At 70.9% G+C, this 55,861-nt stretch carries 53 protein-coding genes and 1 riboswitch (1 of these 54 only partly in view); of the genes, 16 read left to right on the top strand and 37 right to left on the bottom strand.

Going from position 1 to position 55,861, the window contains the following annotated elements; all coding sequences use genetic code 11:
* Positions 1-424: the 3' end of a deoxyribonuclease IV gene (locus ACFY2Z_RS01245; RefSeq protein ID WP_390742099.1), read on the top strand. 467 nt of this gene lie to the left of the window's left edge; the window shows 424 of its 891 coding nt (coding positions 468-891); the start codon falls outside the window, past its left edge; its stop codon occupies positions 422-424.
* A 39-nt stretch (positions 425-463) separates the two neighbouring features.
* Here ACFY2Z_RS01245 and ACFY2Z_RS01240 read toward each other — a convergent pair whose 3' ends face one another.
* Positions 464-1,096: a sulfite oxidase-like oxidoreductase gene (locus tag ACFY2Z_RS01240; protein WP_311690812.1), complete on the bottom strand. Its 633-nt coding sequence runs from the start codon at positions 1,094-1,096 to the stop codon at positions 464-466.
* 164 nt (positions 1,097-1,260) lie between these two features.
* Here ACFY2Z_RS01240 and bfr point away from each other — a divergent pair, with 164 nt between their 5' ends.
* A complete protein-coding gene (gene bfr, locus ACFY2Z_RS01235) occupies positions 1,261-1,740 on the top strand; it encodes a bacterioferritin (RefSeq protein WP_311690810.1) in 480 nt (159 codons plus the stop codon).
* A gap of 13 nt (positions 1,741-1,753) precedes the next feature.
* Here bfr and ACFY2Z_RS01230 read toward each other — a convergent pair whose 3' ends face one another.
* Complete coding sequence (locus ACFY2Z_RS01230) at positions 1,754-2,005, bottom strand: bacterioferritin-associated ferredoxin (RefSeq protein WP_390742098.1); 252 nt, start codon at positions 2,003-2,005, stop codon at positions 1,754-1,756.
* A 149-nt stretch (positions 2,006-2,154) separates the two neighbouring features.
* Complete coding sequence (locus ACFY2Z_RS01225; protein WP_390742097.1) at positions 2,155-3,507, bottom strand: class II 3-deoxy-7-phosphoheptulonate synthase; 1,353 nt, start codon at positions 3,505-3,507, stop codon at positions 2,155-2,157.
* A 96-nt stretch (positions 3,508-3,603) separates the two neighbouring features.
* Between ACFY2Z_RS01225 and ACFY2Z_RS01220 the strand changes: the two genes are divergently transcribed.
* Positions 3,604-3,660, top strand: a complete 57-nt coding sequence (locus ACFY2Z_RS01220; protein ID WP_071659820.1) for a trp operon leader peptide — start codon at positions 3,604-3,606, stop codon at positions 3,658-3,660.
* 113 nt (positions 3,661-3,773) lie between these two features.
* Entirely contained in the window at positions 3,774-5,726 is a 1,953-nt protein-coding gene (locus tag ACFY2Z_RS01215) for an anthranilate synthase family protein (protein ID WP_390742096.1), read from the top strand.
* Positions 5,727-5,813: 87 nt separating this feature from the next.
* Here the strand turns inward: ACFY2Z_RS01215 and ACFY2Z_RS01210 are convergent, their stop codons facing one another.
* The 4 genes from ACFY2Z_RS01210 to ACFY2Z_RS01195 form a co-directional block, all read right to left on the bottom strand.
* Positions 5,814-6,842 carry a 6-phosphofructokinase gene (locus tag ACFY2Z_RS01210; protein ID WP_390742095.1) on the bottom strand — a complete coding sequence of 343 codons (1,029 nt, stop codon included), beginning with the start codon at positions 6,840-6,842 and terminating at the stop codon, positions 5,814-5,816.
* 229 nt (positions 6,843-7,071) lie between these two features.
* Positions 7,072-7,764 carry a response regulator gene (locus ACFY2Z_RS01205; RefSeq protein WP_390742094.1) on the bottom strand — a complete coding sequence of 231 codons (693 nt, stop codon included), beginning with the start codon at positions 7,762-7,764 and terminating at the stop codon, positions 7,072-7,074.
* Positions 7,761-8,996 (bottom strand): MacS family sensor histidine kinase, encoded by a 1,236-nt coding sequence (macS, locus tag ACFY2Z_RS01200; RefSeq protein WP_390742093.1) that lies wholly within the window; start codon positions 8,994-8,996, stop codon positions 7,761-7,763. The genes ACFY2Z_RS01205 and macS overlap by 4 nt, the downstream gene beginning before the upstream one ends.
* 77 nt (positions 8,997-9,073) lie before the next feature.
* Complete coding sequence (locus ACFY2Z_RS01195) at positions 9,074-9,853, bottom strand: lysophospholipid acyltransferase family protein (protein WP_390742092.1); 780 nt, start codon at positions 9,851-9,853, stop codon at positions 9,074-9,076.
* A gap of 162 nt (positions 9,854-10,015) precedes the next feature.
* On the opposite strand from ACFY2Z_RS01195, the gene ACFY2Z_RS01190 reads away from it, so the two are divergent.
* The gene (locus ACFY2Z_RS01190) at positions 10,016-10,795 is read left to right on the top strand and encodes an alpha/beta hydrolase (protein ID WP_390742091.1); all 780 of its coding nucleotides are present in this window, start codon (positions 10,016-10,018) and stop codon (positions 10,793-10,795) included.
* Complete coding sequence (locus ACFY2Z_RS01185) at positions 10,788-11,348, top strand: hypothetical protein (RefSeq protein WP_390742090.1); 561 nt, start codon at positions 10,788-10,790, stop codon at positions 11,346-11,348. Before ACFY2Z_RS01190 ends, ACFY2Z_RS01185 begins: the two co-directional genes overlap by 8 nt.
* Before the next feature lie 39 nt (positions 11,349-11,387).
* Here ACFY2Z_RS01185 and ACFY2Z_RS01180 read toward each other — a convergent pair whose 3' ends face one another.
* From ACFY2Z_RS01180 to ACFY2Z_RS01155, 6 genes are all read right to left on the bottom strand, one after another.
* Positions 11,388-12,146 (bottom strand): endonuclease/exonuclease/phosphatase family protein, encoded by a 759-nt coding sequence (locus tag ACFY2Z_RS01180; RefSeq protein WP_390742089.1) that lies wholly within the window; start codon positions 12,144-12,146, stop codon positions 11,388-11,390.
* 288 nt (positions 12,147-12,434) lie between these two features.
* On the bottom strand, positions 12,435-13,388 hold the full coding sequence (locus ACFY2Z_RS01175; RefSeq protein WP_311690788.1) for an ROK family glucokinase: 954 nt from the start codon (positions 13,386-13,388) through the stop codon (positions 12,435-12,437).
* 84 nt (positions 13,389-13,472) lie between these two features.
* Positions 13,473-13,973: a DUF5304 family protein gene (locus ACFY2Z_RS01170; RefSeq protein ID WP_390742088.1), complete on the bottom strand. Its 501-nt coding sequence runs from the start codon at positions 13,971-13,973 to the stop codon at positions 13,473-13,475.
* Between the two features lie 114 nt (positions 13,974-14,087).
* On the bottom strand, positions 14,088-15,257 hold the full coding sequence (locus ACFY2Z_RS01165) for an ArsA family ATPase (protein WP_390742087.1): 1,170 nt from the start codon (positions 15,255-15,257) through the stop codon (positions 14,088-14,090).
* Positions 15,258-15,413: 156 nt separating this feature from the next.
* Positions 15,414-15,863, bottom strand: coding sequence for an SRPBCC family protein (locus tag ACFY2Z_RS01160; protein ID WP_390742086.1), 450 nt, complete (start codon positions 15,861-15,863; stop codon positions 15,414-15,416).
* Positions 15,864-16,024: 161 nt separating this feature from the next.
* Positions 16,025-16,822: a metallophosphoesterase gene (locus ACFY2Z_RS01155; protein WP_311690780.1), complete on the bottom strand. Its 798-nt coding sequence runs from the start codon at positions 16,820-16,822 to the stop codon at positions 16,025-16,027.
* Between the two features lie 306 nt (positions 16,823-17,128).
* On the opposite strand from ACFY2Z_RS01155, the gene ACFY2Z_RS01150 reads away from it, so the two are divergent.
* The gene (locus ACFY2Z_RS01150) at positions 17,129-18,925 is read left to right on the top strand and encodes an AMP-dependent synthetase/ligase (RefSeq protein WP_390742085.1); all 1,797 of its coding nucleotides are present in this window, start codon (positions 17,129-17,131) and stop codon (positions 18,923-18,925) included.
* Positions 18,926-18,943: 18 nt separating this feature from the next.
* On the opposite strand, the gene ACFY2Z_RS01145 is transcribed toward ACFY2Z_RS01150, so the two are convergent.
* Both ACFY2Z_RS01145 and ACFY2Z_RS01140 read right to left on the bottom strand, forming a co-directional pair.
* Positions 18,944-20,530 (bottom strand): GMC oxidoreductase, encoded by a 1,587-nt coding sequence (locus ACFY2Z_RS01145; protein WP_390742084.1) that lies wholly within the window; start codon positions 20,528-20,530, stop codon positions 18,944-18,946.
* A 101-nt stretch (positions 20,531-20,631) separates the two neighbouring features.
* Positions 20,632-21,774: a glycosyltransferase family 4 protein gene (locus ACFY2Z_RS01140; protein WP_390742083.1), complete on the bottom strand. Its 1,143-nt coding sequence runs from the start codon at positions 21,772-21,774 to the stop codon at positions 20,632-20,634.
* 139 nt (positions 21,775-21,913) lie between these two features.
* Between ACFY2Z_RS01140 and ACFY2Z_RS01135 the strand changes: the two genes are divergently transcribed.
* Positions 21,914-23,146 carry a glycosyltransferase 87 family protein gene (locus ACFY2Z_RS01135; RefSeq protein WP_390742416.1) on the top strand — a complete coding sequence of 411 codons (1,233 nt, stop codon included), beginning with the start codon at positions 21,914-21,916 and terminating at the stop codon, positions 23,144-23,146.
* On the opposite strand, the gene ACFY2Z_RS01130 is transcribed toward ACFY2Z_RS01135, so the two are convergent.
* Together ACFY2Z_RS01130 and ACFY2Z_RS01125 are read right to left on the bottom strand one after the other, a co-directional pair.
* Positions 23,107-23,283 (bottom strand): hypothetical protein, encoded by a 177-nt coding sequence (locus tag ACFY2Z_RS01130; RefSeq protein ID WP_390742082.1) that lies wholly within the window; start codon positions 23,281-23,283, stop codon positions 23,107-23,109. The genes ACFY2Z_RS01135 and ACFY2Z_RS01130 overlap by 40 nt on opposite strands.
* Positions 23,280-23,495 carry a hypothetical protein gene (locus tag ACFY2Z_RS01125; protein WP_390742081.1) on the bottom strand — a complete coding sequence of 72 codons (216 nt, stop codon included), beginning with the start codon at positions 23,493-23,495 and terminating at the stop codon, positions 23,280-23,282. Before ACFY2Z_RS01125 ends, ACFY2Z_RS01130 begins: the two co-directional genes overlap by 4 nt.
* Before the next feature lie 113 nt (positions 23,496-23,608).
* Between ACFY2Z_RS01125 and ACFY2Z_RS01120 the strand changes: the two genes are divergently transcribed.
* Positions 23,609-24,136, top strand: coding sequence for a PadR family transcriptional regulator (locus ACFY2Z_RS01120; RefSeq protein WP_390742080.1), 528 nt, complete (start codon positions 23,609-23,611; stop codon positions 24,134-24,136).
* A 4-nt stretch (positions 24,137-24,140) separates the two neighbouring features.
* Here the strand turns inward: ACFY2Z_RS01120 and ACFY2Z_RS01115 are convergent, their stop codons facing one another.
* From ACFY2Z_RS01115 to ACFY2Z_RS01095, 5 genes are all read right to left on the bottom strand, one after another.
* Complete coding sequence (locus tag ACFY2Z_RS01115; protein ID WP_390742079.1) at positions 24,141-25,337, bottom strand: hypothetical protein; 1,197 nt, start codon at positions 25,335-25,337, stop codon at positions 24,141-24,143.
* 44 nt (positions 25,338-25,381) lie between these two features.
* Positions 25,382-26,476 (bottom strand): NlpC/P60 family protein, encoded by a 1,095-nt coding sequence (locus tag ACFY2Z_RS01110; protein ID WP_390742078.1) that lies wholly within the window; start codon positions 26,474-26,476, stop codon positions 25,382-25,384.
* A 221-nt stretch (positions 26,477-26,697) separates the two neighbouring features.
* A complete protein-coding gene (locus ACFY2Z_RS01105; RefSeq protein WP_390742077.1) occupies positions 26,698-27,738 on the bottom strand; it encodes an NlpC/P60 family protein in 1,041 nt (346 codons plus the stop codon).
* Positions 27,739-28,067: 329 nt separating this feature from the next.
* On the bottom strand, positions 28,068-29,417 hold the full coding sequence (locus ACFY2Z_RS01100; RefSeq protein WP_390742076.1) for an NYN domain-containing protein: 1,350 nt from the start codon (positions 29,415-29,417) through the stop codon (positions 28,068-28,070).
* 34 nt (positions 29,418-29,451) lie between these two features.
* Positions 29,452-29,691 carry a hypothetical protein gene (locus ACFY2Z_RS01095; RefSeq protein ID WP_390742075.1) on the bottom strand — a complete coding sequence of 80 codons (240 nt, stop codon included), beginning with the start codon at positions 29,689-29,691 and terminating at the stop codon, positions 29,452-29,454.
* Between the two features lie 156 nt (positions 29,692-29,847).
* Here ACFY2Z_RS01095 and ACFY2Z_RS01090 point away from each other — a divergent pair, with 156 nt between their 5' ends.
* Both ACFY2Z_RS01090 and ACFY2Z_RS01085 read left to right on the top strand, forming a co-directional pair.
* Positions 29,848-30,543 carry a rhomboid family intramembrane serine protease gene (locus ACFY2Z_RS01090; protein ID WP_390742074.1) on the top strand — a complete coding sequence of 232 codons (696 nt, stop codon included), beginning with the start codon at positions 29,848-29,850 and terminating at the stop codon, positions 30,541-30,543.
* 134 nt (positions 30,544-30,677) lie between these two features.
* The gene (locus tag ACFY2Z_RS01085; RefSeq protein WP_390742073.1) at positions 30,678-30,959 is read left to right on the top strand and encodes an Lrp/AsnC family transcriptional regulator; all 282 of its coding nucleotides are present in this window, start codon (positions 30,678-30,680) and stop codon (positions 30,957-30,959) included.
* 191 nt (positions 30,960-31,150) lie between these two features.
* Here the strand turns inward: ACFY2Z_RS01085 and ACFY2Z_RS01080 are convergent, their stop codons facing one another.
* The 6 genes from ACFY2Z_RS01080 to ACFY2Z_RS01055 all read right to left on the bottom strand — a co-directional run bounded on the left by ACFY2Z_RS01080 (position 31,151) and on the right by ACFY2Z_RS01055 (position 38,403).
* Entirely contained in the window at positions 31,151-32,512 is a 1,362-nt protein-coding gene (locus ACFY2Z_RS01080) for an aminotransferase class V-fold PLP-dependent enzyme (protein WP_390742072.1), read from the bottom strand.
* Between the two features lie 201 nt (positions 32,513-32,713).
* A riboswitch (SAM riboswitch) is annotated at positions 32,714-32,830 on the bottom strand.
* A gap of 137 nt (positions 32,831-32,967) precedes the next feature.
* A complete protein-coding gene (gene trpD / locus ACFY2Z_RS01075) occupies positions 32,968-34,032 on the bottom strand; it encodes an anthranilate phosphoribosyltransferase (RefSeq protein ID WP_390742071.1) in 1,065 nt (354 codons plus the stop codon).
* A 135-nt stretch (positions 34,033-34,167) separates the two neighbouring features.
* Entirely contained in the window at positions 34,168-35,805 is a 1,638-nt protein-coding gene (locus tag ACFY2Z_RS01070) for a cytochrome bc complex cytochrome b subunit (protein WP_390742070.1), read from the bottom strand.
* Positions 35,802-36,860, bottom strand: a complete 1,059-nt coding sequence (locus ACFY2Z_RS01065) for a Rieske 2Fe-2S domain-containing protein (RefSeq protein ID WP_390742069.1) — start codon at positions 36,858-36,860, stop codon at positions 35,802-35,804. Before ACFY2Z_RS01065 ends, ACFY2Z_RS01070 begins: the two co-directional genes overlap by 4 nt.
* Complete coding sequence (locus ACFY2Z_RS01060; RefSeq protein ID WP_390742068.1) at positions 36,857-37,669, bottom strand: c-type cytochrome; 813 nt, start codon at positions 37,667-37,669, stop codon at positions 36,857-36,859. Before ACFY2Z_RS01060 ends, ACFY2Z_RS01065 begins: the two co-directional genes overlap by 4 nt.
* A 113-nt stretch (positions 37,670-37,782) precedes the next feature.
* Complete coding sequence (locus ACFY2Z_RS01055) at positions 37,783-38,403, bottom strand: heme-copper oxidase subunit III (protein WP_390742067.1); 621 nt, start codon at positions 38,401-38,403, stop codon at positions 37,783-37,785.
* A gap of 178 nt (positions 38,404-38,581) precedes the next feature.
* Between ACFY2Z_RS01055 and ACFY2Z_RS01050 the strand changes: the two genes are divergently transcribed.
* Entirely contained in the window at positions 38,582-38,983 is a 402-nt protein-coding gene (locus ACFY2Z_RS01050) for a hypothetical protein (protein ID WP_311690734.1), read from the top strand.
* 146 nt (positions 38,984-39,129) lie between these two features.
* Here the strand turns inward: ACFY2Z_RS01050 and ACFY2Z_RS01045 are convergent, their stop codons facing one another.
* The 4 genes from ACFY2Z_RS01045 to coxB form a co-directional block, all read right to left on the bottom strand.
* Positions 39,130-40,401 (bottom strand): Ig-like domain-containing protein, encoded by a 1,272-nt coding sequence (locus ACFY2Z_RS01045; RefSeq protein WP_390742066.1) that lies wholly within the window; start codon positions 40,399-40,401, stop codon positions 39,130-39,132.
* Positions 40,402-40,529: 128 nt separating this feature from the next.
* The gene (locus tag ACFY2Z_RS01040; RefSeq protein ID WP_390742065.1) at positions 40,530-40,928 is read right to left on the bottom strand and encodes a cytochrome c oxidase subunit 4; all 399 of its coding nucleotides are present in this window, start codon (positions 40,926-40,928) and stop codon (positions 40,530-40,532) included.
* On the bottom strand, positions 40,925-42,661 hold the full coding sequence (gene ctaD / locus ACFY2Z_RS01035; protein ID WP_390742064.1) for a cytochrome c oxidase subunit I: 1,737 nt from the start codon (positions 42,659-42,661) through the stop codon (positions 40,925-40,927). The genes ACFY2Z_RS01040 and ctaD overlap by 4 nt, the downstream gene beginning before the upstream one ends.
* Positions 42,658-43,617, bottom strand: coding sequence for a cytochrome c oxidase subunit II (gene coxB, locus ACFY2Z_RS01030; protein WP_390742063.1), 960 nt, complete (start codon positions 43,615-43,617; stop codon positions 42,658-42,660). Before coxB ends, ctaD begins: the two co-directional genes overlap by 4 nt.
* 258 nt (positions 43,618-43,875) lie before the next feature.
* On the opposite strand from coxB, the gene ACFY2Z_RS01025 reads away from it, so the two are divergent.
* The gene (locus ACFY2Z_RS01025) at positions 43,876-45,252 is read left to right on the top strand and encodes a cysteine desulfurase/sulfurtransferase TusA family protein (protein ID WP_390742062.1); all 1,377 of its coding nucleotides are present in this window, start codon (positions 43,876-43,878) and stop codon (positions 45,250-45,252) included.
* Positions 45,253-45,273: 21 nt separating this feature from the next.
* Here the strand turns inward: ACFY2Z_RS01025 and ACFY2Z_RS01020 are convergent, their stop codons facing one another.
* Positions 45,274-46,248, bottom strand: a complete 975-nt coding sequence (locus ACFY2Z_RS01020) for a carbohydrate kinase family protein (RefSeq protein ID WP_390742061.1) — start codon at positions 46,246-46,248, stop codon at positions 45,274-45,276.
* Between the two features lie 133 nt (positions 46,249-46,381).
* Between ACFY2Z_RS01020 and ACFY2Z_RS01015 the strand changes: the two genes are divergently transcribed.
* Together ACFY2Z_RS01015 and ACFY2Z_RS01010 are read left to right on the top strand one after the other, a co-directional pair.
* Positions 46,382-46,630, top strand: coding sequence for a hypothetical protein (locus ACFY2Z_RS01015; RefSeq protein ID WP_390742060.1), 249 nt, complete (start codon positions 46,382-46,384; stop codon positions 46,628-46,630).
* A gap of 178 nt (positions 46,631-46,808) precedes the next feature.
* Positions 46,809-48,359, top strand: coding sequence for a hypothetical protein (locus tag ACFY2Z_RS01010; protein WP_390742059.1), 1,551 nt, complete (start codon positions 46,809-46,811; stop codon positions 48,357-48,359).
* 77 nt (positions 48,360-48,436) lie between these two features.
* Here the strand turns inward: ACFY2Z_RS01010 and ACFY2Z_RS01005 are convergent, their stop codons facing one another.
* Positions 48,437-48,793 carry a HesB/IscA family protein gene (locus tag ACFY2Z_RS01005; RefSeq protein ID WP_390742058.1) on the bottom strand — a complete coding sequence of 119 codons (357 nt, stop codon included), beginning with the start codon at positions 48,791-48,793 and terminating at the stop codon, positions 48,437-48,439.
* 391 nt (positions 48,794-49,184) lie between these two features.
* On the opposite strand from ACFY2Z_RS01005, the gene nadA reads away from it, so the two are divergent.
* Complete coding sequence (nadA, locus tag ACFY2Z_RS01000; RefSeq protein WP_390742057.1) at positions 49,185-50,369, top strand: quinolinate synthase NadA; 1,185 nt, start codon at positions 49,185-49,187, stop codon at positions 50,367-50,369.
* Positions 50,370-50,461: 92 nt separating this feature from the next.
* Here nadA and ACFY2Z_RS00995 read toward each other — a convergent pair whose 3' ends face one another.
* From ACFY2Z_RS00995 to ACFY2Z_RS00985, 3 genes are all read right to left on the bottom strand, one after another.
* The gene (locus ACFY2Z_RS00995; protein ID WP_390742056.1) at positions 50,462-53,587 is read right to left on the bottom strand and encodes an efflux RND transporter permease subunit; all 3,126 of its coding nucleotides are present in this window, start codon (positions 53,585-53,587) and stop codon (positions 50,462-50,464) included.
* A gap of 190 nt (positions 53,588-53,777) precedes the next feature.
* Complete coding sequence (locus tag ACFY2Z_RS00990) at positions 53,778-54,452, bottom strand: response regulator (protein WP_390742055.1); 675 nt, start codon at positions 54,450-54,452, stop codon at positions 53,778-53,780.
* Between the two features lie 22 nt (positions 54,453-54,474).
* On the bottom strand, positions 54,475-55,743 hold the full coding sequence (locus ACFY2Z_RS00985) for a sensor histidine kinase (RefSeq protein WP_390742054.1): 1,269 nt from the start codon (positions 55,741-55,743) through the stop codon (positions 54,475-54,477).
* Between the last annotated feature and the right edge of the window lie 118 nt (positions 55,744-55,861).

Genomic DNA, 55,861 nt, shown 5'->3' with positions numbered 1-55,861 from the left:
CCTGCTGGAGTCGACCGCGGGCCAGGGCGCCTCGTTGTGCTCGCGCACCTGGGACTTCGGGCCGTACTTCGAGGCGCTGGACGCGCATCCCCGGCTGGGCGTGTGCCTGGACACCTGCCATGTCTTCGCGGCCGGGCACGATCTGACGGGGCCGAGCGGTATGCATCAGACGCTGGATCTGCTGGTGGACACCGTCGGCGAGGGGCGGCTGAAGCTGATCCACGCGAACGACTCCATGGAGGGGGCCGGCGCCCACCGGGACCGGCACGCCAACATCGGCTCCGGCCATATCGGCGAGGACCCGTTCCGTGCCCTGATGACCCACCCGGCCACCGCGGGCGTTCCCCTGGTCATCGAGACACCGGGCGGCAAGGAAGGTCATGCGGCGGACGTGGAGCGCCTGAAGAAGCTGCGGGAGGGCTGACCTGCCCGGGCCTGGTCCCGCGCGGTCGCCGCGGCGGGCTCAGAGCTCGGGGCCGTCGCCGGGTTCCTCCTGGTAGGAGTAGCGCTGTTCCCGCCAGGGGTCGCCGAGGTTGTGGTAGCCGCGCTCCTCCCAGAAGCCGCGCCGGTCGGCGGTCATGTACTCGATGCCACGGACCCACTTGGGGCCCTTCCAGGCGTACAGGTGGGGCACGATCAGCCGCAGCGGAAAGCCGTGCTCGGCGGTGAGCAGTTCACCGTCCTTGTGGGTGGCGAAGATCGTGCGGTCCGAGGCGAAGTCGGCGAGGCGGAGGTTCGCGCTGTACCCGTACTCCGCCCAGACCATCACATGGGTGACGGCGGGAGCGGGCGGGGCGATCTCCAGGACCGTGAGGGCCGGGATGCCGCCCCATTCGGCCCCGAGCATGCTGAACTTGGTGACGCAGTGCAGATCGGCCACCACGGTCGCGTACGGCAGGGCCGTGAACTCCTCGTGGTTCCAGGAGTGCTTCTCGCCGTCCGCGGTGGCGCCGAAGACCCGGAAGTCCCAGCGCTCGGGGCGGAACTTGGGTACCGGTCCGTAATGGGTCACCGGCCAGCCCCGCTGGAGTCGCTGTCCCGGCGGAAGCTCGGACCGTACCGCTTCTCCTGACACGCGTTCCACCGGATGACCCATGACTCCATCCTGACAGACCGCAGAGGGTGCATCCGACCAGCCGGACATCAATCCCGACAACTCGGACAACTCGTACTAAGTGTGCACTTACTGGACGCCCTCGTGCGCCGATGCAATCATGCGGCGCAACCCGCCAGTCCCCTCGCTTGGAAGGAGCCCGGGCGATGCAGGGCGACCCTGAGGTCATCGAGTTCCTCAACGAACAGCTCACCGCCGAGCTGACCGCGATCAACCAGTACTTCCTGCACGCGAAGATGCAGGAGAACTTCGGCTGGTACAAGCTCGCCAAGTACACGCGGCACGAGTCGTTCGACGAGATGAAGCACGCGGAGGTGCTCACCGACCGCATCCTCTTCCTGGAGGGGCTGCCGAACTACCAGCGGCTGTTCCATGTGCGGGTCGGGCAGACCGTACGGGAGATGTTCGAGGCGGACCGGCAGATCGAGGTGGAGGCGATCGACCGGCTCAGGCGCGGGATCAAGATCATGCGGGAGAAGGGCGACATCACGTCCGCGAACATCTTCGAGTCGATCCTGGCGGACGAGGAGCACCACATCGACTACCTGGACACCCAGCTGGAGCTGGTGGAGAAGCTCGGGGAGGCGCTGTACATCGCGCAGCTCATCGAGCAGCCGGACAGCTAGTGCCGCCACAGCACTAGGCGGCGTCCCGCAGACGTCCCGCACCGTCCAGCGCGGTGAGGACCGGCCGGCCCTGGTCGGCGAGTTCACGGCGGGGGCACGCGCCCCGGCCCAGCAGCGCCTGGATCCGTCGTACGCACGATCCGCAGTCCGTGCCCGCCTTGCAGGCCGACGCGATCTGCCGGGGAGTGCAGGCACCGTTCGCCGCGTGGTCCTTGACCTGCTGCTCGGTGACGCCGAAGCAACTGCAGACGTACACGCGGTTCACCTCCCGACGGGGTCGCTGGGCCGTGCCACCCCGATCGCTCGGTGAGGCAAACCTAACCTTACCTGTCGCCCCGGGCCCGTAAAAGCGGGTCGGGGCGCGGATCGCATGTGATCCGCGCCCCACTCACCACGCCGGCAGCAGTCCGCGGACTACTGGTCCCGGTACATCTCGGCGACGAGGAACGCCAGGTCCAGGGACTGGCTGCGGTTCAGCCGCGGGTCGCACGCCGTCTCGTAGCGCTGGTGCAGATCGTCGACGAAGATCTCGTCGCCGCCGCCCACGCACTCGGTGACGTCGTCACCGGTCAGCTCGACATGGATGCCGCCCGGGTGCGTGCCCAGCTCCTTGTGGACCTCGAAGAAGCCCTTGACCTCGTCGAGCACGTCGTCGAAGCGGCGGGTCTTGTGACCGGAGGCCGCCTCGAAGGTGTTGCCGTGCATCGGGTCGGTCACCCAGGCCACCACCGCGCCGGACGCCGTGACCTTCTCCACCAGCTCGGGCAGCCGGTCGCGGACCTTGTCCGCGCCCATGCGCACGACGAAGGTCAGCCTGCCCGGCTCACGGTCGGGGTCGAGGCGGTCGATGTACTGCAGCGCCTCCTCGGCCGTGGTCGTCGGACCCAGCTTGACGCCGATCGGGTTGCGGATCCGGGAGGCGAACTCGATGTGCGCGCCGTCCAGCTGACGGGTGCGCTCACCGATCCACACCATGTGCCCGGAGACGTCGTACAGGTGCCCGGTGCGCGAGTCGGTCCGGGTCAGCGCCGACTCGTAGTCGAGCAGCAGCGCCTCGTGCGAGGAGTAGAACTCGACGGTCTTGAACTCCTCCGGGTCGGTCCCGCAGGCGCGCATGAAGTTCAGCGCGTTGTCGATCTCGCGCGCGAGCTGCTCGTAGCGCTGCCCGGACGGCGACGACCGCACGAAGTCCTGGTTCCAGGCGTGCACCTGGCGCAGGTCGGCGTAGCCGCCCGTGGTGAAGGCGCGCACGAGGTTCAGCGTCGAGGCGGACGTGTGGTACATCCGCTTCAGGCGCTCCGGGTCGGGGATCCGGGACTCCTCGGTGAACTCGAAGCCGTTGACGGAGTCGCCGCGGTAGACCGGGAGGGTCACCCCGTCGCGGGTCTCGGTCGGCTTGGAGCGCGGCTTGGAGTACTGGCCGGCGATCCGGCCGACCTTCACGACCGGGACCGAGGCGGCGTACGTGAGTACGGCGCCCATCTGGAGCAGCGTCTTGAGCTTGTTGCGGATGTGATCGGCGGACACCGCGTCGAAGGCCTCCGCGCAGTCGCCGCCCTGCAAGAGGAACGCCTCGCCCCTGGCGACGGCTCCCATCCGGGCGCGCAGCTGGTCGCACTCGCCCGCGAAGACGAGTGGCGGATACGACTCGAGGTCCGCGATCACCTTGCGCAGAGCCTCGGGGTCGGGGTACTCGGGCTGCTGCGCCGCGGGCAGGTCTCGCCAGGTGTTGCCAGCACTGGTGCTGGTCTTAGCGTTCACGGTCACGCCCTCAACATTACGGGGTCCCATGGGGCCTCCCGCCGCACGCCCAGAAAGTGAGACACCCGCTACACCCTGTGGACATGGGATAGAGTGCGTCGCATGTTCGCGCACTCGACCCAGAACTGGTGGTGGACCGCTTCTCCGGCGGCCCACTGACGCGCGTACCCACGACTTCGCGAAGGCCGCCCGAGGGGCGGCCTTCCGTGTTTCCGGCACCGGGCCGTTCCTCTCACCGCACCGATCACCGATCACCGAGAAGGAACCGGACCATGAAGCTGACCGATCTGCTGACCGATCCCCGCCCGTTCGCCCTGCTCCGCCGCCGCACTCCCGGGCACGATCACGACACCGTGGAGGTGCTGATCGGCCCGGTCCAGGAGTACGCGCGCCTCGCCGACCTCCCCGGCGAGGCACTGGCCCTGATCCCGTACCGGCAGATCCGCGAGCGCGGCTTCGACGTCCGCGACGACGGCACCCCGCTGCTGGCCCTGACGCCCGAGGAGTCCCGCACCCTCCCGCTGGAGCGGGCCCTGGCACAACTGCCGCGGCACGAGGTCCGGGTCGAGGACGGCGGCTTCGACGTTCCCGACGAGGAGTACGCCGCGATCGTCGGGCGGGTGCTGCATGAGGAGATCGGACGGGGCGAGGGCGCGAACTTCGTGATCCGCCGGACGTACGAGGGCCGCGTCCCGGGGTTCGGCCGGGCCGACGCGCTCGCGTTGTTCCGGCGGCTGCTGGTCGGCGAGCGCGGCGCGTACTGGACCTTCGTGGTGCACACCGGCGACCGCACCCTGGTCGGGGCCAGCCCCGAGGTGCATGTGCGGATGTCGGGCGGGAGGGCCGAGGGCGACCCACTCCCCGGCGACGGCGACACGCTCCCGAGCGACGGCGCGGCACGGACGGGAGGGACCGTCGTGATGAACCCCATCAGCGGCACCTACCGCTACCCGGCCGGCGGACCGACCCCCGAGGACCTGCTCGGCTTCCTCGCCGACGGCAAGGAGATCGAGGAGCTGTCGATGGTGGTCGACGAGGAACTGAAGATGATGTGCACGGTCGGCGACCGGGGCGGAATGGTCGTCGGGCCGCGGCTGAAGGAGATGGCGCACCTCGCGCACACCGAGTACGAGCTGCGCGGGCGGACGTCCCTGGACGTGCGGGAGGTGCTGAGAGAGACCATGTTCGCGGCCACCGTCACCGGCTCCCCCGTGCAGAACGCCTGCCGGGTCATCGAGCGGCACGAGGCCGGCGGACGCGGCTACTACGCGGGGGCGCTGGCGCTCATCGGCCGGGACGCGGGCGGCGCGCAGACCCTGGACTCCCCCATCCTCATCCGCACCGCCGACATCGACGCGGACGGACGGCTGCGGGTGCCGGTCGGCGCCACCCTGGTGCGCGGCTCGGCCCCCGCGAGCGAGGTCGCGGAGACGCACGCCAAGGCGGCCGGGGTGCTGGCCGCGCTGGGGGTGGGACCGTCCCGGCCGGCCGAGGAGCGGGCGCGGCCCCGGCTGGCCGAGGATCCCCGGGTGCGGGCGGCGCTGGACGGGCGGCGAGCCCTGCTCTCGCCGTTCTGGCTGCGGATGCAGACGCCGTCCGCCGAACTGACCGGGCACGCCCTGGTCGTCGACGGTGAGGACACCTTCACGGCGATGCTCACGCATCTTCTGCGGTCGTCGGGCCTGGAGGTGACGGTACGGCGCTACGACGAGCCGGGGCTGCGCGAGGCGGTGCTCGCGCACGAGGGCCCGGTGGTGCTCGGGCCGGGCCCGGGCGACCCGTCGGACCTGACCGACCCCAAGATGCGGTTCCTGCGGCACCTCACGGCGGAGGTCGTCCGCACGCACGGGCACGGGGTGCTGGGTGTCTGCCTGGGCCATGAGCTGCTCGCGGCCGAACTGGGGCTGGAGATCGTCCGCAAGGAGGTGCCGTACCAGGGCGCGCAGACGGAGATCGACCTGTTCGGGCGGCGGGAGACCGTCGGCTTCTACAACAGCTTCGTGGCGCGCTGCGACGACGAGGCGGCCACGGAACTGGCGGCGCACGGGATCGAGGTCAGCCGCGGGAAGAACGGGGAGGTGCACGCGCTGCGCGGGCCCGGTTTCGCCGGGGTGCAGTTCCATCCGGAGTCGGTGCTGACGCTGAACGGCATCGGCATCGTCCGGGAGCTCGCCGGCCGGCTGTGCGGCGCGGGCACGCTGTCCGAGCGGCGACCGGTCCGGTAGGACCTGGCGAAGGAGGAAGTGGGGGCAGGGGGTGCCTGTGCGGACGGCACCCCCCATGAGGTGAAGGTCGGGGCCGGTACGGGCCCGTCAGCCGAAGAACACGCCGACCTCCTCGTACAGCTTCGGGTCGACCGTCTTCAGCTTGGCCGTGGCCTCGGAGAGCGGGACACGCACGATCTCGGTGGAGCGCAGGGCGACCATCTTGCCGAAGTCGCCGTCGCGGACGGCCTCGATGGCGTGCAGGCCGAAGCGGGTGGCGAGCCAGCGGTCGAAGGCGCTGGGCGTGCCGCCGCGCTGGACATGGCCGAGCACGGTCGTACGGGCCTCCTTGCCCGTGCGCTTCTCGATCTCCTTCGCGAGCCACTCGCCCACGCCCGACAGCCGCACATGCCCGAACGAGTCCAGCGACTGGTCCTTCAGCACCATGTCGCCGTCCTTGGGCATCGCGCCCTCGGCCACCACCACGATCGGGGCGTACGAGGCCTTGAACCGCGACGTCACCCAGGCGCACACCTGGTCGACGTCGAAGCGCTGCTCGGGGATGAGGATCGCGTTCGCGCCGCCCGCCAGCCCCGAGTGGATCGCGATCCACCCGGCGTGGCGGCCCATCACCTCCACCACCAGGACCCGCATGTGCGACTCCGCCGTCGTGTGCAGGCGGTCGATCGCCTCGGTCGCGATGTTGACGGCGGTGTCGAAGCCGAAGGTGTAGTCCGTGGCGGACAGGTCGTTGTCGATGGTCTTGGGGACGCCGACGACCTGGACGCCGAACTCGTCGGACAGGCGTGCCGCGACGCCGAGGGTGTCCTCGCCGCCGATCGCGATGAGCGCGTCGACCTCGTCCTTGGCGAGGTTGTCCTTGATACGGCGGATGCCGTTCTCCTGCTTGAGCGGATTGGTGCGCGAGGAGCCGAGGATCGTGCCGCCGCGGGGCAGGATGCCGCGCACGGCGGGGATGTCGAGCCGCACTGTGTCGCCTTCGAGGGGACCGCGCCAGCCGTCCCGGTAGCCGACGAAGTCGTAGCCGTACTCCTGGACGCCCTTGCGCACGATGCCCCGGATGACGGCGTTGAGCCCGGGGCAGTCGCCGCCTCCGGTCAGTACTCCGACCCGCATGGAAATGTCCCTTCGCCCGCGGTTGCCTGATGCGGGTCACGCTAATGGTGACCCACGTCACTCCGGCATGCCTCGAAAGGTCAATTCCGGTGAACGGACGGGAAGTTGATCACTCTGGATCAATCGGACTTCACTCGAAGGTGGGTAGCGGAGGCACGTGTGAGCGATTCACTCCCCCTCGCGCGCCCGACCGCTCCGGTCAGTCCCCGTCAGCCCCGGTCGGCCCTCGTCAGTCCTCGTCGAGTCCTCGCTCGATCGCGTACCGCACCAGCTCCACCCTGTTGTGCAGCTGGAGCTTGCCCAGGGTGTTCTGCACATGGTTCTGCACGGTGCGGTGCGAGATGACCAGCCGTTCGGCGATCTGCTTGTAGCTCAGGCCCTTGGCCACCAGCCGCAACACCTCGGTCTCACGGTCCGTCAGCCGCGGCGCCTCGGGCTCGCCGGCACCCGCGGCGAGGGCCGGTTCGGCGGCCAGACGGCGGTACTCGCCGAGGACCAGGCCCGCGAGGCCCGGGGTGAACACCGGGTCCCCGGCCGCCGTACGGCGCACCGCGTCGAGCAGTTCCTGAGTGGACGCGGACTTCAGCAGATAGCCCGTGGCACCCGACTTCACCGCCTCCAGCACATCCGCGTGCTCCCCGCTCGCCGACAGCACCAGGACCCGCAACGCCGGGTCGGCGCCCACGAGTTCCTTGCACACCTGGACGCCCGGCTTCGCCGGCAGGTTGAGGTCCAGGACGAGGACGTCGGGCGTGGCGGCCAGGGCACGGCGCACCGCCTGCTCGCCGTCGCCCGCGGTGGCGACCACGTCGAAGCCCGACTCGGTCAGGTCCCGGGCGACGGCGTCCCGCCACATGGGGTGGTCGTCCACCACCATCACCCTGATCGGTTCCTGCCGCGTCTGCCCTGTGTCGGCGGTCATCGCGTCCCAGCCCTCCCCCGTGAGGCCCCCCGGGCCCCCGCGTCCTTCGGTATCTTCAGTTCCACTTCCGTGCCCTGGCCCGGGACCGAGATCAGTTCGGCCGTGCCGCCGAGGTCGCGCAGCCGGCCGCGGATCGACTGGGCCACCCCGAGCCGCCCCTCCCCCTCGGCCTGGACGAGCCGTCCCTCCGGGATGCCGGGCCCGTCGTCGCGCACGGTCACCACGATGCCGTCCGGCTCGTCCTCGACCAGGATCCAGGCGCACGCCTCCTGCCCCGCGTGCCGACGGACATTGTCCAGGGCGGCACCGACGGCGGCGGCGAGCTCGCGCGCGGCGGCCGGGGCGAGCGGCACCGGGGCGCCCGGCTCGGAGAGCGTCACCCGGGCGCAGGCGTACGGGGCGAGCAGCAGGCGCAGGTCCACCGGGCCGTCCTCGGCGTCCGGCTCGTCGACCACGCGGACGACCGCGCCGAGCGCCGCGTCCTCCGACACCCGCGAGAGGGGCACGAGGCCGCCGGTGACCAGGGTGCGCAGCGCGACCTCCTGCTCACCGGCGAGCCGGCCCAGCTCCGCGGCCTCGCCGCCGAGGGCGGTGCCGCGCCGCTGCACCATGGCGAGCACCTGGAGCACGCCGTCGTGGATGTCCCGGGCCAGCCGCTCCCGCTCACGGGTCGCCGCCTCGATCTCCAGGGCACGGGCGAGGGTGCGCTCGGAGGCACGGGCGACCTCGACGACGTAGCCGATCGCGATGGAGGCGATGCACACGAGCACCACGTTGTGGACGGTGTCGCGGGCGGGGGCGCCGCGTTCGACCAGATTGGCCGCGGCGACCAGGGAGGAGGCGAGGGCCGCCCAGCGCCAGCCGCCCTTGACGGCGTACGCGAGCACGGAGCCGGCGGTCCATATCGACGGCAGGGTCGGGCCGCCCGCGACGACCCGCGCATGCGTGTCGGCCAGGGGCGTGAGGAGGATGCCGGTGAGCGCGATGGCGAGGTCGACGGCGAGGAACCGCTTGGTGCAGCTCGCCGCGTTCGCCACCCGGGGCAGGGTGGCCAGCGTCCAGACGCTGAGGACGACGTAGTACGCGATCGCCGGCCAGGGCCGCGCGAACCTGCCGTAGGCCGTGGCGAACAGTCCGATCGCGTACAGCATCGTGAGCACCCGGTACGCCGTGAGCGCACGCCACAGCGGTTGCTCGACCGACATCCTGACGACCCGCTCGCGCTTGGCCATGCCCCTCCCCCTTGTGGGCCGTTCGCCCTGCGGGAGACGTCGTGCTCCCGCCCCCTCCGAGCCGGGCGGACCGGCTCCTACGCGCCCGCCTGTTCCCTCCCGGGCGCCTTCTCCGTGCCCTTGGCCGCCTGCGCGGCGTCCTTCTGGGCCTGGAGGGCGTCCTTCTGGGCCTGCTTCTCCGCCTTCGCCGCCTCCGCGATCTGCCGCTTGGCGGCGGTCGCGTACATGTCGACGTACTCCTGGCCGGAGAGCTTCATGATCTCGTACATGACCTCGTCGGTCACCGCGCGCAGCACGAAACGGTCGTGTTCCATGCCCTGGTAGCGGCTGAAGTCGAGCGGCTTGCCGATGCGGATGCCCGGGCGCATCAGCTTGGGCATGATCTTCCCCGGAGGCTGGATCTTCTCGGTGTCGATCATGGCGACGGGGATGACGGGCGCCCCGGTGGCGAGCGCCACCCGGGCCAGGCCGCCGGGCTTGCCCCGGTAGAGCCGGCCGTCGGGCGAACGGGTGCCCTCCGGGTAGATGCCGAACAACTCGCCGCGCTCCAGCACCTCGATGCCGCTCTTGATGGCCGCCTCGCCCGCCCCGCGGGCTCCGGAGCGGTCGACGGGGAGCTGGCCCACGCCCTTGAAGAAGGCGGCGGTCAGCCGTCCTTTCACGCCGGGCGTGGTGAAGTACTCGGCCTTCGCGATGAACGTGACCTTGCGGTCCAGGACCGCGGGCAGGAAGAACGAGTCCGAGAAGGACAGATGGTTGCTCGCCAGTATGGCGGGGCCCTCGGCGGGGACATTCTCGAGGCCTTCCACCCAGGGCCTGAAGGCAAGCTTCAGCGGCCCTCCGATGGATACCTTCATAGCGCCGTACAACAACCGAGTGCCTCCTGTGTCTGTCGAACAGACCTTAACCCGGTCCGCCGTCAATGAGCCCGACGACCCTGGTCGGTGTCAGTGCGGTCGCGTACGGTGAAGTACCTGCAATCGACGTGCCCCGCCCCTTTTCATGAACAGGAGACCGACGTGCCGGTCCTCCCCGGAGCCGAGCCGTACCGCCACGAGGGCGGGGAGATCGGCGTCCTTCTCTGCCACGGCTTCACCGGTTCCCCGCAGTCGCTGCGCCCCTGGGCGGAGTATCTCGCCGAGCGCGGCCTCACCGTGTCGCTGCCGCTGCTGCCCGGGCACGGCACGCGCTGGGAGGACATGCAGCTCACCGGCTGGCACGACTGGTACGCGGAGGTGGACCGCGCCCTGCGCGCCCTGAGCGGCCGCTGTACCCGGGTGTTCGTGGCCGGACTCTCCATGGGCGGTGCCCTGGCCCTGCGGCTCGCCGCCCGGCACGGGGAGACGGTCAGCGGCATCGTGGTCGTCAACCCGGCGAACAAGGTGCACGGCCTGTCCGGGTACGCCCTGCCGGTGGCCCGCCACCTCGTCCGGTCGACGAAGGGCATCGCCAGCGACATCGCCAAGGAGGGCAGCACCGAGCTGGGGTACGACCGGGTGCCGCTGCACGCCGCGCACTCCGTGCGGAACTTCTTCCGGGTGGTCGACGGCGAGCTGCCGCAGGTCACCCAGCCGCTGCTGCTTCTGCACAGCCCTCAGGACCATGTGGTTCCGCCCGCCGACTCGGCGCGGATCCTCAGCCGGGTCTCCTCCACGGACGTACGGGAGATCTTGCTGGAACAGAGCTACCACGTGGCGACGTTGGACCACGATGCGGACCGGATCTTCGAGGAGAGCCTCGCGTTCATCGGCCGGCTCGCGCCCAGTCTCGGCAAGGAAGGGACGGCCGCAGGTGGCTGAGCACGACTCCGACCGCGAGGACCGCGAGCCGGAAGAGAAGGGTGTGCCCATCGACGAGGAGGCCGCCTGGGCGGCGATCGTCGCGGGGTACGGCGAGGAGCCGGCGGACCCGCCGGGCGCGAGACCGTTCCGGTCGATCGAGGACCTGGCGCTGCCCGATCCGGAGCCGGCCGGCGGCAAGGGCGACGAGACGAAGATCGAGCCGCCGAAGCCGCTGGGCAGCTCGATCTCCTTCGCGCCCGGTGTCGGCCCGCGCGACTACACGGCGCCGGAGCCCTCGGAGGACGACTTCGACGAGGGCGACGAGGGGCATTTCGTGCCTCCGGAGCCTCCGCCGCTGCCGACGGCCGACACCACGGCGAAGTTCGCGTGGCTCGGGATGATCGGTGGCCCGCTCCTGCTGTTGCTGGCGGTGGTGTTCGGCTGGGACATGACGTGGTGGCTCACCACGCTCGGCGTCGGCGGCTTCCTGGGCGGCTGCGCGACGCTCGTGGTGCGGATGAAGACGGACGACGACGACGGCGACGACCCGGGCCGCGGCGCGGTGGTCTGACCGGCCCCGGCGAGGCGCCCCGCCCAGGCGGTGATGTGTCTACGACGACGCGGGCACTCTGAGGGCGGCCAGGACCGGAAGGTGGTCCGTGGCCGCCCTCAGGTCGTTCTCCGTCACTCCCGGATGGCCGAGCGGGACACCGCAGCCGAGGATCTCGACGCCGCCCGTGGCGAAGATCGCGTCGATGCGCTGATACGGATCGGACGGCGTCCAGGTGTGCTCGGCACCCCAGGGGACGGTGGCCCAGCCGTCCTGGAGTTCGCCCGCCAGGCGCGCGAAGGTGGGACCGCCCGGCCGTTCGTTCAGATCACCGCCGGCGATCGCATGCGTGGTGCCGAGGCGGGCGAGCCGGTCGAGCAGCATGCCGCCCTGCGCGTACCGCTCGTCCTTCTGCAGGCTCAGATGGCAGCTGATGACGCCGAGCCGGGCGCCGCCGAACCGTACGACCGCCGTCGCGAGGCCCCGCCGGTGCAGTCCGGGGGTGAGCGGCAGCAGCACGTCCTCGGTGCGCTCGACCGTGGCGCGCAGCGAGCACAGCAGGGCCGGTCCGGCGGCGGTCGCGCCGCCGGAGAGGATCACGAGGTTCGAGGCCAACGCCAGCCGGGCGAGCTTCTTGCGCCAGCGGAAGAAACGCGGCGCCTCCTGGACGAGCACCAGATCGGGCGCGCAGGCGCTGATCACCCGGGCGAGCGCGTCGGTGTCGTCGCGCATCGAGCGGATGTTGTAGCTGAGGACGCGGATGACGGCCGAACCGTCGGGCTCGATGCGGGAGTTGGGCAGCGTGAGGGTCGTCGCCATGCCGATCAAGATACGCCGGGGCGGGGATCGGCGGTGGGTGGCGTCGCGCGCGGGACGGCGGCGGGTGCGGTCAAGCGGGGGAGAGGGGCGTCGCACGGGGGCGGCACATGCGGGACGGCGGCGGGTGCGGTCAGGCGAGGGAGGGGCGTCGCACGGGGGCGGCACATGCGGGACGGCGGCGGGTGCGGTCAGGCGCGAGGGGCGTCGCAGGGGGGCGGCACATGCGGGGCGGAGGTGGGCCGCCGCGGGGAAGCCCCCGCGTGCGGTCCGCTTCCGCCCCTGCCCGTCTCACATGATCGGGTCGGGCTCCCGGGCCAGGTCCGCGGCGCCGACCAGGCCCGCCTTGTTGCCGAGCTGCGCGGCGATCACATCAGCGACCGGGCGCCAGTTGCCGCCGACCAGCCAGCGCTTGTACGACTTGCGGATCGGATCGAGGACCAGCTCGCCCTCGTCCGAGAGGCCGCCGCCGACGATGAACGCGGAGGGGTCGAACAGCGAGGCCAGGTCGGCGAGACCGGCACCGGCCCAGCGGGCCAGCTCGCGGTAGGAGTCGACGGCCACCGGGTCGCCCTGACGGGCGGCCATGGAGATGTGCTTGCCCTCGATGCCCTCGGGGGTGCCGTCACCGAGCGAGAGCAGCACCTCGGCGTGCTCGGGGGTGGCGTTGGCGCGCTGCTTGGCGTAGCGCACCAGGGCGCGGCCGGAGGCGTACTGCTCCCAGCAGCCCTGCGAGCCGCAGCCGCACAGCAGGCCGTCCGGGACCATCCGGATGTGGCCGAACTCGGCGGCCACGCCGAAGTGGCCGCGACGGAGCTTGTTGCCGATGATGATGCCGCCACCGAGGCCGGTGCCGAGCGTGATGCAGATGACGTTGCGGTGGCCCTTGCCCGCGCCGAACTTGTACTCGCCCCACGCGGCCGCGTTCGCGTCGTTCTCGACGACCACGGGGAGGCCCACGCGGGCCTCGACCTTCTCCTTCAGCGGCTCCTGGCGCCAGTCGATGTTCGGCGCGAAGTAGACCGTGGACCGCTGACGGTTGACGTAGCCTGCGGCTCCGATCCCCACGCCGACGATCTCGTGCCCGGCACGGGCGCCCTCGACGGCAGCGGCAATGGCGTCCACGATCGCTTCGGGCGTGCCCGGAGTCGGCACCTTGTGGGTCGAGAGGATGTTGCCTTCCTCGTCGACCACACCGGCCGCGATCTTCGTGCCGCCGATGTCGACGCCGATGGTGAGTCCCATGAATCCCTCAGTTTCGGTCGAGCCCCGCTACGGCCAACCGTACCCGAGGGGGCTGAGGGCCGTCGGACGGCGGCCCTCGCCGCCCTAGTCGAGGTCGATGCGCTCTCCGGGCCCCTGCTCCCCGCCCCTTCGGCGGGCGTCTTCGTCGTCGGAGGGGCGGGTCGTCCAGCGCCGCTCCTGGGCCTCGACGGCCGAGCGGTAGGCCGCGAGCAGCTCCGAACCGGCCGCGGCGAGATGGTCGAAGACGTCCGGGTTGCGCTCTATCACCGGTTCCACGGCGGCCTTGGCCTGTTGCACCACCTGCTGGACCATCTGCTGGGCCGCGCCCGAGGCCGCGGCGCCGAACAGGGGCGTCGGCAGCTCGGACAGCTTGTCCGTGACGGCGTCGACGAGACGGCGCAGTTCCTCGGCGGCCGAGCCGGGCGGCGGTCCGTACCGGGCGCGGCGGCGGGACCTCTCCGCGGCGAGGTCCTCGGCGCACGCCTTGGCCCAGGCGTCGGCGTCGGCTGCGCCCGAAGAGGAGGTGCCCCAGCCGTCGGCTGCCTTCTCCTGAGCGGCGTCGGACGGGGGGCGCTCTTCGCTCATGGCGGACTCCTGACTGGCGGTTCGTACCTCCGACGGTACCCGAACGGGGGTACGCGGTTCACCGTGCGCGGGGGCCGATTCCGGGCGCCGATCCCGGGCGCCGCACGGTCCCGGTCAGACCCGTCGTGGCCACAGCTCCGGGTCGGGTGCGAAACGGATGCGCAGCTCGCCCTCCCGCAGCGCGGCCCCGGCGACGGTGCAGCGGCGCAGAGCCGACGGCAGCGGGACGATCCGGCGGAACGATCCCGCGGTCACGACCAGTTCGTCCCCGCGCCGGACGAGGTCCAGTTCGTCGCGTATGGCGCCGGGCAGCGGGATGTGCCACACCAGTACGCCGTCCTCGGCGCGCCGGTCCGTCACGGGCCACTCGACGGGGGCGGGCAGCGGATTGACGGCGGGGACGTCGAGCGCGACGAGATCGTCGGCGCCGCGCGGGTCCCGGCCGAGGTGCGGGACGACGTGGACGTCGTAGGCGCCCCGCCACTCCTCCACGGCCTTGCTCTGCTGGGCCACGAGCCCGGCCTGCCACGCGTCGGGCGCGTCGTCGGGCAGGAGCCGGTTCGCGACCAGGACCTCGGGGCGCAGGGTGTGCAGGGCGAGGCCGGTGGCGGCGGTCCGGACGGCGTCGGCGCCGGCCGGGCCCGGCTCGGCGACCAGCCAGGCGCTCGTGGCCCGGTCGGCGACGACGGCCTCGACGGCGGCCAGTTCGACGTCCCAGCGGGCGGCGGTCTCGTACAGCCACTCGGCGGGCATCGGCACGCCCGCGAGGCGGCCGAGGACGGGACGCAGGGCGCGGGCGGCCTGCCGCTCGGGCGGCAGCAGCCGGCGCAGATAGCGGCGGAGCTCCCCGGGCAGGGCGAGCAGGGCGAGCGCCTGCGGGGCGGGGGGCAGATCGACGACGAGAAGGTCGTAGGTGTCGGAGAGGGCGGCGTCGCGCAGGGCGCGCAGGAGGGCGAGTTCCCCGGCACCGGGGAGGGGGGTGACCTCCTCGGGGTCCAGCCGGGCGGCGCCCAGCAGATCGAGGGCGCCGGCCGCGCGGTCCTGGAAGGCGACGAGGTCCTCCCGGAAGCGGGCGTCGGCGTCCGGGCGCCAGGTCATGAGCCCGGGCGCGGCCTCGGCGGGGGTACTGCCGGTGGGGACCCCGAGGACGGCACCGAGGGTGTCGGTGCGGTCGGCGCTGAGGACGAGGGTGCGGGTGCCCCGGCGGGCTGCTTCCAGCGCGGTGGCCGCGGCGACGGTGGTGCGGCCGGAGCCGCCGGGGCCGGTGATCAGGATGGTGCGCATGGGGGTGAACGCTACCGGTGCCCGGCCTCCGCGCTGAGCAGGTCCTCGGCGAGCCCGGACGGCGGGCACCGTCAGGCGGCCACCGCCCCGGACCTGCGGGCCGGCCTGTTCCGCGCGTCCGGACCGGGCCGTTCCGCTCCCGCTCGACGGGCTCCGCTACTGCTCGCTCTCGCCCGACTCCACCCGCTTCTTCAGCCCCGCCAGGGCGCGGTCGATGATGACCTTCTCCGCCTTGCGCTTGATCATGCCGAGCATCGGGATCTTGACGTCGACCGTCAGCTGGTACGTGACCTCCGTGCCGCCCGAGGCCGCCGGCTTGAGCAGGTACGAGCCGTCCAGGGAGCGCAGCATCTGGGACTTGACCAGGGTCCAGGAGACCTCGTAGCCGCCCGTCCAGGTGTACGCCAGCGTCTGGTCGTCCTTGATCGCGCCCGCGTCCATGACCAGGTGCACCTGTTCGGCGCGGCCCTGCGCGTCCGTCGCGAGCACCTCCGCCTCCTTCACCTCGCCCGTCCAGTCCGGATAGCGCGCGAAGTCGGCGATCACCCGCATGACGTCGGCCGGAGCCGCCTCGATCGTGATGCTCGAGCTGGTGTGTTCCGCCATCGCCGTGGCTCCTCCAGATGCGGTCCGGTGAGGGAGGGTGGTGCGCCCGTGCGCACGTGTGTGCAGCGTGAAGGCTACCGCGCACACGCCGTGCCGCTACCACCCCACCTGTGGTTCGGCCATCGTCCGCGCGCACCGGACGGCGCATGGGGTCCCGCGGGTCACCACTCCAGCACCCAGGGCCTCCCGCGCCCCGCGAAATGCCCCACGTTCACGCACTCGGTCGCGCCGATCCGCATCCGGCTCACCAGCGGCTGATGGACATGGCCGAAGAGGGAGTACCGCGGGCGTGTGCGGCGGATCGCCTCCAGCAGGGCCCGGCTGCCGCGCTCGAAGCGGCGCGCCACCGTGTCGTAGACCAGCTCGGGCACCTCCGGCGGGATGTGGGTGCACAGCACGTCCACCTCCCCCACCGCCTCGATCTTCGCGGCGTACTCCTCGTCGCTGAGCTCGTACGGCGTCCGCATGGGGGTGCGCAGGCCCCCGCCGACGAAGCCGAAGGTCCAGCCGCCGATCTCCACCCGCTGGCCGTCGAGCACGGTGGTGCCCGGGCCGGCGTACTCGGACCACAGAGTCGGTATATCGACATTGCCGTAGGTGGCGTAGGTCGGGGACGGGAACGCGGCGAACAGCTCGGCGTACTGTCTGCGCACCGCCTTCTCGATCAGCGCGGCGCGGTCCTGGCCCACGCCGGCCCACAGCCGGGCGCCGAAGGCGCGCGCCTCCTCGAACCGGCGGGCGGTGCGCAGCTCGACGATCCGGTCGGCGTTCTCCTTGCCGAAGAGGTCCGGGAAGATGCCGCGTGAGTGGTCGGCGTAGTCCAGGAAGAGGACCAGATCCCCCAGGCAGACGAGGGCGTCGGCCCCGTCGCCCGCCCTGGCCAGGTCACGCGCGTTGCCGTGCACGTCGCTGACCACGTGGACGCGCGTCCTCGGCTTGCCCGTCGGTGTGGGTGTCATGGCGATCAAGCGTAGGGCTGTGGGACATACGTGAACAGTGGCGGCCGGACCGGCGATTACTGGCCAGTCAGGAAAGCCGTGGACTACTGTGCGTCAAGGAACGCCAAGACGTGTGACGCACGGAACATCTCGCCGGGACCCCCTGTCCCGGAGGCCATACCGGCGGGTAACGTCCGGGCAGTCCAGTCGTGCTCAGGGTTTCAACCAATGACGGTCCCAGAGACCCTGCGCACCTGACCGAGCCTTGGACCGCACCGTCGCAGCACACAGAGTCGTGGCGTCGGCGCCCTATGAGGAGCAGCAGTCTTGCGCGAGTTCAGCCTTCCGGCTTTGTACGAGGTCCCTGCGGACGGCAATCTGACCGACATCGTCCGCAGAAACGCCGCGCAGCATCCGGACGTCGCCGTCATGGGCCGCAAGGTGGCCGGTGTCTGGCAGGACGTCACCGCCGCCGCCTTCCTCACCGAGGTGCGCAGCGCGGCGAAGGGACTCATCGCCTCCGGTGTGCAGCCGGGCGACCGGGTGGGTCTCATGTCCCGCACCCGCTACGAGTGGACTCTGCTGGACTTCGCGATCTGGAGCGCCGGGGCGGTCACCGTCCCGGTGTACGAGACCAGCTCGCCGGAGCAGGTGGAGTGGATCCTCGGCGACTCGGGCGCGACCGCCTGTCTCGTGGAGCTGGACGCGCACGCCGCGGCCGTCGAGTCGGTCCGCGACCGGCTGCCCGCGCTCAAGCACGTCTGGCAGATCGAGGCCGGGGGCGTCGAGGAACTGGGCCGGGCCGGCCAGGACGTCAGCGACGCGACCGTCGAGGAGCGCAGCTCGCTCGCCAAGGCCGACGACACGGCGACCATCGTCTACACCAGCGGGACCACCGGGCGCCCCAAGGGCTGCGTGCTCACGCACCGCAACTTCTTCGCGGAGTGCGGCAACATCGTCGAGCGGCTGCGCCCGCTCTTCCGCACGGGCGAGTGCTCCGTCCTCCTCTTCCTGCCGCTCGCGCACGTCTTCGGTCGTCTGGTGCAGATCGCGCCCATGATGGCGCCCATCAAGCTCGGCTGCGTCCCGGACATCAAGAACCTCACCGACGAACTCGCGGCGTTCCGGCCGACGTTGATCCTCGGTGTGCCGCGCGTCTTCGAGAAGGTCTACAACTCGGCGCGGGCCAAGGCGCGGGCCGAGGGCAAGGGCAAGATCTTCGACAAGGCGGTGGACGAGGCGATCGCGTACAGCCGCGCACTGGACACCCCCTCCGGCCCGTCGCTCGGCCCGAAGATCAAGCACAAGGCGTTCGACAAGCTCGTCTACAGCAAGCTGCGCGCGGTGCTGGGCGGTCGTGGCGAGTACGCCATCTCCGGCGGCGCCCCGCTCGGCGAGCGCCTCGGCCACTTCTTCCGCGGCATCGGCTTCACGGTCCTGGAGGGCTACGGCCTGACGGAGACCACCGCGGCCACCGCCTTCAACCCCTGGGACCGGCAGAAGATCGGCACGGTCGGCCAGCCGCTGCCGGGTTCCGTGATCCGTATCGCGGACGACGGCGAGGTGCTGCTGCACGGCGAGCACGTGTTCCACGAGTACTGGAACAACGAGGCCGCGACCGCGGAGGCGCTCGCCGACGGCTGGTTCCACACCGGTGACATCGGCACCCTCGACGAGGACGGCTATCTGATGATCACCGGCCGCAAGAAGGAGATCATCGTCACCGCGGGCGGCAAGAACGTCGCCCCGGCCGTGATCGAGGACCGCATCCGGGCGCACGCGCTGGTCGCGGAGTGCATGGTGGTGGGTGACGGGCGGCCGTTCGTGGGCGCGCTGGTCACGCTCGACGAGGAGTTCCTGGCGCGCTGGGCCTCCGAGCACGGCAAGCCGGCGGGTTCCACCGCGGCGTCGCTGCGCGACGACCCGGATCTGATCGCGGCGATCCAGGACGCGGTCGACGACGGCAACGCCGCGGTGTCGAAGGCGGAATCGGTGCGGAAGTTCCGCATTCTCCCCTCCCAGTTCGACGAGGACTCGGGCCACCTGACGCCGTCCCTGAAGCTCCGGCGCTCCGTGGTGGCCAAGGACTTCGCGGAGGAGATCGAGGCCATCTACCGCAAGTAGTCGGCCCCGGCCGTCAGATCATGACGCGGTGTCCTCGGCGAGGACCCGCGTCATGGTGCGTTCGGCGAGCGCGGTGATGGTGAGGAACGGGTTGACGCCGAGGGAGCCCGGCACCAGGGAGCCGTCGGTGACGTAGAGCTTCGAGTAGCCCTTGACCCGGCCGTAGTCGTCGGTGGCCCGGCCGAGGACGCAGCCGCCGAGCGGGTGGTACGTGAAGTCGTCGGCGAAGGCCTTGCTGGGGGTGCCGAAGAGGTCGTACCGGTAGATGGTCGCGTTGGCGGCGTTGATCCGGTCGAACAGTTTCTTCGCCATGCTCACGGAGACGGCGCTCTGGGCGGCGGTCCAGCCGAGCCTTGCCGAGTCCGACGCCGCGTCGTAGGAGAACGACGCGCGCTCCGGGTTCTTGGTGATCGCCAGGTAGAGGCTGATCCAGTGCTCCAGTCCCATGGGCAGGGGGGCGATCTCGGCGAAGACGGGGTTGTCGGTGTTGGCCCAGTCGTCGATGCCCATGACGGGGATGGTCGACTCGTCGGCGCCGACCGTGTCCCAGATGTGGTTGGCGCGGCCGAGCATCACATTGCCGTTGGTGCCCCAGCCGGTGCCGACGCTCGCGTCGAGCGCGGGCAGGGCGCCCGTCTCGCGGGCACGCACCAGCAGTTCGGTGGTGCCGAGGCTGCCGGCGGCGAGGAAGAGGTACGTGCACGCGTACTGCTTGGTCTCGACGACCGCGCCGGTGAGGTCGATCCGGTCGGCGGTCAGCAGATACGTGCCGTCGGCGGCCCGGCGGATCTCCCTGACCCGCTCCAGGGTGCTGATGGTGACGTTGCCGGTGCCGAGCGCGGCGGCCAGATAGGTCTTGTCGAGGCTGCGCTTGCCCTGGTTGTTGCCGTAGATGACCTCGCCGGCCAGCGCGGACCTGGTCGCCGTGCCCGCCGCCTCGCGCTGCATGTAGTCGAAGTCGTAGACGTTGGGCACGAAGGCGGTCTTCAGGCCGGTGTTGGCGGCGGCCTTCCGTGAGGTGCGGGCGAACCGGTACCACTCCGTGGACTCGAACCAGCCCGGGTCGACGGTGTTGACGCCGAGCATGGAGCGGGCGCGCGGGAAGTACGTGGCGTACATCTCGCCGGCGTCGACGGTGGGGAACTGCTCGCGGAAGTAGGACGGCTGGGGAGTGGGGGCCATGCCGCCGTTGACCAGGGAGCCGCCGCCGACGCCCCGGCCCACGTAGACGGACATGTGGTCGAAGTGCACGCGGTCGAGGACGCCGGGGTAGCTGTTGATGTTCCGGTTGACCACGTCCAGCCACAGAAAGGTGGCGAGCGGCGCCTCGGTGCGGGTGCGGAACCACATCGCGCGCTGGTCGGGGGCGCTGGTGGAGCAGAACACCTTGCCGTCGGAGCCGGTGGTGTTCCACAGCCGGCCCATCTCCAGGACGAGGGTGCGGATGCCCGCCTGGCCGAGGCGCAGGGCGGCCACGGCGCCGCCGTAGCCGGAGCCGATGACGATCGCGGGGGCGTTGTCGACGGCGTCGGGCTCCGCCGCGCGGGCGGACTGGAGGCCGACGCGGGTGAGGCCGGCGGTGGCGGCCGTCTGGAGGGCGATCATGCCCAGTATGTGACGTCTGGTCAGTTGACGATGCGTCAGTTTTTCTGTCATGGGCGCAGCATCCGCGGACTATTCGGTTCCGGCTAGAGCTGCGGAGCCCTTCACAGCAACGCTTCGAGCCGCTCCGCCAAGAGGTCCCAGCGCCACTTCTCCTCCACCCACCGCCGCCCCCGCTCCCCCATGCGACGGCGCAGCTCCGGGTCCCCCAGGAGGGTGATGATCCGGTCCGCGGCGTCCTCCGCGGAGCCGCCCCGCACCACCCAGCCGGTCTCGCCGTCGAGCACCGCGTCCGGGGCGCCGCCCGAGTCGCCCGCGACCACCGGGAGGCCCGTGGCGGACGCCTCCAGGTACACGATGCCGAGGCCCTCGACGTCCAGGCCGCCGCGGCGGGTGCGGCAGGGCATCGCGAAGACGTCGCCCGCGCCGTAGTACGCGGGCAGCTCGGACCAGGGGACGGTGCCGGTGAAGTGGACGGCGTCGGCGACCCCGGTCTCGTGCGCGAGTCTGCGCAGGTCCCTCTCGTAGGGCCCGCCCCCGACGATCAGCAGGACCGCCTCCGGCTCCTTGGCCAGGATCCGCGGCATCGCCTGGATCAGCGTGTCCTGGCCCTTGCGCCGGACCAGCCGTGACACACAGACCACCACCGGACGGTCCGTGAACCCGAGGCGCTCGCGGACCTCGTCGCCGCCCGAGCGCGGGTGGAACGTCTTCTCGTCGACCCCCGGGGGCAGTTGCACCATGCGCCCGGCCGCCTGCGGGGTCAGTACGGAGGCGATCCGCGAGCGGGTGTACTCGCCGAGGTAGGTGATCGTGTCCGTCGACTCCCCGATCCGGCGCAACAGGTCGCGCGCCCCGGGGAGCTGGGCCCAGCCCGCCTCATGACCGTGGGTGGTGGCCACCAGGCGCCGCGCCCCGGCCCGGCGCAGCGCCGGCGCCATCAGGCCGAGCGGAGCCGCCGCGCCGAACCACACCGACGTACAACCGTGCTCCCGGAGCAGCCCCACGGCCCGCGCGGTCGCGCCCGGCGTCGGCAGCAGCATCGTCGTCCGGTCCCGTACGACGGTGAAGGGCTGCTCGGCGTCGAAGGCGGCCGTCGCCTCGGCGCCCTCGCGGCCGCGCTTCCAGGTGGAGGCGTAGACGACCAGGCGCTCCGGGTCCAGACGCAGCGCCATGTTGTGCAGGAACGCCTGGATGCCGCCCGGACGGGGCGGGAAGTCGTTGGTCACGATCAGGGTCTTGTGCATCGCCGTCGACAGTACCGAATCCGCTGTGCGACCGTCCTCACACCTCCGCACGGCCGCGCTTCATGGCCCTCGCACAGTCCCGCACGGAATCATGGCCCCGCAGGGTGACGACGGCGGGATGCGCCGGAACAGGGGTCGGGTGGAAATGGCGAGCACACGGAGGTTCCCGGTCTGGCTGCTCGCCGTATGGAGCCTGACCAGGGTGACCCTGCTGCTCTACGCCCTCAGGGTGCTCGTCTTCCCCGGCCCGGACGTCACCACCGACGTCTCGGTCATCTATCACAGCTGGTACGACACCCTGCGCACCGGGACGTTCCCGCGTCACGACGTCACCTGGCAGTACCCGCCCGCCGCCGCGCTCGCGATCCTCTCCCCCGCGCTGCTGCCCTTCCTGGACTACACGCAGGCCTTCTTCGTTCTCGCCCTCCTCGCCGACCTGGTCGTCGTCTGCCTGCTCTGGTACGCGGGCACCCGCCCCGGCAGGACACCGCGCGGCGCCTGGCTGTGGACGGCCGGCGTCGCCCTGCTCGGCCCGACCGTCTACGCCCGCTACGACGTGATGGTGACCGCGGTGGCGGTCGCGGCGCTGCTCGCGGGGGCGGGCCGGCCGCGCGTGATGGGCGCGCTCACGGCCGTCGGCGCCCTGCTGAAGGTGTGGCCGGCGCTGCTGCTGGTGGGGGCCGCGAGCCGCCGGGCCTGGGTCTCTGCCGCGGCGACGGCCGGCGCACTGGCGCTGCTGTTCGGTCTGACGGCGCCCGGCGCCTTCTCCTTCCTGACCGCCCAGCGGGACCGCGGCACCGAGGTGGAGTCGATGGGCTCGCTGGTCTTCCACATCGCCCGGCACTTCGGCTGGCAGGGACAGGTGCTGCTGAACTACGGCTCGGTGGAGTTCCTCGGCCCGTACGTGGACTGGGTGAGCGCGGCGGCCCTGGCCCTGTCCGTGATCGCCTTCGGCTGGCTGCTGCTGTGGCGGCTGCGCGTCCGCCGTCTGCCGCCGCACGCGCTCGCGGACGCGGCCTTCGTCGCCGTCCTGCTGTTCACGGTCACCAGCCGGGTGATCAGCCCCCAGTACCTGGTGTGGCTGGTGGGCCTGGCGGCGGTGTGCCTGTCCCGGCGCGGCAGCCGGATGGCCCTGCCCGCCGGACTGGTCCTCGCCGCCTGCCCGGCCACCGTCCTGGAGTTCCCGGTCTACTTCGGGAACGTCGTCGCCAGCGACCGACTGGGCGTCGCCCTCCTCCTCGCCCGCAACGGCCTGCTGCTCCTCGCCACCCTGACGGCCGCCCGGACCCTGTGGCGCACCACGGTCTCCGTCCCCCCGCCGGCCGTCCCTCCTCAGACCCCCCGCACCCAGGAGACTCTGGCGCCTTCCTGACGGGGCACCAGCAGGGCCAGCGCGCCGTACTGCAGCGCCATGGAGAGCGCGAACCCCATGGCGATCCCGGGCAGCCCGGCGAGTTCCGACAGGGCGTAGGAGAGCGGCAGTTGCACCGCCGTGCCGAGCGCCGTCACCCGCAGCAGCCGGGTGCGCCCGCGCCGCCCTCGAAGACCCCGCCGAGTGCGATGCAGCACGCCATCAGCAGCAGATAGGGGCCGATGCAGCGGCGGAAGAGCACGCCGTCGTGCGCGACCGCGGGCCCGGCACCGAAGGCGCGCATGATCCATGGCGCGAGGGTGCCCAGCAGCACCGCGGCGGCCAGCCCCACCGCCCCCGACACGAGCACGGCCTGCCGTCCGATCTCCCGCCCCTGTTCCCGGCTCCCCGGGTGTGCGCGGTGTGGATGGAGGCGGCCTGGCGGACCGCGTAGAAGGCCATGGTGGCGAGGTACATGACCTTGTGGGCGATCGCGTAGGCGGCCGCCGCCGTCACCCCGAGCCGGGCCACGAGCGCCACCAGGACCGGGGCGCCGGTCTGCCGCACGGTGAAGTCGGTCGACATCGGCAGGCCGGTGGTGAACGCGCGGCGCAGAGCGGCAGCCGCCTCGTGGCGGCCGGAAAGCTGGGCCAGCGCACCGAGGCGGGCACGAGCGCGGCTCCGCGCCGGATCCCTTCGCTCACCGACGAGGGCCGCGCGGACCTCCTGGAGCGGCTGCGGCACCCCAAGCAGGCCGAGATCACCGACCATGCCCGCTTCAACACCGTGCTGGCGTTTCTGCGGTATCTCCCGGACCCCGGCGAGCAGGCCGCGGTGCTGCGCCGTCGGCTGGACTTCCTGAAGACCCCGGCGAGCTTCTTCTACCGTGACGGCAGGCCCGTACGGGCCGAGGAGGCGGAGGATCCGTTCCGGGCGGGCATGCTGCGGGTCGCACGGGCGACGGGCGAGAGGGCCTGTCTGCGCGAGGCGATCGGCCGGTTGGAGGGTTGACCCGTCAGGCCAGTTGCGCCCGCAGATAGGCCCGCCACTCCCGGGTGAACGTCTCCAGGTTCGTCCCGAGGGTGTGCTGCAGGGCGGACTCGACCGCGCCGGTGCGGGTCCGGTGGTCGCCCACCGCTCGGTAGAAGGCGTTCAGCCGGGCCTCGCCCCAGTGGTCGGCGATCATCCGGCAGGCCAGCCAGCCGCTCTCGTACGCCTGCGCCAGGGTGTCCGCGTCCGTGGAGAAGGCGAAGTCCGTGTCCCGGGGCAGTGCGGCCGGGATCCGGCCCCGGGCGACCGAGCGGCCGAGTTCGGGGGCCACCTCCCTGGGGGTGCGGCCGCTGTCGCGGTAGCCGACCCAGTCGGCGTAGCCCTCGGACAGCCACAGGGGGGTGGCCGCCGTGGTGTGGGCGCGGGTGGCCACATGGGTGGTCTCGTGCCGGAGCACGACCTGCTTGCCCAGGTCGCCGAGGACGCCGTACGCGTCCGGGTTGACGATGATCCGGTCCGCGGGCGCCCGGGACGTGCCGCCCGCCTCCCCGGTGGTGACCGCGGCGATCCCCCGGTACCCGGACGCCGGCGCGCCGAGCAGCCCCGCCATTCCCTCCAGCGACCGCGGTACGAGCACCACGACGTGCTGGACCCAGTCCGTGCCCCACGCCCGGGTGACGGCGGGGACCGAACGGTCCGCGAGGTCCGCGTAGGTCCGCAGGAGGTCCCGGGGCTGCCCCACCCCGAGCACCAGGCTGTGCGTTCCACGGACCGTCTCGACCGCGCCCTGCTCCCACAGCTGTTCGCCGGCCTTCTGCGCGGGCTGGTCGGCGCTGACGTACCAGTGGCCGCCGGTGCGGGTCAGCCGCAGCACCCGGGCGGCGGTGACCGGCGCCCGGTCGTAGTCCTTGACGCGGTAGCGCAGTTCGGCGTCGGCACTCGCCCGGTCGCCGGTGCGGTGCAGGGCCGTGACGCGGTACGACAGGGCGGCCAGCGGAACGTCGCGCAGGTTGTCGAACTCGGCCGCGTCGGTGGTCCGTGCCTCGGTCGCGAGGAACGCGGGCCGGTTCCCGGCGAGAACGGCGGCCGCCCGCCGGTCGAGGACCTGCTGCACGGCGGCCGTCTGGGAGTCCGGCGCGGGCTGCCCGCCGCAGCCGACGAGCCCGGCGAGAAGCAGCACACAGCACGCCACGACCCCCGGCGCACGCCCATGACCAGCCACTGTCCGATCGTACGCGTCGGCCGAGCCGGGTACGGGTGCCGTGGTCAGGGCCGGGTGACCGAGGAGATCGGCAGCATCCCGACCGGGTCGTAGCGGACCGCGGCCCCCGGATGCGGTGCGTGGATGACCTGGCCGCCGCCGACGTACATGGCCACATGGCTCGCGTCGGAGCGATAGACGATCAGGTCGCCGGGACGCACCTGGGAGAGCGGCACCCGGTGGCCGGCGTACCGCTGCTCCTGGGAGGTGCGCGGCAGTCCGATGCCCGCCCGTCCGTACGCCCACTGCATCAGACCCGAACAGTCGAAGCCGCCCGGTCCGCTGGCTCCCCACACATACGGGCGGCCGAGCGCGGAGCGGGCCGCGGCGACCGCGGCCGCGGCGCGCCCGTCGGGCGCCTTGGCGGCGGTGAGGCCGGGCACGTCGGCGCCGGAGCGGGACGCCCGGTCGTAGGCGGCGCGCGTGCTGGACGGCAGGGAGGCGAGCAGCCGTCGCGCGATGGCGAGTTTGTGCTCGACGGTCCTCTTGTGCCGGGCGACGGCCTCGCGGTCGCGCTCCAGCTCGGCCAGCCGGCCGCTGGTGTCCGCGCGTTCCTGGGCCAGCTCGCGCAGGGCCCCCTGGAGTTCCCTGAGCTGTCCGGCCTGGCGGAAGCCGATCCGGTCGAGCACGGCCGCCCGGTCCAGATACTCGCCCGGGTCGTGGGACAGCAGCAGCCGGAGGGAGGAGTCGATGCCGCCGGAGCGGTACTGGGCCCCGGCGAGCGAACCGAGCGTGTCCCGCAGGGCGTTGACCCGGTCCTGCTGCCGGGCGATCCGGTCCTGCTCCCGGCCGACCTGCCGGCGCAGCGAACCGGTCTGCTCGGTGGCCTTGTCGTAGGCCTCGGTGGCCTGCTCGGCCTCCTGGTACAGCCGGTCCACCGCGACCCGGGCGTCACGCGCCGGGGCGGCGTCCGCGGGTGCGGCGCCGAACGCGGTGGCGGCTGCCGCCGCGGCGGCGGCCGACAGCACGGCGGCTGTCTTCCTCAGCGCCTGGTGCGCCTCCGGGGCGCCCTCCCCGGTGTCCCTTCGGCTCACCGGGCGCACGGCGGCGCCACGGCCCCGGCCGAGGCCGGTTGGTGCAAGGCGGCGATGGGACCCCACGACCGGTCGCACTCCCTTCCGCTGACAGACCCCCGCCGAACGGCGAGGGAAGCGCGGCAGACAGTAGCCGGGTGATCACTCAGGGTCCAAAGCCGCCGCGGTGGGCGCACAACGCGGCGCCCCGCCGCTGACGCAGGTCATCGGCGGGGCGTGGGGTCAGCGGGCGTCGCTGGAATTCGCCCGTTCGGGCGGAGTGGCGACCCGGTCCGAGAGGGATCCGATCAGACTCGGACGCCGAACATGAAGGGTCCGCCGATCGTGCTCATCGACTCGTAACGGACGACGGTGCCGGTGCGCGGGGCGTGCAGGATCTGGCCGTTGCCCGCGTAGAGGCCCACGTGGTGGATGTCGTTGAAGAAGAAGACCAGGTCGCCGACCTTGAGGTCGTTGACCGAGTAGATCCGGGTGCCTATGTTGGCCTGCTCCTGCGAGGTACGCGGGATGGAGACGCCGGCCTGCCCGTACGCCCATGAGGTCAGGCCCGAGCAGTCGAATTCGGCCGTGCCGGTGGCGCCGTACGAGTAGGGCCTGCCGATCATGGACTGGGCTGCGGCGAACGCCGCGGCCGCCCGGCCGGAGGCGGAGCCGGTGTTGCCGCTGAGGACGCTGCGCTCGCTGGCCCGGCTGGCCCGGTTCTGCTCGGCGGCGAGCTGCGCCTTCTCCTGCGCGGTCAGGGAGTTGAGCAGCTTCTGCGCCGCGGCGAGCTTGCCCTGGACTTCCTGCTTGTTCTTGCCCAGCTCGGTCCGGGTGGCCGCGAGGTCCTTGAGCTTGTCGGCGGCCTCCTGGCGCTCCTGGGCCAGCTCGCGCTGCTTCTCCTGGATCTTCTTGAGCGCCTCGACCTGCTGGCTGCTCAACTGGTCCAGCGTGGACGCCTTGTCGAGGTAGTCGTCCGGGTTGGAGGAGAGGAACAGCTGCACGGAGGGGTCGATGCTGCCGGTGCGGTACTGGGCGCTCGCCATGGTGCCGATGCCGTCACGCAGCTGGTTCAGCTCGTCCTGGCCCCGGGCGACCTTGTCCTGCAGGCCGGAGATCTCCTTCTCCAGCTTGTCCTGCTTCTCCTTGGCGCCGTCGAAGGCCTCGGTGGCCCGCTCGGCCTCCCCGTAGAGCTTGTCCACGCGGGACTTGACCTCGTCCTTGCTCGGCTTCTCGCTGGGGGCTGCGTTGGCGGCCTGGGCACTGAAGGCCACGGCGGCGGCAGCGGCGGTGGTGAGCACGGTCACACGGGTGCGGCTCGGCTGCTTGGGTCGACGGTGGGACGCCACGGGGGCGAGCTCCTTCTTCCTCCAGCCGCCTACCGACACGCCGGCGGGCGGTGCCCTCCGCCGGTCACCCACCCCTTGTGAGTGATCACCCGTGCGGAGGTTCGAGGCCCGACCCTAGTGACCTCGCTGTGATCAGTTCAAATCCTGAGCGGGAAAATTCCCGTCACGCAATGCATTCTTTGCACGGAACTCACCCGTGGTGACGCGGCCTTGACGCTACGTTGCGCAACGACTGTCCCAATTCGGGCATGACCGACGGATGTTGCGCTTGGTGCGTAGGCGACCCATGGGGTGTACGGCGCAACGCGCGGACCAGGCAAGGAAGTCCGTTATGCCCTGGAAAATCGCCTGAGCAGCACCACCGACGCCACGGGGCGGGCGCCCGCCCTGGCGACCCCGTCGGCCACCTCGCGGTCGGTGGAGACCACGATGACGGGCCGGCCCGGCGGCTCCGCGCGCACCAGCTGACGGATCAACTCGTCGGCGGTGACGCCCGGCTTGGAGAACAGGACCCGCACTCCGCGCGGCGGCGCGAGCAGCACGGGGGCGGCCAGTTCGGCCCCGTCGAAGACGCAGGTGACCTCCGCGCCGGTCTGTGCGGCGAGCTGCGAGAGCTGCCCGAGGAGCCTAAGGCGCTGCTTCTCCAGCGGCATCTGCGGATAGCCGGTCTTGGTGACGTTGTAACCGTCGACGACCAGATGCGCCTGCGGCAGCGCGAGCAGCTGGTCGAGGATGGCGGGATCGTTCTCGGACAGCGCCCGGGCCGCGATGTCCTTCGGTGTCATCCGTCCCGGTTCGACCGCATCCACGGTCTCCGCGGGCCGCACCGAGACCGGTGGCAGCGCCAGCTCCCGCCGCAGCCCCTGGGCCGCGTCCAGCACGGTGTCGAGCAGCAGCCGTACCCGCATGTCCTCGACGCTGCGCCCCTCGCGCACCGCCCGGCGCGTGGCCTCCAGGGCGGCCTCCGACTCACCGAGACGCGCCTTGAGCCGCCGGGCCTCGCTCTCGGCGGCGGACACCTGCGCCTGGCCCTCGGCGCGCACCGTCTCGATCTCGCCCTGGACCTTGCGCAGCGCGGACTCGCCGCGCTTGACGTCACTGAGCGCGGCGCGCAGCTTCCGGTGAAGCGATTCGGCTTCCTTGCGGGCCGACTCCAGCTCCGCGCGCAGCCGTTCGGTCTCGGCGCGGGTCTGCTCGCGGGCGGCGACCAGTTCCTCGCGCAGCCGTTCCAGTTCGGCCCGGCTCTCCTCGTCGGCGCGCTCGGCGTCCGCCCGCTGGGCCTCCTCGCCCGCGGCGGTCACGAGCTTCACCCAGCCCGCCGGGCGCAGTACATAGGCCGCGGCCGCCACGTCGAGCGGGTCCGCGGCCGGGGGCGGCGAGCCGGAGTCGAGCGCGCCGGTGAGTTCCGGCTGGGCCTCTCTGAGCTTCTCCGCGATCCGCTGCCGGAACACCGCGTCGGTCTCCAGGGCCGCCGCCATGGCGTTGCCGGCGAACTTGGCCCGGCGGTTCGGGGTGAATCGGGCGTACTGCCGCAACTGTGCGGGCAGTTCGGCCAGGGTCAGCCCGCCGAAGCCGTCCGAGACGATCTGTACGACCCGACGGCGCACTCCGTCGGGCATCGGACGGTCGAGCACCTCAGCGGTGCCGTCGACCGGCTCCCCGCCCGAAGTCTCCACCATCCGTCACCCCAATGCCTGTGCGGGGCCGCCTCCGTCAGGAGCCGGCGCCCGGCCTGTCCACGAGTTCCACCTGATCCAGGGCGTTGCACCAGCGGCAACGCACTGACTCGATGGTCTCACTGACCACCTCGCGCTCCTCGACCGTCGGTTCCCCGGCCAGATCGAGATGCACGTACTCGATCACCTTCGATGAGCGGGTCACGTCGAACCGGGTCAGGTTGCCGCAGAGCATGCAGCGCCAGCGGGTCGTGTCGGTCGGCGAGGGAACCGTCATCGTGGCTGCTCTTCCTTCTTCCAGTCTCCGTGATGCGCCAGTTTCCCTGGAGCGTGTGGCTCGTAACCCTACGGCCTGGCGGGCAACCGCCGCCTGCCCGTATCACGCGGCGAGGCACTCTGTGCTGATCGGTCCGGTTACGCCATGCTCTGTCCCATGATCAGCACCTGGGGCAGGACGGCCGGGAGGGCGTTGCGGGGGCAGTCGGCACCCGTGACGTACGGACTGATCGCGCTGTGCTGTCTGATCTTCGTGCTGGGGCCGGCCTCGGGCCTGAATCCCGCCTACGGCCGGGGCGAGGCGCTGCTCGCCGCCCAGCGGACCTACTTCGCCCGCTGGGGCGTGGTGCCCGCGGAGCTGTTCAGCGGGGCGCCCCGGGCCGCGCTCACCCCCGCCACGGCGCTCTTCGTGCACGGCAGCTGGGTGCATCTGCTCGGCAACATGCTGTTCCTCTACGTCTTCGGGGCGATGACCGAGGAGCGGATGGGCCATCTGCAGTTCGCCCTGTTCTACGGGGGCTGCGGCTATCTGGCGCTCCTCGGGTACGCGGCTGCCCACGCGCAGTCGACACAGACGCTGGTCGGCGCCTCGGGGTCGATCTCCGCGGTGCTCGGCGCGTTCCTGTTCCTGTTCCCCGGGGCCCGGGTGACCAGTCTTTTCCCGTTCCTCTTCTTCCTGCCGCTGCGCTTCCCCGCCTGGGTGGTGCTGCCCTTCTGGGCGACACTGCAGTGGATCGCGGCGGGCCGCGCCGCCCAGGGCCCGGGCGTCGCCTATCTGGCCCATGTGGTGGGGTTCGCACTGGGCTTCCTCTACGCCTGGGTGCGCAGGCCCGTACTGGTGGCGCCCCCGTGAACCCCCGCGTCCGCGACGGGACACGGACGTACTCCGGCAGGCGGTTCCCGCGCCGCCGGAGTACGTCTGTTGGTGCGCGATGGAGCAGGTCTTAGAGTGACAGTCCGAGCGTGCACCTAGGGAGACTGTCAGCCGTGATCACTGCGATCGTGCTCATCAAGACCAGCGTGGACCGGATCCCCGAGATCGCCGAGTCGATCGCCGCGCTGGACTGCGTCAGCGAGGTCTTCTCCGTCACCGGCACGTACGACCTGATCGCCATGGTCCGGGTGCAGGCCCATGACGACCTGGCGGACGTCATCCCCGGCCGGATCAGCAAGATCCCGGGCGTGCTGGCCACGGACACGCATGTCGCCTTCCGCACGTACTCCCAGCACGACCTGGAGGCGGCGTTCGCGATCGGGCTCGACAACTAGTGCCCCCACAGGCACGTTCGCCCCGTCGCGGAGCACGCTCCCCCCAGCTCTCGGCTTCGCTCGAGCAGGGGGGACCCCATGACGCCGCTCCTTGACGGGCAGACGCTGCCACGCCGCACTCGGCGGTCACCCACCGATCAGCCGTGTAGACAACGCTTCAGGTCAACACACCTGGTGCGGTGACCGGGGTGTCAGACCGCCGGGACGCAGCGCCCGTCCTCCGTGCGGTACGTCCACCGCGCGCCCTCCCGGACCAGTTCCCCGACCGCCCGGACGAACCGCTCCACATGCTCGTCGGGCGTGCCCGCGCCGAAGCTGACGCGGATGGCGTTCAGGGACCGCTCACCGGGCACGGCCTCGGGGGCGCCGCACTCGCCCTGGGTGCCCGGGTCGCCGCCCAGCAGGGTGCGGACCAGCGGATGGGCGCAGAAGAGGCCGTCGCGCACGCCGATGCCGTACTCGGCGGAGAGCGCGGCGGCGAAGTGGGAGCTGTTCCAGCCCTCGACGACGAACGAGAGGACGCCGACACGGGGCGCCTCGTCGCCGAAGAGGGAGAGCACCTTGACCTCCGGGATCCCGGCGAGTCCGTCCCGGACCCTGCGGACGAGGAACTGCTCACGGGCGACGAGCGTGTCGAAGCCCGCTTCTGTGAGGGCCTTGCAGGCCGAGGCGATGGCGTAGGCGCCGATCACATTGGGCGAACCGGCCTCGTGCCGCGCGGCGCTCTCGTGCCAGTCGACGTCCACTCCCCCGTCCGTCCGCCGGGTGACCCTGCGGCTGGCTCCGCCGCCCGCGAGGTAGGGCTCGGCCGCGCGCAGCCAGTCGGCACGGCCCGCCAGCACGCCTGAGCCGAAGGGGGCGTAGAGCTTGTGGCCGGAGAAGGCGACCCAGTCCACCCCGAGGTCCGTGACCGACACGGGGTGGTGCGGGGCCAGCTGGGCGGCGTCCAGGACGATACGGGCGCCGTGCGCATGGGCGGCCTCCGCCAGCTCGCGTACGGGCCACAGCTCGCCGGTGACGTTGGAGGCACCGGTGACGCAGACGAGGGCCGGTCCGTGGGGGTCGCGGTCCGCGAGGGCGCGCTCCAGGGTCCGTACGGCCTGCTGCGGGGTGCGCGGGGCGTCCAGGACGGTGACCCGGGCTTCCCGCCAGGGCAGCAGCGAGGCATGGTGCTCGGTCTCGAAGACGAAGACCTGGCAGTCGGCCGGCAGGGCGGCGGCGAGGAGGTTGAGCGAGTCGGTGGTGGACCGGGTGAAGATCACCTGGTCCTCCCCGCGGCAGTCCAGGAAGGCGGCGACGGTCTTCCGGGCGTTCTCGAAGAGGTCCGTGGACAGCTGCGACAGATACCCGGCGCCGCGGTGGACGCTGCCGTAGTAGGGCGCGTACGCCGCCACGTCGTCCCAGACCCGCTGGAGCGCCGGGGCGCTGGCCGCGTAGTCGAGCGCGGCGTAGGTGACGGCGCCGCCCGTGACGAGCGGGACGCTGACATCCCTGCCCAGAACGGGCAGCGGGGCACAAACGGACTGGTCGGCGGCAAGGGTGGAGACAGACATGGATGGACTCCCGTGAAGGCAGAGGGGATCACCGCACCGAAGGGCGCGCGCACGGGCGCGCGGCTGCCTCGACGGCACGGGAAAAGGGTGAAAAGGGGATGCGGAGGCGGGGCTCTGCGGCCCTAGCGCATTCGCTTGCTCACGGAAGGCTCCCTCGAACGACCAGGACCCCTGGCCCCACGCTCACCACAGCGTGTGAGGGGTCCGCGCTTGCCGTGGACCTCGCTGCCCACGACCCGGTCTTCACCCGGGGCACCCCGCCACGGACGGAGGGTTGCCGGACAGCCGGCCGGGGCCGAGTGGCTGTCGCTCATGACCTGGGCAGGACGCTACGTGACATGATCGGGCGGCCGCAACATCTGTCCGGATGCCGGGACATACGCCCTCCGGCGCACAGGCGACGGCATGCGAAAGGGGGAGCCCGGCCGTGCCGCGCTCCCCCTTCGCCCCGGGGCTCAGCGGTGGCTCGCGGCCACCCAACGCTCCAGAGACCGCTTCGCGGCGCCCGAGTCGATCGACTCCTCCGCCCTCGCCATCCCGGCCCGCAGCTGCTCGGCCAAGGGCGCCCCGGTGGGCTCCAGGGCCACCAGCGCCGCCGCCGAGTTCAGCAGCACCGCGTCCCGCACCGGCCCGGTCTCCCCGTCCAGCAGACGCCGCGCCACGTCGGCGTTGTAGGAGGCGTCGGCGCCGCGCAGCGCCTCCACCGGCACCAGCTCGATGCCGACGTCCCGGGGATCGAAGGTCTCCTCGGCGACCTTGCCGTCGCGGACCACCCAGACCCGGGACGTCGAGGTGGTCGTCAGCTCGTCCAGTCCGTCGTCGCCGCGGAAGACCAGGGACGAGTTCCCGCGCTCGGCGAGGACTCCCGCCACGATGGGCGCCATCCGCGGGTCGGCGACCCCCACCGCCTGGGCCTTCACCCGCGCCGGGTTGGTCAGCGGACCCAGCACGTTGAACGTCGTACGGATCCCGAGCTGGCCGCGCGCCGCGGCCACATGCCGCAGTGCGGGGTGGAACTTCACCGCGAAGCAGATGGTGATCCCGGCCTCCTCCGCCACCTCGGCCGTCCGCCGCGGGGTGAGGTCCAGATTGATGCCGAGCTTCTCCAGCACGTCCGAGGAGCCGGACGCGGACGACGCGGCCCGGTTGCCGTGCTTGACGACCTTCGTGCCCGTGCCGGCCACCACGATCGACGACATCGTGGAGATGTTGACCGTCTTCGCGCCGTCGCCGCCGGTACCGACGATGTCGACCGCCGGACCCGGCACCTCGATCACGTTCGCGTGCTCGTACATGGCCCGGACGAGCCCGGTGATCTCCTCGACCGTCTCGCCCTTCGCCCGCAGCGCCACGACGAAGGCGGCGATCTGCGCGTCCGTCGCCTCGCCGCGCATGATCCGGTCCATCGCCCAGGCCGTGTCGTCCACGCTCTGGTCCTGGCCGTCCAGCAGGGCGTTCAGCACCCGGGGCCAGGAACGGCCCGCCGCGGTGTCGCCTCCAGCGGGGTTCACAGCGCTCATAAGCCGCTCCTGGGTCGGTGTCCCGGCCGGGACACGTTTCTCGAACAGGTCCACCCTATCCAGCCCCGGGCACGGCAAAGGGCCCCGTCCGGATGTGGACGGGGCCCTTCGACCGTGGCGTGGCGCGCGCAGCGATCAGTGGTGGCCGTGGCCGCTCGTGATCTCCTTGTACTCCTCGACCGTGGCCTTGGGGATCTGGTTGTCCTCCCCGTAGTAGGCGTTGCTCAGGCGGGCACGCAGCTTCTCCGAACCCTTGACCTTCCGCTCGACGCCGTTCTCGTCGACCGTCGGGCCGATCTCGGCCGGCTTGTACTGCTCGTGCGCCGTGAGCGTGTGCAGCTGCTCCTGGCTGAGCGGCTCGTGGACCTCGATGAACTCACCGTGCGGCAGCCGCTTGATGATGCCCGACTCGCGGCCGTGCAGCACCTTGTCCCGGTCGCGGCGCTGGAGGCCGAGGCAGATCCGCTTGGTGACGATGAACACGAGCACCGGCACCACGAAGAAGGCGATGCGGACGAACCAGGTGATCGAGTTGATCGACAGGTGGAAGTGCGTGGCCCAGATGTCGTTGCCGCCACCGACGAGCAGCACGAAGTACCAGGAGATCCACGCGGCGCCGAAGCCGGTACGCGTCGGCGCGTTGCGCGGGCGGTCCAGGATGTGGTGCTCGCGCTTGTCGCCCGTGACCCAGGACTCGATGAACGGGTAGACCGCGATGGTGACCAGGACCAGCGGGAAGATCACCAGCGGGATGAACACACCCAGGACAAGCGTGTGGCCCCAGAAGTTGATCTCCCAGCCCGGCATCGTACGGATGAGGCCCTCGGAGAAGCCCATGTACCAGTCGGGCTGAGCGCCCGTGGAGACCTGGTCCGGACGGTAGGGGCCGATGGCCCAGATCGGGTTGATCTGCGCGATCGCCGCGATGGCCGCGATGACCCCGAAGACCAGGAAGAAGAAGCCTCCGGCCTTGGCCATGTAGACCGGCAGCAGCGGCATGCCGACGACGTTGTTGTTCGTCTTGCCGGGACCCGCGAACTGCGTGTGCTTGTGGTAGAAGACCAGGATCAGGTGGCCGACCACCAGGCCGAGCATGATGCCCGGCAGCAGCAGGATGTGGATCGAGTAGAACCGGGCCACGAAGTCGCCGCCGGGGAACTCGCCGCCGAAGAGGAAGAAGGACAGGTACGTGCCGACGATCGGCACGGACAGGATCGCGCCCTCCATGAAGCGGACACCGGTGCCGGAGAGCAGGTCGTCCGGGAGCGAGTAACCGGTGAAGCCGGTGAACATGCCCAGGACGAACAGCAGGAAGCCGAACAGCCAGTTGATCTCACGCGGCTTGCGGAACGCGCCCGTGAAGAACACGCGCATCATGTGCACGAACATGCCGGCGAGGAAGATCAGCGCCGCCCAGTGGTGGATCTGCCGGATCAGCAGACCGCCACGGACGTCGAAGCTGATGTGCAGCGTCGAGTTGAACGCCTCGCTCATCAGCTGACCCTGGAGCGGCACGTAACTGCCGTGGTACACCACCTCGTTCATCGAGGGGTGGAAGAACAGCGTCAGGTACACACCCGTGAGGATGATGATGATGAAGCTGTAGAGGCAGACCTCACCCAGCATGAACGACCAGTGGTCGGGGAAGATCTTGCGCATGTTCGACTTGGCCAGGGAGTAGATCCCCAGGCGGCCGTCGGCCCAGTCGGCGACGCGCTCGCCGGCCGGTGCCCGTCCGCGCGAAGCGGACTCAGGGGTCGTTGAAGTGCTCATCCGCGCTCCCAGAAAGCAGGACCGACGGGCTCTTCGAAGTCGCCGAGCGCCTCGAGGTAGCCGTCCGCGTTGACGCCGATATGCAGCTGCGGCAGAGCGTGACCAGCCGGGCCGAAGATGACCCGGCCACCGTCGGAGAGATCGAAGGTGGACTGGTGGCACGGGCAGAGGACGTGGTGCGTCTGCTGCTCGTACAGGGAGATCGGGCAACCGACGTGGGTGCAGATCTTCGAGTAGGCCACGATGCCCTCGTGGGACCACGAGAGTTCCCGCTTGTCCTTGATGTTCTCCGGCTGGAGCCGGACGAGCATCAGGGCGGCCTTCGCGATCTGCTGCTGGAAGTCCTCGTTGGTCTCCTCCAGGCCCTCGGGCTTGGCGAAGGTGAGCGAACCGACCGCGATGTCCGAGGGACGCATCGGCTGGTTCGTGTTCATGTTGACGAGGAGCTTGCCCTTGGACCACAGCGTGTGGCGCAGCTTGGTGCCGGGCAGCGTGCCGAGGTCACGCAGCAGGAACAGACCGGAGAGCGGCACCATGGCCAGCGCGCCGAACATCGTGTTCCGGATCAGCGAGCGACGGCCGAGCTGCGACTCCTTGGCACCCGCCTGGAAGTCGGCGAGGACCTTCGCCTTGACCTCGGGCGCCGCCTCGATCGGGTGACGCTCGTCGGCGACCTCGACGTCGGACATCAGGGTGCGGGCCCAGTGGACCGCGCCCGCGCCGATCGTGAACAGCGCCACGCCCAGCGTCAGGCCCAGCGCGAAGTTCATCGCGCTGATGTGCCCGATCGGGAAGACGTAGATCGACCGGTCGTTCGGGATCGTGACGTACGAGGCGATGAAGCCGAGGGTGGCCAGCATCGACACGGTGAACAGCATGGCGACCGTGCGCTCGGAGCGCTTGGCGGCCCGCGCGTCGATGTCCTGGATCCGGTGCTCGTGGGGCGGCAGCCCCGGGTCGGCGAACGGGTTCTCCTCGTCCGCGACCGCTACGGCACCGTGCTCGTCGTCCTGCTCAGCGGGCAGGTTCTCTTCGGGAATGTCTTGGCTACTCATGACTTCTTGGCCTTTGCGGTCCGAGCGGCGACCCAGACGGCGACCGCGATCAGCGCGCCCAGTCCGAAGATCCAGGCGAAGAGGCCCTCGGAGACCGGGCCGAGTCCGCCCAGGTCGAGACCGCCGGGGTTCTCGGTCTGGTCACCGTTGACCGCCTTGACGTAGGCGATGATGTCCTTCTTGTTCTGCTGCGACAGGGTGGTGTCGGGGAAGGACGGCATGTTCTGCGGGCCGGTCTGCATGGCCTCGTAGATGTGCTTCGGGTCGACGCCCCCGAGGCTCGGCGCGAACTTGCCGTGCGTCAGCGCACCGCCCTCGCCCGTGACGTTGTGGCACTGCGCGCAGTTGGTGCGGAAGATCTCGCCGCCCCTGGCGACGTCGGCACCCTCGGGGCTGTAGTCGTTCTTCGTCGGCACGGCCGGGCCGGCGCCGAGCGAGGAGATGTACGCCGCGAGCTGGTCGATCTGGGCCTGCGAGTAGATGTTCTTCTTCTTCGTCACCTGGGGGCCCTGGGAGGTGGCGGCCGGCATACGGCCGGTGCCCACCTGGAAGTCCACGGCCGCGGCGCCGACGCCGACCAGGCTCGGACCGTCGGAGCCGCCCTGACCGCCGGTGCCGTGGCAGCTGGCGCAGCCCACCTGGTAGAGCTTCTTGCCCTCCTCGATGGCGAGGGACTGGGAGGTTTCATCGGCCTGCGCCTTGCTCGCGGGCGCGAACGCGGCGTACAGCCCCCCGGTGGCCGCCAGCGCGAGGAGTAGGACGACGACAGCCGCCAGCGGATGGCGTCGTCGTGCGGAGAGCTTTTTCACGGATTACCCCGGTGTCAGGATCTTCTGCGTCGATGCTTCTGGAAATGGATCGGATCGTCGCGAGCGCTCGGCTCACCCAGATCGGGTGAACGGCCGCCGCGGCCGATCGCTGATTACCTGATCAGGTAGATCGTGGCGAAGAGGCCGATCCAGACGACATCGACGAAGTGCCAGTAGTAGGACACGACGATGGCGGCGGTCGCCTGCTCGTGAGTGAACCTCTTGGCCGCGTAGGTGCGGCCGAGGACCAGCAGGAAGGCGATGAGACCACCCGTCACGTGCAGACCGTGGAAGCCGGTGGTCAGGTAGAACACCGAGCCGTACGGGTCCGAGGACAGCGAGAGGCCGTCCTTCTTGACCAGCTCGGTGTACTCGAAGATCTGACCGCCGACGAAGATCGCACCCATGACGAAGGTGAGGATGAACCAGCCGCGGAGCTTCTTCACGTCACCGCGCTCGGCCGCGAACACGCCGAGCTGGCAGGTCAGCGAGGAGAGCACCAGGATCGTGGTGTTGGTCGCCGAGAACGGAAGGTTGAGATGGCTGGCCATCTCCTTCCAGTGCGTCGGACCCGTCACCGATCGCAGGGTGAAGTACATCGCGAAGAGGGCCGCGAAGAACATCAGCTCGGAACTCAACCAGATGATGGTTCCGACGCTGGTGAGGTTCGGCCGGTTGACCGACGGGTGCGCGTGCCCGGTTTCTACTGTCGTTGCTGTCGCCACGACCGACATTATGTCGGGCGCTTATCCCGCCCTCACTCCGGGGGGTGCCGTTCGGAGTGTCCGCACCGTCTGGAGTGCCCGTATGGCCCACCGAAGCCGTGTGCGAACCGCTGTTGACCGGGTGTCCGAGGGAGTAGCATCCGCCCCAACGGTCCGTTCCGTACGACGCTGACGTCCCGGAGGAAGCATGCAGCCGACCGCCACGGTGCTGGTCTACAGCGACGACTCCCGCACCCGCGAGCAGGTGCGGCTCGCAGCCGGGCGCAGGCCGGCGCCGGACGTCCCCGAGGTCCGGTTCGTGGAGTGCGCTACGCCCGCCGCGGTCGTCAGCGAACTGGACAAGGGCGGCATCGACGTGTGCGTCCTGGACGGCGAGGCCGTGCCGATGGGCGGCATGGGCGTGTGCCGGCAGATCAAGGACGAGATCTTCCACTGCCCTCCGGTGCTGGTGCTCATCGCGCGCCCGCAGGACGCGTGGCTGGCCACGTGGAGCCGGGCCGATGCCGCCGTGGCGCTGCCGGTGGAGCCGGTGGAACTGGCCTCCGCGCTGGCCTCGCTGCTGCGGCGGCGGGCCCTTGCGAGTGCCTGACGGCGCCGTGGGCGCCCCGGGGCCGCCGGCCGTGACCACGGGCCTGACGCGACGCCATGGGGCGCCCTGGCGGCCGTCCAGGGCCGCGTAGGCCTCTCGTGCGACCTCACCGGCCCCGCGCGTCTCGCCGGGGCCGGGCGCCTCTCTCACACCGCCTGCGGGCGCAGTCTCGCGATGTCCGTCGGGCTCGGGCCGGGCTCGTCCGGGGTCAGGGCGCTGCCCTTGCCCCACCTGGCCCAGTCGAGGTTCCAGTCGCCGTAGCCGTTGCCGAAGGGGTCCATCTGCCTGCCCCGGGAGTTGACGACCTGGACGATGTCGCCCAGCCGCACGGTGTCGAAGAACCAGTGGGCGTTGCCGGTGGTCATGCCGGTGCAGCCGTGGCTGACGTTGGCGTACCCCTGGTAGTCGACGGACCAGGGCGCGGCGTGGACGTATTCACCGCTCCAGGTCACCCGGGCGGCCCAATAGACCATCAGATCGAAGGAGTCGCTGGAGTTCGTGGAGATGCCGATCGTCGTCCCGCGCATCCGTACGGCGGGCTGCTTGCCGATGATGACCTTGATGCCGTTGCGGGTGTCGTAGCCGGGTCTGCCGGTGGTGACGGGGATCTGTCGGAGCACCTGGTCGTTCTTGTAGACCGTCATATGGTGCGCGGCGGCGTCCGTGACGGCGATGAGGCGGTCGCCCATGGTCAGTTGCACGGGTTTGCTGTCGGCGCCCCACAGGCGGTCCGAGACCTTCACGCCCGCAAGGTTGCTGTGCACCGTGACGGTGGCGTGCGCGGGCCAGTAGTCCTTGGGGCGGTAGTGCAGCGTCTTGTCGTCCACCCAGTACCAGGAGCCGCCGACCGCGGGCACCGAGTCCACCTTGAGGGCGCGTTCGACGATCGCGCGGGACGCCTTGTCCTTCACGGGCTCGCTGAGTGCCGCCGTGACGGGCTGGCCGACGCCGTAGGTCCCGGTGTCGGGGCCGAGGGCGACGTTCAGCGTCTTGGTCTTCGGGACGGCCGTGTCGAACTCGAGGACCTTGCGGCCGGGTGCGCCGTCCTCGTCCTCGGTGCTCACCCGCACCGTGTAGTGGGTGCCGGCGGCCAGCGGTGAGGTGCTGTGCCAACGGCTGCCGTCGGCGTTGAGTTCACCGGCCAGATAGCGCCCTCGGGCGTCCACGGCCGTGACGTCGGTGATGCGTCCGTCCGAGTCCGAGGCGGTGATCTCCAGAGGCTTGTCGGGATCCGCCTTCTTGTCGTTGTCGTCAGGCGCGTTGTAGGCGATCTGGTCCGCCGCGTCGAACGGATGCGCGGCGAGCGGGTCGCCGTCGACGCCGCAGGCGACAGGGCCCACGGCAAGGGATATCAGCAGCAGGGTGCAGCCGACGACCGTGCGGTGTCGTGGCCCCCGGAAGAAGACTGAGTGGCTCATGACCTCACGCTATGAACCCCGCTGGGCCGCGGCGCGCCGAGAGAGCCGTGCGGGGGACGTGAAGCGCGCCAAAAGAGGGAGCCCGGACACTTCGGAGAGTGTCCGGGCTCCCGTGCGTTCAACGCGTGTTACTGGGTGCGGTTCTCACCGCGGTAGTACTCGAAGACCCAGCCCCACAGGCCCACCAGGATCAGCGGGGCGGAGAAGTACATCAGCCACCAGCCGATCGCGATGGACAGGAAGGCCAGCGCGCCACCGACGCCGAGGGCGAGCGGCTGCCAGCTGTGGGGGCTGAAGAAGCCGACCTCACCGGCGTCGTCCGCGACGTCGGCCTCCAGGTTGTCCTGGGCGCCAGCGTCGACCCGCCGGGCCGTGAAGGCCAGGTAGTAGCCGATCATCACGCTCAGGCCGAAGGCCAGGAAGAGCGCGGTGGTACCGGCCGGTTCCTTCGACCACAGGCCGTACACGACGGCCATGATCAGGAGGAAGACGGCCAGCCAGAGGAACATCTTGCCCTGGATCTTCACTTGCCGGCCTCCTTGCCACCGGAGACGGCCTTGCTACCGGCACCCGCGTGCTCGAGCTGCTCGAGCGCGGCGATCTCCGGGTGGTGCAGGTCGAAGGCGGGGGATTCGGAACGGATCCGCGGCAGGGTGAGGAAGTTGTGCCGCGGCGGCGGGCAGGAGGTCGCCCACTCCAGCGAACGGCCGTAGCCCCACGGGTCGTCCACGCCGACCGGCTTGCCGTACTTCGCCGTCTTCCACACGTTGTAGAGGAACGGCAGTATCGACAGACCGAGCAGGAACGAGCTGATCGTCGAGATCGTGTTCAGGGCGGTGAAGCCGTCGGCCGCGAGGTAGTCCGCGTAGCGTCGCGGCATACCCTCGGCGCCCAGCCAGTGCTGCACCAGGAACGTGCCGTGGAAGCCGATGAACAGCGTCCAGAAGGTGATCTTGCCGAGGCGCTCGTCGAGCATCTTGCCCGTGAACTTCGGCCACCAGAAGTGGAAGCCGGCGAACATCGCGAACACGACCGTACCGAAGACCACGTAGTGGAAGTGCGCCACCACGAAGTACGAGTCGGAGACGTGGAAGTCCAACGGAGGCGAGGCCAGGATGACACCGGTCAGACCACCGAAGGTGAAGGTGATCAGGAAGCCGGTCGCCCAGAGCATCGGTGTCTCGAAGGACAGCGAGCCCTTCCACATCGTGCCGATCCAGTTGAAGAACTTCACACCGGTCGGGACGGCGATGAGGAACGTCATGAAGGAGAAGAACGGGAGCAGTACGCCACCGGTGACGTACATGTGGTGCGCCCACACCGTCACGGACAGACCGGCGATCGCGATGGTCGCGCCGACCAGACCCATGTAACCGAACATCGGCTTACGGCTGAAGACCGGGATGATCTCGGAGATGATGCCGAAGAACGGTAGAGCGATGATGTACACCTCTGGATGGCCGAAGAACCAGAAGAGGTGTTGCCACAGTAGAGCGCCGCCGTTTGTCGCATCGAACACATGCGCACCGAACTTGCGGTCCGCCTCCAGGGCGAACAGCGCGGCCGCGAGGACCGGGAAGGCCAGCAGGACCAGAACGGCGGTCAGCAGCACGTTCCACACGAAGATCGGCATGCGGAACATGGTCATACCGGGTGCGCGCATGCAGATGATGGTGGTGATGAAGTTGACCGCACCGAGGATCGTGCCGAAGCCGGAGAAGGCCAGACCCATGATCCACATGTCGGCGCCGATGCCCGGCGAGCGGACGGCGTCCGACAGCGGGCTGTAGGCGAACCAGCCGAAGTCGGCCGCGCCCTGCGGGGTGAGGAAGCCGCCGACCGCGATGGTCGAGCCGAACAGGTAGAGCCAGTAGGCGAACATGTTCAGCCGCGGGAACGCCACGTCGGGCGCGCCGATCTGCAGCGGCATGATCCAGTTCGTGAAACCGGCGAACAGCGGCGTCGCGAACATCAGCAGCATGATCGTGCCGTGCATCGTGAACGCCTGGTTGAACTGCTCGTTCGACATGAACTGCAGGCCCGGACGGGCCAGCTCGGCGCGCATGAGCAGAGCCATGACGCCGCCGATGAGGAAGAACGCGAACGACGTGACCAGATACAGCGTGCCGATCGTCTTGTGGTCAGTGGTGGTCAGCCACTTGACGACGACGTTGCCGGGATTCTTGCGCCTGACCGGCAGCTCGTTCTCGTATGAGCCTACGGCTGCGGCGGCACCCTGGGGTTCGTTGAGGATGCTCACAGGTTGTTCGTCTCCCGGTTCTTCTCGTGGCTCGTCTGCGCGATGCCCGCGGGGATGTAACCGGTCTGCCCCTTCTTCGCCAGGTCCTTGAGGTGCTGCTCGTAACGATCGGGCGAGACGACCTTCACGTTGAACAGCATCCGGGAGTGGTCGACGCCGCAGAGCTCGGCGCACTTGCCGCGGAAGGTGCCCTCCGTGTTGGGGGTCACCTGGAAGGCATTGGTGTGGCCCGGAATGACGTCCTGCTTCATCAGGAACGGCAGCACCCAGAAGGAGTGGATGACGTCGCGCGAGGTCAGGACGAAGCGGACCGTCTTGCCCTTGGGGAGCCAGAGGGTCGGACCGGGGTTGTTGGTCTGCGGGTTCCGCGTGGCCGGCGTACCGAAGTCGTAGACACCGCCGGCGTTCGCCGGGAAGTCATTCTTGAACCGGTCCGGGATCGCGCTCAGGTTCGGATCGGTCTTGGCGTCACCGGTCACCCCGCTGACGGGGGTGACGTAGTTGAAGCCCCAGCTCCACTGGTAGCCGACGACGTTGATGGTGACGTCGGGCTTCTTGTCGAGGCTGAGGAGCTTCGACTCGTCGCGGGCAGTGAAGTAGAAGAGCACCGAGACGATGATCAGCGGAACCACGGTGTACAGCGCCTCGATGGGCATGTTGTACCGGGTCTGCGCAGGTACTTCGATCTTGGTGCGGCTGCGCCGGTGGAACATGGCGCTCCACAGGATCAGGCCCCAGACCAGCACGCCGGTGGCGAGCGCGGCCGCCCAGGAGCCCTGCCACAGGGAGAGGATCCGCGGAGCCTCTTCCGTGGCCGGGGTGGGCAAACCAAGGCGGGGGAAGTCCTTGTATGTGCAACCGGTGGCGGTCGCCAGGACCAGGCCCGCGGTCAGTGCCTGCAGCAGCTTCCGCCGCATCGGGCGCCGCGGCGAGCGGTCGGAGCCGTTGGGACTCACGTAGCGCCTTCCCGAGAGTCTCGCCCGCGCGGTCGGCTGCCGCCTTCTCGCTGGTCGGTCGCCGCCCTGCGTCGGGCAGGGGTTTGGATGTTTATGCGGACCAAACCCTACTGGACGCCATTTGGGGCCGCGCGGGGAGGGTACCCAACGCGCCGCCGGACACCCCGAAGGGAGGGAATGCCCGGTTGTGGGCCCCTGCTGACAGGCTCTTCGGCCGCTGCGAGAGGCCTCGCGGTTCGCAGGAGTTAGCGTTGCGGTGTGTCCTACTTCGACGCCGCCTCCGCCGCTCCCCTGCACCCCGTCGCACGTCAGGCCCTGCTGGCCTCCGTGGACGAGGGATGGGCCGATCCTGCCCGGCTGTACCGTGAGGGCCGGCGGGCCCGCATGCTGCTGGACGCGGCGCGCGAGGCGGCCGCCGAGGCCGTGGGCTGCCGTCCGGACGAGCTGGTGTTCACCGCCTCCGGCACCCGGGCGGTGCACTCCGGGATCGAGGGGGCGCTGGCCGGCCGCCGCCGGGTCGGACGCCACCTGATCGTGTCTGCCGTCGAACACTCCTCTGTCCTCCATTCGGCGGAGGCGTTCGAGGCCGCGGGGGGAACGGTGACGCGGGTGCCGGTCACCCGGGCGGGCAGGGCCGAGACCGAGGCGTACGGGGCGGCGCTGCGCCCGGACACCGCGCTGGCCTGTCTGCAGTCGGCCAACCACGAGGTGGGCACGGTGCAGCCGGTGGCCGAGGTGGCCGAGGTGTGCCGGGCGGCCGGGGTGCCGCTGCTGGTGGACGCGGCGCAGTCGCTGGCCTGGGGCCCGGTGGAGGGCGACTGGTCGCTGCTGACGGCGAGTGCCCACAAATGGGGCGGACCCTCGGGTGTCGGGCTGCTCGCCGTCCGCAAGGGGGTGCGGTTCGCGCCACAAGGGCCCCTGGACGAGCGGGAGTCGGGGCGGGCGGCCGGGTTCCAGAACATCCCGGCGATCGTGGCGGCCGCGGCGTCGCTGCGCGCGGTGCGTGCCGAGGCAGCCCAGGAGGCGGGCCGGCTGCGGGAGCTGACGGAACGGATCCGGACGCGGGTGCCGGAACTGGTCCCCGATGTGGAGGTGGTGGGCGATCCGGTCCGGCGGCTGCCCGGGATCGTCACCTTCTCCTGTCTCTATGTCGACGGGGAGACGGTGCTGCACGAGCTGGACCGTGCGGGCTTCTCCGTCTCGTCGGGCTCGTCCTGTACGAGCAGCACGCTGACCCCGAGCCATGTGCTCAAGGCGATGGGGGTGCTGAGCGAGGGCAACGTCCGGGTGTCGCTGCCGCCGGGAGTCGAGGCCGACGAGATCGACCGATTCCTTTCGGTGCTGCCGGACGTGGTGGCGACGGTGCGCGAGAAGCTCGGCGCGCCGGCGCCGCGGACGGCCGTGCACGAGGACGCCCTCGTCGTGGACGCCCTCGGCAAGGTGTGCCCGATCCCGGTGATCGAGTTGGCGAAGGTCATCGGGGGCGTCCCGGTGGGCGGCACCGTACGCGTCCTCGCGGACGACGAGGCGGCCCGTCTGGACATCCCCGCGTGGTGCGAGATGCGGGGGCAGCAGTACATGGGCGAGGAGCCGGCGGAGCGGGGCTCCGCCTACCTGGTCCGCCGGCTCTCCTGACGTACGTCCGCGGGTGCGGGGTCAGACCAGGTGGTCCTGGACCTCCATCGCGGCCTCGTCGCCGTAGGCCTTGGTGAAGCGGTCCATGAAGTGGGCCCGGCGCAGCTGGTACTCCTGGGTGCCCAGCGTCTCGATGACCAGGGTCGCGAGCATGCAGCCGACCTGGGCCGCGCGCTCCAGCGAGACGCCCCAGGCGAGGCCGGACAGGAAGCCCGCACGGAAGGCGTCGCCGACGCCGGTCGGGTCGACCTTGGCGGTCTCCTCGGGCACGCCGACCTCGATCGGGTCGTCGCCGGACCGCTCGATGCGCACGCCCCGCGAGCCGAGCGTGGTCACCCGGTGGCCCACCCGGGCCAGGATCTCGGTGTCGCTCCAGCCGGTCTTGTTCTCGATGAGCCCCTTCTCGTACTCGTTGGAGAAGAGGAAGGTCGCCCCGTCCAGCAGTATCCGGATCTCGTCGCCGTTCATCCGTGCGATCTGCTGCGAGAAGTCGGCCGCGAAGGGGATGGTGCGGGAGCGGCACTCCTCCGTGTGGCGCAGCATCGCCTCGGGGTCGTCCGCGCCGATCAGGACCAGGTCCAGGCCGCCCACCCGGTCGGCGACCGTCTTCAGCTCGATGAGCCGGGCCTCGCTCATCGCACCGGTGTAGAAGGAGCCGATCTGGTTGTGGTCGGCGTCGGTGGTGCAGACGAAGCGGGCCGTGTGCTGGGTGTCGGAGATCCGCACGGAGGCCGTGTCCACCCCGTGCCGGTCCAGCCAGGCGCGGTACTCGTCGAAGTCCGAGCCCGCCGCGCCGACCAGGACCGGCCGGGTGCCGAGCTGACCCATTCCGAAGGCGATGTTCGCGCCCACCCCGCCCCGGCGTACGTCGAGACGGTCGACCAGGAAGGACAGCGAGACCGTGTGCAGCTGGTCCGCGACGAACTGATCGGCGAAACGACCGGGGAAGGTCATGAGGTGGTCGGTGGCGATGGAGCCGGTGACAGCGATACGCACGGCGAGGACACGCTCCTGTGGAGGAGGGGGATTGACAGTTCACGCTACCCGGTCGACCCGCCCCACTGAAGCAGGCGAAACTACCCAATAGTAGATCTTTCGCCTTCGGCTTCGGCGTGCCTACGGTTCCGCTATGACGAAGCCCGAGTTCCACGGCACCGGCCCGCTCGACCCCGACGGAGACCTCGCGGTGCTGCGCGGCGACTGCGCCCGGATGGTCCCGCACTGGGCCCCGCCCGAGAAGAGCACCTCCCGGCCGGGGCACTGGGCCCCGCCCGAGAAGAGCACCTCCCGGCCGGTCTCCCCCTCCCGGATCCACGGCGTGAGCGTGCCGCCCGCGTCGGCGCGGCTGCTGGAGGCGATGTCCGACTACGGGGACTGAACGGTCCTCGCGGGGTTCCGGGCCCGGAACCCCGGGCGCGTCACGAGGGAACCGTGCGCTCCCCCAGTGCGTCCCATCGCCGTCCTCCTCGATGGGGAGGCGGGATACGACCCCTGGGTGCTCTTTTCGGGTACGGCGGGGTCTACCGGGACAGCAGCGGAGCCGAAGGAGCGATGCGGTGAGCACCGAGCGACCCGACGACACGAACGGCGCACCCGGCGTCACCGAGGACACGGACGGTGCCACGCCGCGGCGGCGCTCCCCCGTGGTGGTCGCCTCGGTCGCGGCCGCGGTTCTGCTCGTCGGTGGCGGCGGGGCCTTTCTCGCCGCGAGCGCGTCCGGCGGATCGGGCGGCTCCCCCGCGTCGGGCGACGGCACTCCCCCGACGCTCGCCCTCGACGGCGCCGGCGAGGGCGTCACCCCGGGGGTCGCGGTGGGCGAGCCCAACCCCTACGGCACCAGGTACACCGTCCGGGGCTCGCTCCCCGACGGACCGAAGTCGGCGCCGGTGTACTGGGCGAAGGGCCAGGTGACCCAGGACGACGTGGCCCACCTCGCCGAGGCCCTGGACCTGGGCGGCACACCGAGGCTCGTCGGCGACACCTGGCAGGTGGGGGCCGTGAAGGACAGCGCCGAGCCCAATCTGCGGGTCAACCGGGACGCGCCGGGCGTCTGGACGTTCAGCTCTTCCGTGCCCGGCACCGACAACTGCCGGCGGGGCAAGGCGTGCCGGCCCGGCGGGTCCGGGACGGCGGGGGCGGGGCCGGGCCCGGTGAGCGAGCAGGCGGCGCGGCAGGCGGCCGCTCCCGTGCTCAAGGCGGTCGGCCAGGACGACGCGAAGCTGGACGCGTCCCAGCTCATGGACCGGGTGCGGGTGGTGAACGCCGAACCGGTGGTGGGCGGGCTGCCCACGCACGGCTGGACGACCGGGCTGCGGATCAGCCCCGAGGGCAAGGTCATCGGCGGCAGCGGCAACCTCGCGGCGCCGGTGAAGGGCGCCGTCTATCCCGTGCTCGGCGCGCGGAAGACGCTGGACCTGATGAACGGCGCGCCGTCGTCCTACGGCCGCAAGGGCATCGGCGGGTGCCCCGGACCCGTACCGGTGAAGGACCGGGACGAGAAGCCGTGCACGGCGGGCCCGGCCTCGCCGCAGCGGACCTCGGCGTCCGTGACGGGCGCGGTGTTCGGACTGGCCGTGCACGCGGTGGGCGGGAAGGCGGTGCTGGTGCCGTCATGGCTGTTCGAGGTGCGGGGGACGGGAGCCTCGGGCGGCGACACCTTCACGGTGACGTATCCCGCGGTCGAGCCGCGGTATCTGGCCGCACCCCGGCCGCCGGACGAGCCGAGCGGAACGCCGGCCCCGCGGCCGAGCCCGTCGACGAGCGGACCGGGGACCCGGCCCTCGCCCGCGCCGGCACACCATGACGTGAAGGTGCTGGGCTACACCGCCGACGGCCGGGACCTCACCGTCGCCTACGAGGGCGGGGTGTGCGCCGACTACGCGGCATTCGTGCGCGAGGACTCCGAGCGGGTGACGGTGACCGTGACCGAGACGCCCTGGCAGGGCAGGGTCTGCGCCATGATCGCCAAGGTCTACCACGCCACGCTGCATCTGCAGGCGCCGCTCGGCGACCGCCAGGTGGTGGGCTCGGACGGGAAGCCGATCCCCAAGGACACGACGGACACGCTGCCCAAGGCGTCCTCGGGCGGGACGGACTCGTCCCGCTGACGGCGGTCCGTGGCAGCACGAAGGCGGCGTCCCCCACGGGGGACGCCGCCTTCATGGTTACCGGTGAGGTGCCGGGCTCAGCTGAAGGAGTCGCCGCAGGCGCAGGAGCCCGTCGCGTTCGGGTTGTCGATGGTGAAGCCCTGCTTCTCGATCGTGTCGACGAAGTCGATGGTGGCGCCACCCAGATACGGGGCGCTCATGCGGTCGGTGACGACCTTGACCCCGCCGAAGTCCTTCTTGACGTCGCCGTCGAGCGCGCGCTCGTCGAAGAAGAGCTGGTAGCGCAGGCCGGAGCAGCCGCCGGGCTGGACGGCGACGCGCAGCGCCAAGTCGTCACGGCCTTCCTGGTCGAGCAGGGCCTTGACCTTGGCCGCGGCGGCGTCGGTCAGGATGATGCCGTCGGTGACGGTGGTGGTCTCGTCCTGTACGGACATCTACATCTCTCCCGGTGTGTACGGAGACTGCTTGCCGACGAGTGCAACCGGCGTGGCCGCGGATTCATTCCGGGCCGAGCGCGTTTCTTTTCGCTCCCTCTTCATGCTCGCACATGCGCCGGAACACGGACACCCGCCTGTGGACGACCCGGGTGACACCGCCGCGCCATGTGCCGTACGACCTGCGGACCGCCGCCGTACGACGCCCGGACGGCCGCTGCACGACGGACCGGACCGCGCCGGGATTCACGTCACATCGACACTATGGCCATCGTCAAACTGACGTGAAGCGGTTATGATAGATAGCGTCATTTCGACGAAAAGGCTTGTCCCGCATGTCCCGCCGACCCCCATCGGGCCGGCGAGCCGCAGAACAGAAAGGGTGCGTGAGGTGACCACCGCCCAGACCCAGGAGCTCGACGTACAGCCGACGCCCCTCGCCCTCCTGCTGCTCGGCCGTGAGGCCGACCCGAAGAGCGAGCGGGGCGTCGAGTGTCCCGGCGACCTGCCCTCCCCGTCCGACCCGGACCTGGTCGCGCGTGCCCGCGCCGCCAAGGAGAAGCTCGGCGACAAGGTCTTCGTGCTGGGCCACCACTACCAGCGCGACGAGGTCATCCAGTTCGCCGACGTCACGGGCGACTCCTTCAAGCTGGCCCGGGACGCGGCGGCCCGCCCGGAGGCCGAGTACATCGTGTTCTGCGGTGTGCACTTCATGGCGGAGTCGGCGGACATCCTGACGTCCGACGACCAGAAGGTCGTCCTTCCCGACCTCGCGGCCGGCTGCTCCATGGCCGACATGGCCACCGCCGAGCAGGTCGCCGAGTGCTGGGACGTGCTGACCGAGGCGGGCATCGCCGAGCAGGTCGTCCCGGTCTCGTACATGAACTCGTCCGCGGACATCAAGGCGTTCACGGGCAAGCACGGCGGCACCATCTGCACGTCGTCCAACGCGCAGCGGGCCCTGGAGTGGGCGTTCCAGCAGGGGGAGAAGGTCCTCTTCCTGCCGGACCAGCACCTGGGCCGCAACACGGCGGTGCGGGACATGGGCATGTCGCTGGACGACTGCGTGGTCTACAACCCGCACAAGCCGAACGGCGGGCTGACCGTCGAGGAGCTGCGCGCCGCGAAGATGATCCTGTGGCGCGGTCACTGCTCGGTGCACGGCCGCTTCAGCCTGGACTCGGTGAACGACGTCCGGGAGCGGATCCCCGGGGTGAACGTGCTGGTGCACCCGGAGTGCCGGCACGAGGTCGTGGCCGCCGCTGACTACGTCGGCTCGACGGAGTACATCATCAAGGCGCTGGAAGCCGCCCCGGCGGGCTCCAAGTGGGCCATAGGCACGGAGCTGAACCTCGTCCGGCGCCTGGCGAACCGTTTCGCTCCGGAGGGCAAGGAGATCGCCTTCCTCGACAAGACGGTCTGCTTCTGCTCGACGATGAACCGCATCGACCTGCCCCACCTGGTGTGGGCGCTGGAGTCGCTGGCCGAGGGCAACCTGGTCAACCGCATCGAGGTGGACAAGGAGACCGAGGCGTTCGCGAAGCTGGCGCTGGAGCGGATGCTCGCCCTGCCGTAGCCGCACGCCCGGCCGGCTCGCGTCCGGCCCGTGCACGACGAGGCCCGGCCCGCACCTTCGTGCGGACCGGGCCTTTGGTCATACCCGGAGGACTACACCCCCGCGGGCTCCGGCTCGCCGGACTGCGCCGGCTCGACCGGCGTCCCCGTCTTCTTCGCCCGCTTCGCCGCCCTCTTCTTGGCGCGGCGCTCCTTGCGGAGCTCCAGCATCGCGTAGAGGGTCGGGACCAGCAGCAGGGTCAGCAGGGTCGATGTGACCAGACCGCCGATCACCACCACCGCGAGCGGCTGGGCGATGAAACCGCCCTCGCCCGTGACACCCAGGGCCATCGGCAGCAGCGCGAAGATGGTGGCCAGGGCCGTCATCAGGATCGGGCGCAGACGGTGGCGGCCGCCCTCGACCACGGCCTCCACCACGCCGTGACCCTGCTTGCGGTACTGGTTGATCAGGTCGATCAGCACGATCGCGTTCGTCACCACGATGCCGATCAGCATCAGCATGCCGATCATCGCCGGGACGCCCATCGGGGTGCCCGTGGCGATCAGCAGGCCGATCGCGCCGGTCGCCGCGAACGGGATGGAGACCAGCAGGATCAGCGGCTGGGCCAGGCTGCGGAACGTCGCCACCAGCAGCATGAACACGATCGCCACCGCGGCCAGCATCGCAAGGCCGAGGTTCTTGAACGCGTCGCTCTGGTCCTGCGAGACACCGCCGATCTCGGCCTTCGCGCCCGCCGGGAGCTTCAGCGCCTTGATCTTCGCCTGGAGGTCCGCGCTCACCGCGCCCGTGTTGTCACCGGTCGGGCGCGCCGTGATCGTGGCCGCGCGCTGGCCGTCGATCCGGGTCATCGACACCGGGCCGTCCACCAGCTTGACCGTCGCGATGTCACCCAGCTTCACCGGGCCGAGCCGCAGCTGCTTCAGCTGGTCCAGCGTCTGCGCCGGCTTCTCCGCCTTGATGACGATGTCGCGCTCGGTGTCGTCCAGGATCGCCTTGCCCGTGGTGGTGCCCTCAACGGCCTGGGCGACCGCGGCGCCGAGCGTCTGGTCGTTGAAACCGGCCGCCGCGGCACGGGAGTTGGCCGTGACCGAGATACGCGGCACGCTCTGCGACAGGTCGCTCGACACGTCCGTGACGTCCTTGAGCTCGGCCACCTCGGCACGCACCTGCTCCGACGCCGTGCGCAGCACGTTCGCGTCGGCCGCCTTCACGACCACGCTCAGGTCCTGGCTGCCGAACCCGTCACCGGCCGACACCGTGGTCGTACCGATCCCGGAGAGCTTGGCCAGGCCGTCCTCGACGCGGGTCTGGACGTCCTTGTACTTTGCGGAGTCGTCCAGCATGACCGTGTACGACGCCTGGTTGCTTCCGGTGCCACCGCCGAAGGCGGCCATGAAGCCGGACGAACCGACGGTGACCTGGTAGTCCTTGACGCCCTTCACCGCGGCGAGCATCTTCTCGATCTTCTGGGCCTGGGCGTCCGTCGCCGCCAGGCTGGTGCCCGGCTTCAGCTTCTGCTTGACGGTGAGCACCTGCTGCTCGCCCTGGTCGAAGAAGTTCGTCTTCAGCAGGGGCGCCATGCCGAAGGTGCCGATCAGCACGACCACCGCGATGGCCACACTGGTGAGACGGCGACGGGTCGCGAAGCGCAGCACCGGCACGTAGAAGCGCTGGAGCCGGCTCTTCGCCTCCTTCTCCTCGGCGACCCGGCGGGCCTCGGCCGCGTCCTCGGGCATGGTCTTCGGGGCGCGCAGGAACCAGTACGACAGGACCGGCACGACCGTCAGCGACACCAGCAGCGAGGCCAGCAGGGCCGCCGTCACGGTGAGGGAGAACGAGCCGAACAGCTCGCCCACCATGCCGCCGACCAGACCGATCGGCAGGAAGACCGCCACCGTCGTCAGGGTGGACGAGGTCACCGCGCCGGCCACCTCGCGGACCGCGGTGAGGATCGCCGACTGCCGCTCCTCGCCGTAGCCGAGGTGCCGCTTGATGTTCTCCAGGACCACGATCGAGTCGTCGACGACCCGGCCGATGGCGATGGTCAGCGCGCCGAGCGTGAGCACGTTCAGCGACACGTCGCGCGTCCACAGCACGATCAGGGCCAGGACCACCGACAGCGGGATGGAGACCGCCGTGACGAGGGTCGAGCGCACCGACGCCAGGAAGACCAGGATCACCAGGACCGCGAAGAGCAGACCCAGCGCGCCCTCGGTCGTCAGACCGTTGATGGACTTGGAGACCGCCGGGCCCTGGTCGCTGACCACGGTGACGGTGGAGCCGGAGCCGAGGTCCTTGCGCAGGTCCGGCAGCTTGTCCTTGACGGCCTTGGAGATGGCCACCGCACTGCCGTCGTGGTCCATGGTGACGGCCACGGCGAGGCTCGGCTTGCCGTCGGTACGGGTGATCGAGTCGGCCTTGGCCTCCTGCTGCCGGACCGTGGCGATGTCACCGAGGCGTACGGGCTTCTTGCCGGGCGCGCCGGTGACCATCAGGTCCTCGATCTGCTGCAGCGAGGTGAACCCGCCGCCGACCTGGACCGTGCGGTTGCTGCCGTCCTCGTCGAAGGAGCCCGCGGGGACGGTCACGCCGCCCGCCTGCAGGGCCTGGCCCAGCGCGGCCGGGGTCAGCCCCGCCTGCGCGAGCTCGGCGTTGTCGGGCGTGACCGTGACCTGGAGGTCCCGCACGCCGTTGACGGTGACCTGGCCGACGCCGGAGATGTCCTTCAGCGTGGGCACGACGGTCTTGTCGAGCTGGTCGGACAGGGCCTGCTGGTCCTTGTCCGAGGTGACGGCGAGGACGACGGTCGGGATGTCGTCCGTCGAACCGGCGATGACCTGCGGGTCGACCGAGTCCGGGAGCTTGATGCGGGCCCGGTTGACGGCCTGCTGGACGTCGGCGACGAGCTGCTTGGTGTCGTTGCCGTAGTCGAAGGACGCCATGATGACGGCGTTGCCCTCGCTCGCCGTGGAGGTGACGCCCTTGATGCCGGACACGGCCTGCAGGGTGTCCTCGAGGGGCTCGACGACCTGCTTCTCGACCACGTCGGGGGACGCCCCCTGGTACGGGGCCAGGACGGACACGACGGGCAGGTTGATGGTGGGCAGGAGCTGTTGCTTGAGCTGCGGGATCGCGATCGCCCCGAAGACGAGCGCGACGATGGACATCAGCGCTATCAGGGCCCGTTGCGCGAGGCTGAATCGTGACAGCCAGGACATGGGTCGGCGTCTCTCTCTGTGGCTGAGCGGAAGGTTCGGGACGCACAGAAGCGCCCCACTACACACTGAGGCATCCGAGGAAGGGGTTCCGTCGCCCCGAGGTCCCGTTCCTTGTGAGTACGCCTACTGCGGGCGCAGTACGGCCCGATGGAGCCCGCTCCACCCTTGGACGTAGCGGCCTCGACCCCGCTCACTCCACCCTCGGGCGCACCAGCCCCGACTCGTAGGCGATGACGACGAGTTGCGCCCGGTCGCGTGCGCCCAGCTTGGCCATGGCCCGGTTGACGTGCGTCTTGACCGTCAACGGGCTGACCTGGAGGCGTTCGGCGATCTCGTCGTTGGAGTGGCCGCCGGCGACCTGGACGAGCACCTCGCGTTCCCGGCCGGTCAGGGTGCCGAGCCGGTCGGAGCGGGCCGGGTCGCGTCCGTCGTCGCCCTGGGCGAGGAAGCGGGCGATCAGTCCCTTGGTGGCGGCGGGTGACAGCAGCGCCTCGCCGCCCGCCGCGACCCGGATGGCGTTCAGCAGCTCCTCCGGCTCGGACCCCTTGCCGAGGAACCCGGACGCCCCGGCGCGCAGCGACTGCACGACGTAGTCGTCGACCTCGAAGGTCGTCAGTATGACCACACGGACGTTCGCGAGAGCGGGGTCGGCGCTGATCAGCCGGGTCGCGGCGAGGCCGTCCGTGCCGGGCATCCGGATGTCCATGAGGACCACGTCGGCGCGCCGCTCTCCGGCCAGCCGGACCGCCTCCGCGCCGTCGGAGGCCTCGCCCACCACCTCCATGTCCGGCTCCGAGTCGACAAGGACCCGGAAGGCGCTGCGCAGCAGTGCCTGGTCGTCGGCGAGCAGGACACGGATGGTCATACGGGCCCCTTCTGGGCGGCGGTCACACGTTCTCCCCGGCAGCGGTCGTCGTACGCGTCTCGACCGGCAGGATCGCATGGACCCGGAACCCGCCGCCGTAGCGGGGACCGGTGGTGAGGGCCCCGCTGAGGGCGGTGACACGCTCCCGCATGCCCAGCAGTCCGTGCCCGCCGTGCCCGTCGTGTTCGCCGTGCCCGTCGGGTCCGTCGCGTCCGTCGTCGTGCTCGGGCCCGGTGTCCTCGCCCCTGCCGTCGTCGAGGACCGTGATCTCCACATGGGGCCCCACCCGTACCACGCTGACCTCGGCCTTCGCCGTCCGGCCCGCGTGCTTCTGCACATTGGTGAGGGCCTCCTGGATCACCCGGTACGCGGCCAGGTCGACGGCCGCGGGCAGGGCGGTGCCGTGGTCGGCGCGGGCGACCTCCACGGGGAGCCCGGCGTTGCGGAAGGTGTCGGCGAGTTCGTCGAGACGGGCGAGACCGGGGGCGGGCTCGGTGGGTGCCTCGGGGTCCCCGGACTGCCGCAGCAGACCCACGGTGGCGCGCAGTTCGTTGAGCGCGCTGCGGCTGGCCTCACGGACATGGGCGAGGGCTTCCTTCGCCTGGTCGGGACGCTTGTCCATGATGTGCGCGGCCACCCCGGCCTGCACATTGACCAGGGCGATGTGGTGGGCGACCACATCGTGCAGATCCCTGGCGATACGCAGGCGCTCCTCGGCGACCCGGCGGCGGGCCTCCTCCTCGCGGGTGCGTTCCGCGCGTTCGGCGCGCTCCCTGATGGCGTGCACGAAGGCACGACGGCTGCGGACGGCGTCGCCCGCCGCGGCGGCCATGCCCGTCCAGGCGAAGAGGCCGAGGTTCTCCTGGTCGTACCACGGCAGGGGACCGGCGAGCATCGCCGCGCCGGTGAGCACCGTCATGGTGAGCAGGCCGACACGCCAGGCGGTGGGGCGATCGGTGGTGGAGGCGACGGTGTAGAGGGCGACGACCGCGGACATCGCGACGGGGGCGCGCGGGTCGGCGGCGACGAGTTCCACGAGGGAGAGGGCGACCGTGACCGCGAGGACGACCAGCGGACGCCGGCGGCGCAGGGCGAGTGCCGCCGCCCCGAGCACCATCAGGGCGAGGCTGAGCACACCCGGGCTGCGCGCGCCCCAGGAGGCGCCGTGCTCGCCATGGGGGTCCACGAAGGAACTGGCCACCATGGAGACCAGGACGCCGAAGGCGAGGGCGGCGTCCAGCGCGAGGGGATGGGCGCTGATCCGGCACCAGGTGCGTTCTAGGGTGCTCACGGATTCACGGTACGGGGGGCCTGCGGCAGGCGGAACCAGGGTGGTGGGGGCACCCCGGAGACGCGGGGCCCGCCGAAGGAGGGCCCGCACGACGTACGAGGGGTTCGGCAGCCGGGGT

This window comes from Streptomyces sp. NPDC001222, assembly GCF_042896945.1.
Classification (GTDB): Bacteria; Actinomycetota; Actinomycetes; order Streptomycetales; family Streptomycetaceae; genus Streptomyces; species Streptomyces gibsoniae.
Note: the sequence above shows the minus strand (reverse complement) of the source record. Positions and strands in the feature narration are given on the sequence as shown.

Bases quoted from the DNA above. Each gene is read 5' to 3' on its own strand.
- ACFY2Z_RS01240 (WP_311690812.1), bottom strand. From the start codon at position 1,096: ATGGGTCATCCGGTGGAACGCGTGTCAGGAGAAGCGGTACGGTCCGAG.
- bfr (WP_311690810.1), top strand. From the start codon at position 1,261: ATGCAGGGCGACCCTGAGGTCATCGAGTTCCTCAACGAACAGCTCACC.
- ACFY2Z_RS01215 (WP_390742096.1), top strand. From the start codon at position 3,774: ATGAAGCTGACCGATCTGCTGACCGATCCCCGCCCGTTCGCCCTGCTC.
- ACFY2Z_RS01210 (WP_390742095.1), bottom strand. From the start codon at position 6,842: ATGCGGGTCGGAGTACTGACCGGAGGCGGCGACTGCCCCGGGCTCAAC.
- ACFY2Z_RS01205 (WP_390742094.1), bottom strand. From the start codon at position 7,764: ATGACCGCCGACACAGGGCAGACGCGGCAGGAACCGATCAGGGTGATG.
- macS (WP_390742093.1), bottom strand. From the start codon at position 8,996: ATGGCCAAGCGCGAGCGGGTCGTCAGGATGTCGGTCGAGCAACCGCTG.
- ACFY2Z_RS01195 (WP_390742092.1), bottom strand. From the start codon at position 9,853: ATGAAGGTATCCATCGGAGGGCCGCTGAAGCTTGCCTTCAGGCCCTGG.
- ACFY2Z_RS01180 (WP_390742089.1), bottom strand. From the start codon at position 12,146: ATGGCGACGACCCTCACGCTGCCCAACTCCCGCATCGAGCCCGACGGT.
- ACFY2Z_RS01175 (WP_311690788.1), bottom strand. From the start codon at position 13,388: ATGGGACTCACCATCGGCGTCGACATCGGCGGCACGAAGATCGCGGCC.
- ACFY2Z_RS01170 (WP_390742088.1), bottom strand. From the start codon at position 13,973: ATGAGCGAAGAGCGCCCCCCGTCCGACGCCGCTCAGGAGAAGGCAGCC.
- ACFY2Z_RS01165 (WP_390742087.1), bottom strand. From the start codon at position 15,257: ATGCGCACCATCCTGATCACCGGCCCCGGCGGCTCCGGCCGCACCACC.
- ACFY2Z_RS01160 (WP_390742086.1), bottom strand. From the start codon at position 15,863: ATGGCGGAACACACCAGCTCGAGCATCACGATCGAGGCGGCTCCGGCC.
- ACFY2Z_RS01155 (WP_311690780.1), bottom strand. From the start codon at position 16,822: ATGACACCCACACCGACGGGCAAGCCGAGGACGCGCGTCCACGTGGTC.
- ACFY2Z_RS01145 (WP_390742084.1), bottom strand. From the start codon at position 20,530: ATGATCGCCCTCCAGACGGCCGCCACCGCCGGCCTCACCCGCGTCGGC.
- ACFY2Z_RS01140 (WP_390742083.1), bottom strand. From the start codon at position 21,774: ATGCACAAGACCCTGATCGTGACCAACGACTTCCCGCCCCGTCCGGGC.
- ACFY2Z_RS01100 (WP_390742076.1), bottom strand. From the start codon at position 29,417: ATGGTGGAGACTTCGGGCGGGGAGCCGGTCGACGGCACCGCTGAGGTG.
- ACFY2Z_RS01095 (WP_390742075.1), bottom strand. From the start codon at position 29,691: ATGACGGTTCCCTCGCCGACCGACACGACCCGCTGGCGCTGCATGCTC.
- ACFY2Z_RS01090 (WP_390742074.1), top strand. From the start codon at position 29,848: ATGATCAGCACCTGGGGCAGGACGGCCGGGAGGGCGTTGCGGGGGCAG.
- ACFY2Z_RS01080 (WP_390742072.1), bottom strand. From the start codon at position 32,512: ATGTCTGTCTCCACCCTTGCCGCCGACCAGTCCGTTTGTGCCCCGCTG.
- trpD (WP_390742071.1), bottom strand. From the start codon at position 34,032: ATGAGCGCTGTGAACCCCGCTGGAGGCGACACCGCGGCGGGCCGTTCC.
- ACFY2Z_RS01070 (WP_390742070.1), bottom strand. From the start codon at position 35,805: ATGAGCACTTCAACGACCCCTGAGTCCGCTTCGCGCGGACGGGCACCG.
- ACFY2Z_RS01065 (WP_390742069.1), bottom strand. From the start codon at position 36,860: ATGAGTAGCCAAGACATTCCCGAAGAGAACCTGCCCGCTGAGCAGGAC.
- ACFY2Z_RS01055 (WP_390742067.1), bottom strand. From the start codon at position 38,403: ATGTCGGTCGTGGCGACAGCAACGACAGTAGAAACCGGGCACGCGCAC.
- ACFY2Z_RS01050 (WP_311690734.1), top strand. From the start codon at position 38,582: ATGCAGCCGACCGCCACGGTGCTGGTCTACAGCGACGACTCCCGCACC.
- ACFY2Z_RS01045 (WP_390742066.1), bottom strand. From the start codon at position 40,401: ATGAGCCACTCAGTCTTCTTCCGGGGGCCACGACACCGCACGGTCGTC.
- ACFY2Z_RS01015 (WP_390742060.1), top strand. From the start codon at position 46,382: ATGACGAAGCCCGAGTTCCACGGCACCGGCCCGCTCGACCCCGACGGA.
- ACFY2Z_RS01005 (WP_390742058.1), bottom strand. From the start codon at position 48,793: ATGTCCGTACAGGACGAGACCACCACCGTCACCGACGGCATCATCCTG.
- ACFY2Z_RS00995 (WP_390742056.1), bottom strand. From the start codon at position 53,587: ATGTCCTGGCTGTCACGATTCAGCCTCGCGCAACGGGCCCTGATAGCG.
- ACFY2Z_RS00990 (WP_390742055.1), bottom strand. From the start codon at position 54,452: ATGACCATCCGTGTCCTGCTCGCCGACGACCAGGCACTGCTGCGCAGC.